Origin of the sequence: Enterobacter sp. Tr-810 (assembly GCF_011752765.1) — a bacterium.
Taxonomy (GTDB): Bacteria; Pseudomonadota; Gammaproteobacteria; order Enterobacterales; family Enterobacteriaceae; genus Enterobacter; species Enterobacter soli.
This window is the reverse complement of record NZ_VWWW01000008.1, coordinates 172,532-213,951: the sequence shown is the minus strand read 5'-3', so window position 1 is coordinate 213,951 and position 41,420 is coordinate 172,532. Positions and strand designations below refer to the sequence as shown.

Below are 41,420 nucleotides of genomic sequence, written 5' to 3'. Positions count from 1 at the left end.
GCAAACGTTGCATGGTAACAGTCTCAGTCCAGGGCACGGTAAACCTCCGTCAGCTGTTTACCGTACTGTTATAACCTGTTACCCATGTGCCCGGTTTAAAGTGTTACCCATGTGACCGGTTCATACAATCCGGCTCCCCTTCTCATTTATATATTTTACCGTATAAATGAATATAAAAATGACGCTTTAATATTCAGCGCTGCTCCTGCATTATTTCCATAACAGTTTGACAAATATTCCCTGGAGCAAAATAAAGATGAAAAACTTTTCTCGTGCCAATACCGGCATTGATTTAAATCTTATTCCTGTTTTTATCGAAGTTGTTCGTTGCGGCAGCATGGCGAAAGCGTCTGTACGCCTTGATATGTCTCGCCCGGCGGTAAGCCTGGCGTTGAAGCGCTTTAATCAACTCTTTAACGAGCCATTATTTTTCCGTAAAGGTTTATATCTGGAACCCACCGAAAAAGCATTAGCCTTAACCAGCTCACTGGAAATATTAATGGGTGATATTCATGATAATATTGCTGAGATAAATTCATCAAATAAAACCCTGGCACAGAATGCACCAGGGCGGGATATTATTATGCAGCAGGCTGAGTCGTCAGTTTGAATGATGACATCGCTTCCATCAGTTCGCGCGACTGCTCTTCCAGAGAGCGTGTCGCCGCGGATGATTGCTGTACCAGCGCCGCATTTTGCTGTGCGGTTTCATCCATCTGATTCACTGCGATATTAACCTGCTCAATGCCACGACTCTGCTCCTGAGACGCGTTGGCAATCTCGCGCATCAGTTTGGTCATACGCAGCACTTCTGTGGCGATCTCATCCATGGTTTCGCCCGCCTGTTGCGCCAGCTCGCTTCCCTCATTCACATGCGTCTGCGAATCGCTAATCAGCGTGCGGATCTCTTTCGCTGCGTCGGCACTGCGGCTGGCGAGGTTGCGCACTTCACCGGCCACCACGGCAAAGCCACGACCCTGCTCGCCGGCGCGCGCCGCTTCAACAGAGGCGTTCAGCGCCAGGATATTGGTCTGAAACGCAATGCCATCGATAACGCTCAGGATGTCGGCAATTCGGGCTGAACTGCCTGAGATATCGCGCATTTTCTCAATCACATAGCAGACCATTTCGCTGCCATGATCGGCGGTATCAGACACCGCCTTCGCCATCTGATGCGCCTGTTCGGCGTTATCGGCGTTTTGTTTCACCGTGGCGGTGATCTCTTCCATGCTGGCGGCGGTCTGCTCAAGCGACGTTGCGGTAGATTCGGTGCGCTGGGCAAGGTTCATGTTCCCCGCGGTTAACTCGCGGCTGCCGGTATCAATCTGCGAACTGGCGTCACGTACGCGCAGCACCGAGCCCATCAGCGACTGGCGCATCTCTTCAATGGCCGCGTTCAGGCGGTTAAATTCCTGGCTCGCGGAGGCATTCAGGTTGTGCGTTAAATCCCCCGATGCCACGTTTTCAAGCTGAGCAATAGAGGCCGTGAGCGGCTTGAGCAGCATATGGCGTAGTACCAGCCACGCCAGCACAATAATGCCTGCCGTCAGCAGCGCCGCAACGATAATCAGGACCAGCACCCGGTTTTTGCTCGACTGCACGGCGCTGACTTCCGCCTTGCCGCGCGCTTCGCTCCATGCCTGGAACGCCTGCATGTCGTTATCAAACTGCTTCGCCACCGGGATGAGCTTATTCTCCAGCAGATCGTAATAGCTGTCGGCGCTCTGTTCATTCAGGGCTTTCAGCATCGGGGTGATCCCCTGCTGGTTGTAGGCGTCAAGGCTGGCCGCGACCTTATCCAGAAGCTGCTGCCCCTGTTTATCCGCCACGCCGCCATCAATCACGCCTTTCAGCGTTTTTTGCGCCTGGGCGACTTCCTGGTTAATGGTTTTCACCGATTTTGCCGCATCGTCCAGCATCCCGATTTCCATCATGCGAACAGCCTGACCGGCCTCATTGCGCGCACGTAAAATCAGCGTATAGCCAGAATTAAGCTGCACCATCTGCTCACCCTGAAGGTGATTGATGCGCTGGAGAGAAGTCGAACTCTGTGTGAGGGCATAAATGCCAATACCGCTGACAATCAGCAGCAGAAGGGTCATAACGGCCAGTAACGAAAGCAAGCCGGTACGAATCGATAGCGTTTTAAGCATGATGTTATTTCCGGTAGCGAGATATTTCTGGGCATAAAAGAAGAGTATCGGCCGCTACCGGAAAATGTTTAGACTTTAAGCAAATTCAGTGTGTTATCGCCCTGTTACCGATGTGTTTACACGGGTAACAGGTGAGCTCTGGCGGTTCTCCCACAGCACCGTCAGCCCACGCTGGAGTGCAATAAAGATGAACAACAGAATACCGATGGCGATTTTCGTCCACCAGGAACTGAGCGTGCCATCGAAGTTAATATACGTCTGGATCAGCCCCTGAATGGCCACCCCAAACAGCGTGCCCAGAACCGTGCCGACGCCCCCGCTAAGCAGCGTACCGCCAATCACTACTGAGGCAATCGCATCCAGCTCCACCCCGACGCCCGCCAGCGCGTAGCCTGCCTGGGTATAAATCGAGAATACAATGCCCGCAAGCGTCGCAAGCCCGGTAGAGAGCATATAAATACGAACAGTGGTGCTGCGGGTCGAGATCCCCATCAGGTTTGCCGACGTCGCGCTGCCGCCAATGGCGTACACCTGATTGCCAAACCGGGTGCGGTGGGCCAGGAAGATACCTATCACCACCACGCCGAGCATCAGCAGGCCCATCGCGCTAAGACGCCCGCCGCCGGGGATTTTCCACGCCAGGCTTGAGAGCGTGTCATACACCGGGTGGTTAATCGGGATCGACTCTTCTGACACCAGATAGCTCACGCCGCGCAGGAAGAACATCCCCGCGAGGGTAATGATAAATGCCGGGATTTTCAGCGCGTCGATAAGCAGCCCCATAAAGGCACCAAACGCACAACCCATCACCAGCACCAGCGGGAAGGCCAAAAACGGTGAAATGCCCCAGAAGCCGATCGCTTTCGCCAGGAAGACCCCGGTAAAGGCGATCACCGAGCCCACAGAGAGGTCAATCCCACCGGAGAGGATGACAAAGGTCATCCCCACGGCGATAATGCCTAAAAAAGCGTTATCCGTCAGGATGTTGCAAATCACACGCGTAGAGGCAAAACCCGGGAACTGCGTCAGACAGTAGAGGTAGCCCAGCACGAACACGCCCAGCGTGATCATTAATGGCAAATTACGTTTTATCATGACCGCGGATCCCCTTAATGAGACTGATAAAGCGCGGCGACTGAACGACGAGCACGCAGAGCACCACCACGGCTTTAACCACCTGATTCAGCTCCGGCTGGAAGCCCGACAGCAAAATGCCGGTATTCATCCCCTGAATAATGAGCGCACCAATCACCGACAGCAGCAGGTTAAAGCGCCCGCCCATCAGCGAGCCGCCGCCAATCACCACCGCCAGAATGGCATCCAGCTCCAGCCACAGCCCGGCGTTATTGGCGTCCGCCCCACGGATATCCGCCGTGACGATCACCCCTGCGATGGCGGCACATACGCCGCTCAGCACGTAGGTCAGCATCACCATCAGCCGGGTATTCACCCCGGCGTTTCTCGCTGCGCGAATGTTAATCCCCACCGCTTCAATAAACATGCCGAGCGCCGTTTTACGGGTGAATAGCCAGAACACGACTAATGTCACCAGCGCAATGATGACCGGCGTCGGGAAGAACAGCAGCTTGCCGCTGCCGATCCACGCCAGGCTCGGCGAATCAAAGGTCACTATCTGCCCGGAGGTGATAAGCTGCGCCACGCCACGCCCGGCGACCATTAAAATCAGAGTGGCGACAAACGGCTGGATTTTGAGAACCGCCACCAGAATGCCGTTCCACAACCCGGCAAGGACGCCAGTGCCTAAAGCAGCAAGCAGCACCACGGGCAGACTGTGTCCAGCAACGGTCATGGAGGCGGCCGTGGCGCCCGAAATCGCCATCACCGCACCAACGGACAGGTCGATCCCGCCGGTGGCAATCACCAGCGTCATGCCAATCGCCAGCAGCGCCACCGGTGCGGCGCGGTTTAAAATATCAATCGGGCTGCCAAACAGGCGGCCATCCTGCACAATAATCTGGAAGAAGTGCGGCGCGACCAGGCTATCAACCACCAGCACCAGCAACAACGCGATGATTTGCGGCGTGCCGGTTGGCCAGTTGAAGCGGCGCTTCGACTCTCCGGTTTGCGAAAGAGAACGGGGCATCACGGTTAACTCCTTATGCCGCAATAGCATTCATGATCGCCGGAACAGACAGTTCATCCAGCGGGATCTCTGCCACCTGCTTGCGATCGCGCATGATGATGACGCGATCGGCATACCCCACCAGTTCCTCCAGTTCAGACGAAATCACCAGCAGCGCCAGCCCGTCTGCACACAGCGTTTCAATCAGGCGGATAATTTCGGCGTGCGCCCCCACGTCAATACCGCGTGTCGGCTCGTCGAGGATCAGGAACTGGGGTTTGGTCAGTAGCCAGCGCGAAAGCAGCACCTTCTGCTGGTTACCCCCGGAGAGAAATTCAATAGGCTGCTCCGCGCTCGGGGTACGGATACCCAGCTGGCGGATAAAGCGCTCGGCAATGGCATTCTGTTCCTTGCGCGGGATCGGGCGTAACCACCCGCGCTGCGCCTGCAACGCCAGAATGATATTTTCCCGCACCGATGCTGCGGCAATAATCCCGTCCGTTTTCCGGTCTTCCGGGCAGAAGCCCACGCCCAGACAGGATGCCTGATGCGGCGATCGTAGTGTTTGTGGTTTGCCTTTGATAAGCGCTGTGCCGCTGTCGGCCGGTTTGATCCCGAAGATCACTTCGGCGGTTTCTGTGCGCCCGGAACCTAACAACCCCGCCAGCCCGACAATTTCGCCGGGGCGAACCTCAAGGTTGAAAGGCGAAATCGTGCCTTTTTTGCCGAAATCACTGAAAGCAGCAACCGGTTTATCGCTCAGCAACGTGCGGCCGGCGCGCTGTAGCGCGTGGGTGTCCAGTTCACGTCCGAGCATCATTTTGACCAGCTCAATCTGCGGGAGCTCGCGGGTTTCGCGGCAGCCGACAAAACTGCCGTTGCGCAGCACCGTAATGCGATCGCTCACTTCATACACCTGATCGAGGAAGTGGGTCACGAAGATCAGGCTCACGCCCTGATCGCGCAACTGGCGCATCAGGGTAAAGAGCATTTCAACTTCCTGGGTGTCGAGACTGGCGGTGGGCTCATCGAGGATCAACACTTTCGCCGAGAGATCGATTGCCCGACAGATAGCGACAATCTGCTGCATCGCCACGGAAAAGCGGTTCAGCGGTTCACGTACATCGAGGGAGAAGCCGTAAGATTCCATCAGCTTTGTCGCCCGCGCTTCCATCTCTTTGCGGCGCAACAGGCCAAAGCGTTTTGGCTCGCGGCCAATAAACAGGTTATCTGCCACCGACATATTTGGCAGCAGGTTCACTTCCTGATAGACCGTCCCGATCCCCAGCTGTTGGGCATGGGCGGTGTTTTTTGGCGAAATAGCGTTGCCTTCCAGCCAGATGGTGCCGCGATCGGCATGGTATACACCGGTCAGGGCTTTGATCAGCGTCGATTTTCCTGCGCCGTTTTCCCCCAGCAACGCCATGATCTCGCCGCGACGCAGGCTGAAATCGACGTTATCCAGCGCTTTTACGCCCGGGAAGAATTTACTTAATCCTTCTGTGCGGAGGATTTCCTGGTGTTGTTCTGTTGTCATGATTCCCCCTCACCCTAACCCTCTCCCCACAGGGGAGAGGGCAAAAGGCATCAGTAGCCCATATTTTTCTTCTTCTCTAACTCTTCTTTCGCGGTGTCTGGCAGGTAGAGAGTGGATTTGGTGATGGTCAACTTCTCAGGCATGGTGCCGTCTTTCTTGAATTTCTCCAGCGCGTCAAATGCCGGGCCCGCCATGTTTGGCGTCAGCTCAACGCTGGCGTTGGCTTCGCCGTCCATCATCGCTTTGTAGATGTCAGGCACGCCGTCGATAGAGCCGGTGAGGATATCTTTGCCCGGTTTCAGGCCCGCTTCTTTGATGGCCTGGATGGCACCGATCACCATGTCATCGTTATGGGCGTAAACCATGCAGATGTTCTTGCCGTTGTTTTCAGCCTTGATAAAGCTTTCCATCACTTCTTTCCCCTTACTGCGGGTAAAGTCGCCGGACTGAGAACGGATAATCTTGATGTTTGGCGCTTTGGCGATGGCTTCAGCAAAACCTTTCTTACGGTCGATTGCCACGCTCGCACCCACTGTGCCTTGCAGTTCAACCACGTTACACGGCTTGCCATCGACCTGTTTAACCAGCCAGTCACCGATCAACTGACCTTCAAGAATGTTGTTGGCGGTAACGGTGGTCATATAGAGAGATTTGTCTTTTACATCGATGGAACGATCGAGCAGGAAGACCGGAATCTCCGCGTCTTTCGCTTCTTTCAGGACCGGCTCCCAACCTGTTGCCACAACAGGGGCAATGAAGATGGCGTCAACGCCCTGCGCGATAAAGGAACGAACGGCTTTGATCTGGTTCTCTTGCTTTTGCTGACCATCGGCAATTTTCAGCGTGATACCGCGTTTCTGGGCCTCGCTTTTCGCAACGTTGGTTTCTGCCGCACGCCAGCCAGATTCAGAGCCGACCTGAGAAAATCCTACGGTTAATGGTGCTGCCATCGCCATAGACGACATGGCTGCTGAAACTGCTGTGACAAGAAGTAAGCGCTTCCACATAAGTGCGTCCTCGTAGGGTAGGTTATTGTTGGTTAAAAGATGTTCTGCGGGAAAACTATAGACAATGAGAGATGTAACGGATTGCGTTACATCACACTTCGGAAAAGTGAATAAAACGTTAATCACAAGTTTGTAATCGCTTTCATTCCGTCATGAAAAATGCGGCTGAGTTTATGGATTTTTCTGTCATGGAATCGGTCTGAAAATGGCAAACAACGGCGGGCGATGGCGAAAACAAGCGGAGACATTCAGCGCCAGTTGGCTATAATACTCGCCACTTGTTTACCATACATTTTAAAGGATACAGACATGAGCTTACTCAACGTCCCTGCGGGTAAAGAACTGCCAGAAGACATCTACGTTGTTATCGAAATCCCGGCTAACGCAGATCCTATCAAATACGAAGTGGACAAAGAGAGCGGCGCACTGTTCGTTGACCGTTTCATGTCTACCGCAATGTTCTACCCATGCAACTATGGCTACATCAACCACACCCTGTCTCTGGACGGTGACCCGGTTGACGTGCTGGTCCCAACGCCATACCCACTGGAGCCAGGCTCAGTCATCCGCTGCCGTCCAGTTGGCGTACTGAAAATGACCGACGAATCTGGTGAAGATGCGAAACTGGTTGCAGTACCGCACACCAAACTGAGCAAAGAATACGATCACATTAAAGATGTGAACGACCTGCCAGAACTGCTGAAAGCGCAGATCACTCACTTCTTCGAGCACTACAAAGACCTCGAAAAAGGCAAGTGGGTTAAAGTTGACGGCTGGGACAACGCTGAAGCTGCAAAAGCAGAAATCATCGCGTCCTTCGAGCGTGCAGCTAAGAAGTAATTCTTACCGCTGATTGCTAAGGCCCCGCAATGTCGGGGCTTTTTTGTATCGATTGCAAATTGTCACAAAAACGTCACATAGCGATTTTAGCTCGCGATATTAATTAGATAGCGCTTTTTTCCTGCCTTACCTCCACTTTCCCCCCTTAAAGTCTGCCTTTCCCAGGTCGATACCTCCCCTGCGTGATCGCGATCGCTTTTTCACTTAACGGGAAATCATGAAACTCAACACACTCACAATTGGACAACGCCTGGGGCTTCTGGCGTCGCTTCTGCTGCTTGCTACGCTGTTCATCGGCCTGCGGGGTTTGGTTATTAACAGCGACAGCCGGGCGCAAAACGAGCAGATAATGGCGATGGAACAAACCATAACCGACAGTATCGATACTGCGCGTAATGCCCAGGTTCAATTCAAAATTCAGGTTCAGGAGTGGAAAAACACACTGATTCGCGGTGCTCAGGGACAAGAGGCGTTCAACAAATACAAGAGTGCGTTTATCGCAGAAAGCCAGAACACGCAGGCACTGCTGACACACCTGGGCGAACTGCTGCCAAAGATTGGCATGGATAACCAGCAGGTGATGGAAACACGTGAAATCCATGCGGGTCTTGAACAAAAGTATCTGGCAGCACTGACGACTTATCAGGTTGGTGATGCCACCAGCGCCCAGCAGGTCGACAAACTGGTGACGGGGATCGACCGTGAACCCACCAAGATGATCGACAACGTGGTGACCCGCACGCTGCAACATGCTCAAGAGCTACACAAGCAGACTATCGCGCGTAACCAGGCTAAGTACGAAGAGACAAAATGGATGCTGATGCTGGCAATGGCGCTCACCCTGGCTGCCGGAATGCTGGTCACCTGGTGGCTGGTGCGTAGCATTACCCGCCCGCTGGCGCAGGCGGTTACCATTGCTCGCACGGTCGCCGCAGGGGATTTGCAATCTCACTTTGCCGTAGCAGGCCGTGATGAGACAGCAGAACTGATGCGCGCCCTGCAAGAGATGAACGACAATCTCACCCGCATTGTCTCTGGCGTACGTAGCGGCACGGAAACGATCGCCACCGCGTCTGCACAGATTGCCAGCGGTAGCCATGAGCTTTCATCCCGTAACGAGGCGCAGGCCAGCGCGCTGGAACAAACTGCCGCGTCAATGGAAGAGCTGACGTCAGTGGTGAAAAGCAATGCGGAAAACTCACGCACCGCAAGCGATCTTGCCCAGAATGCGCGCCAGGTTGCCCGCCAGGGTGAAGAAGCCGTCGAGCGCGCAGTACAGACCATGAGCGAAATCCACAATTTCTCCAGCGAAATTAATAACATTATCGGCATGATCGACAGCATCGCCTTCCAGACCAACATTCTGGCGCTGAACGCTGCCGTAGAGGCAGCGCGTGCCGGTACCGAGGGGCGTGGTTTTGCGGTTGTTGCAGCTGAAGTCCGTGCCCTGGCACAACGCTCAGCCGCCGCGGCAAAAGAAATTCGGGTGCTTATCGATCGCTCCGTTAACCGCATTGATGAGGGTAACGGGCAGGTAAAACAGGCCGGTGAGGCAATGGCCGATATTCTGCATAGCGTAAGCAAAGTGAGTGAGCTTATCGAAGCTATCTCACACGCCAGTCATGAACAGAGTACGGGTATTGATCAGGTGAATGTCGCGGTAACGCATATGGATGCGGCGACGCAGCAAAACGCCACCTTATCGCAAGAATCCTCTGCTGCGGCGCAGGCGATGCATCGCCAGGCCGAACAGCTTCTGGATACGGTGCAGGTCTTCAAACTACGTCAGGAAGCCTAAAAGCACGCACAAAAAACAACGCCACCTCACGGTGGCGTTGTCGTTTATCAGTACTGGTCTCTGTCTAACCAGTTACCGCTTTCAATCCGCGTTAACCCTTCAACCGGACGCTGGTAGACGTACATCCACGCGCTTCCGTATGGTGTCTGGATCAACTGGCGAGCGTACTCACCGCCCCTGGTGCGCAAGGCATCAAGTTCGGCAAGCGTGGCATTATCAATACGATAAACCTCACCTTGTACCGTCCCGTTCCCCGGAACTGCGCCTGGATAGTGGCCCAGACTGTACAACTGGTAGTTCTCGATATTGTAATTCCCCAGCAACTGGGCGTTCGTCATCCAGTGGCTGTTACCTTGCTTAGTTCGTAAACTGCCGTAAACAAATATTCGCATTGCTAAAACTCAAACTGATAGAGCAAATCCAGTGCCTGATCTACGCCGGACACTGCTTCCAGATATAGCTTAGGCATCAGACGATAGCGTAACGTGAGTGTAGCGAGTGAGTCAAAGATCCCCACACCATATTTTACCTGTAGACCCGGCAGTACATAGCCGCTGACCACCACCTGCGAAGAGTCACCAACGCCCTGGGTGTCCAGTGCCAGATTGCTTACGCCGAACGTCTCGCCGATTTTACCCACAACCTGCCCACTTTGTGCAACCCCCAGGCCCACTAACATTGACGTCATTGCCGCACTATCGCTTTGGCCGCTTTCCAGACCCTGTCCACGCAGCAGATAAGAAAGCGCTTCTTGCTGCGACATTGCCGGGTCGGAGAAGATTTCCGCTTTTGGCTCATCGGCCGTACCCGTAACGCGCACACCAGCAATCACGTCGTTTTCGGTGGCATCAGGGTTACGAATGGCTTCGATGTTCAGCAGCGGCTGATCGGGTGGACCCGAGAACAACAGCTCACCTTTACGGACAATCAGATCCTGACCGTAGGCGTGGAAGCGCCCGTCAGGAATGTTGATCTGCCCGTTCAGGCCAAGCCCTTGTTTGTCCTGAGCCACTTTCAGGTCGCCGGTTAGCCTCGCCTTCAGCCCAAACGCATCCAACCGCACGTTATTCCCCACGTGCACAATAAGATTACTATTGATCGGTATGCCAGCGCTCTTCTGTTCAACAGGTTTCAGATTTTCATTGAGCATAACTTCATCACTCGAGACGCCCACTGCGCTTTCCGGCACGTCGTGAACCACGATACGCGCCCACGGCACGTCCACACGTCCGTCCAGCGTAAAGAGGCTCGGCGTGGCTTCAAACACCACATCCGGCGACACGTCCAGGCGCACCATCGGCGGTACGGTAATACGCACTTTGCTGCCTTTTGCCGCAATGCGCGCACGCCAGTTATCAAGTTGGCTCCAGTCTGCATCACCGCTCAGGTTGATTTGCCCTTGCTGAGTGCGAACCACCCCGGCAAGCGTGGAGCTCATGCCGTTAAAGTTCATCGCAATCTGGCTTGGCTGCATATCAAACGGCATAAAGTTACCGTCGATATCCACGCCATTCAGCTGCATCTGCCCGAACAGCTGCGGGCTTTGCGCCGTCCCCGCCAGCCGCAGATTGGCATTCAGCATCCCGGCGGCTTTTTCACCGCGCGAGAAAATAGCATTCGCCATCGCCAGGTTGAAGTTGCGGATATTGACGTTGCCGCCCAGATTACGTCGCCCTTGCGGATCGGTTATCTGCACTTGTCCGTCGAACTGACCGTTGTTAGTCAGGCGAATAAGCCACCCCAGCTCTGCACGGTTGTTATGCAGGTCGGCGCTCAGATTCAGGGTATCGAATGCCACCGGCAGCGGCGCGTCATTCACCTCCTGCGTCACCTTCACGTTGCGCCCGGACAGGGTCACACTTCCCTGCGGCAGCCCCTCTTTGGTGGTGTCCCACGCCACATCCGCTTTACCGCTAAAGACACCGCTCGCCTGGGTGGTGTCCGGCATAAAGGGTTTCAGCATCGCCAGATCAAACCGGTTGAGGTTTATCTGCGCGCGCCCTTCCGCACCGGCATCAATGGTTTGCGGCACGCAGAGTTCGGCATTCGGGTTGGTCCAGCAGTGCGGTCCGATACTGATTTTTTGTTCGGCATTGCGGTAATCCAGCGCGATGGAGCGTGACAGCGCCAGAGGGCCAACCGGCGTGTTGAAACGGGTGTTATCAAGCGTTCCCTTCCAGCGCTCTTCTTTGCGGTCGAAACTGCCCGTCAGGTGCAGCTGCCCGGAAACCGGCTCACCCTGCACGTTCAGCTGGAGGTCATGCTGTTTCTCGTTACCTTTCGCGGCCAGCGTCACCAGATTGATGTTCACATCCGGCTGGGCAATACGCTCCACGCGCAGGTTCAGGTTCCCGCCAATCTGATCGGTGGATTTTACATCCCCTTCCACACGGACGCGGGCAATGGTCAGTTCCTGCCAGCGCAGGGCGTTCGCGGTAATATCCGCCAGCAGCTGCGGTGCATCCACCGTACCGCGCACCTTCACTAACCCTTTCGCCGTACCGCCAAGTCCTGGCAGGGCGTTATCCAGATTCGGCGCGTCGATGGTGGCATCCAGATTGAGATCTTTAACGCCAAGCTCACCTTTGATGTCCGCCGTATTGCGCCCCAGCGCCACATGCAGCCCCGGGATCACCCATTGCAGGTAGCTGTTACCTTTTACCGAACCTTCAACGTTAACTTTGTTTTGCTTCACGTTGCCGGTGAGTTTGATTTCCGGCACGTCCATCTGCCACGTCCCACCGTACAGGCTGCCACGGGTTTTGATCAGGCCATCAAGTTTTGACGGCCAGTCCGGCACTTCTTTGGCGGTGTTGATGCCCGTCAGCTTCAGTTCACCACGCCAGCTGATCGCCTGCTGCCAGTCGAGCAGCGCCGTCAGCTCTGTTTTTCCTTCCAGCGCCGCGACGGTCAGTTTGTCGAGATTAATCTGGCGTTCGTTACCCTTCGCATCCAGCGTTATGCCGGCAGGCGGTACACCCTGCCCCTTAACATCGGTGCGGAATGACAACGTGTAATCGGTCATTTTGCCGCTGAGTTTGAGCTTCAGGTCATCGGCCTGGAACTGTTTTTCACCGGTAAACGGCCAGTAAAGCTGCTGGCTGACAATCTCCAGATTCAGCGGTAAACCCGCTTCTGCCAGCTGCGTTTGCCCGCGCAGTACCATATCCACCGGGCCGGACAGGTTAACGCCAAACTCCAGTTTCTCGCGCAGCGCCCCGCCCACTTTCAGCTTCACCTTCTCGCCTTTGAGCGGATCAATATTCAGCGCGCTGTTAAGCGTGATATCCACCGGCCAGTTGTCACGCAGCAGCGCATTCCCGCTCGCATTCACGGAACCCTGATTCGTATCGATATCCATCGCATCGAGCTTCATATGGCCGTCGATACTGCTGACTTTAAGCAACAGGTTGTAGACCGTCAGGTCAGTGTCACCCGTCAGGCGCAGCTGTGCGCCTTTGAACTCTTCAATATTGAGGTTCAACGGCAAGTGCACGTCGGTCATTTCCGGCAGCACCGGTTTTGCGAAGAGTTCCGTCAGTGTTTCACCAAGCGGTTTTTCTTCTGGCTGCGGGTTCTGGATCTTCGGTTCAACAATCTCTTCCTGCGCCACTTTTGCCACTTTCGGCAGGGCAATCAGCAGCCCTTGTAGTGAGGTTGGCGTCAGGGTGAGATTTTTTTCCTGCCAGCGCAGACCGGAGGAGAAGTCCATCACCGACACGGTGGTGTCGTCGATTTTGATATTGACGTTATTCAGCGCCACCCGGTAGAGCGCGATGGGGTACGGCGTGGAGAGATTAAGCGGGCCAGTATCCTGTTCTTCAACCGGCGCAGACTTCGGCATTTTTTTCGAATCTATCGCCACATTCACATCTTTTAGCGACAGATCGTTCACGCACAGTTTGCTGTCGCGTAAACATCCAAGCTTGACCGCCAGATGGAATTCGCCCGCATTAACCGCCACACCGGGCTGTTGATAGCGAATATTCTTCAGACGCAGATCGCGCCAGCCGCCTGTCACCTGGCCAATCTCCAGCCCCGGAACCCAGCGGTTAGCCGCGTTAAACAGCAGATGCAGGCCGGTAGTGGTCCCCACCAGGAACGCCACCGTACCGAGCAACAGCACGATAAAAATCAGCACCCCGAGGCTTATCTTCTTCCATAAACTCATAATTCAGGCCCCAGACCGATGTAAAACTGTAAACCGTGTTCGTCTTTGTCACCCACAGGCACGGCAAAATCGAGCTTGATTGGCCCAACAGGAGACTGCCAGCGCACGCCCACGCCCGCGCCGGTTTTGAAATCGCTGCGGCGAATATCACTCACGGCTTCACCGCCATCCACAAACATAGCGCCCCACCATTTTCCGCTGACGTTGTACTGGTATTCCAGTGAGCCTGTCGCCAGCTTGGACGCACCAATCAGCTTGCCGCTGTCATCTTTTGGCGCGATGGATTTGTACTTATACCCACGAATACTGCGATCGCCACCGGCGAAGAAACGCAGGTCAGGCGGGACTTTGTCGAAGTCGCCGGTTTCAATCCAGCCAAGATTGCCGCGCATGACGAAGCGGTGTTTATCGTAGAGGGTTCGGATCCAGACGTTTTGCGCCTGCACCACCGTGAAGTCGACGTCAGAGCCCCATATCGTGTTGGAGTAATCGATGGAGTAGCGCTGGGAATCGCCCCAGTCTGGCATCAGGCCACCTCGCGAACGGGTGCGGCTGATCATCACGCCGGGATAAAGCAGCATGGTGGTGTTGGTGACATTTGCCTGGGTAAAGTGGTCGAGGCTCCAGCGCAGGTTAATGGCGCGCTGCCAGCCGCTCGAAAGATCCCAGAAGCGCGACAGCGCAAGCGTGGTGGAATCTGATTCGGTATCGTTCAGATCGGTGCGTTTAAAACCACCCTGCACCAGATAGTACTGTTCCAGCGGATTTTTCAGCAGCGGCATTTTATAGCTGAAGTCCAGCTGTTGTTCTGGCGAAGAGATACTGGCGCTGGTCGTCAGGCTGTGGCCGTAGGAGTTCATCCACGGTTTTTTCCACGTGGATTTCACCCGGGGGCCCACGTCCGTCGAATAGCCTATCCCCGTCTCAATGGTGTTCTCGGTGCGCGGCGATACAACGCCATGCAGCGGCAACACCTTGGTCTTGCGGGATTTATCAAACTCCGGGGCGACAACAACCGAGTTAAACCATCCGGTCGCCGACAAGCGACGGTTTAACTCCGCCAAATCCCTCGACTGATAGTAATCCCCCTTCTTAAACGGGATCAGGTTTTGCAGATACTCTTCGCGAATTTGCGAGCCTTCAAAGGTCACATCACCGAAGCGATAGCGTTCGCCGCTGTCAAAGTCGATATCCCAGAAGGCCTGATGCCTTTCCAGTGAGATCCCCAACTGGCTTTTGTTGAACTGGCTGTCGAAATAGCCCTTTCGCAGCGAAACAGAGGTGAGTTCTTTTTTGAAATGGTCGTAATCGCCATGATTCAGCACCGTACCGATTTTCGGACGTGTGCCGAGCAGATCCAGATAATCCCTGTCGGTACGCGCACCGCCGCGCAGTACCACATCCGTGCCGCCAATCAGTACCGGCTCGCCCGGCGAAACACGGGCGATCAATACCTGCCGGCCTTTGGCCGGTGGCGGACGTAAATCGAAATCGATGGTCGGCTCGTAATAGCCGAGCGCTTTTAACCCTTCGCGGATAGCGTCATCCACGCGAGCGCGAAAACGCCGGTCCGGCGTCACTTCGTCTCCCTGAATCGTAGACAACTGTGCACGCACGTTCTTTTCCAGCGCCCCGGACAACCCCTCAACCTGCAAACGGACATTCGCCGCGCTGGCGACTCCGCTTGTCAGCAATAAACTGACCAAACATAACTGGCGGATCTTTGGCACGTTTTCTCCTGAATATCCTTGTTTCCACCCTGGAAGCAAATGAAGTGCCGCTCCGCGGCTCCATACGGCTTTACAGCCCAAAACCCAATTCGCGGGTTGAAAAAGGGTTAAACACCCAAATATTTCTTATGATTAAATCTAGACTCATTCAGCGTATTTATTGTGTTCAATTAAACGCTTCATGACAACCTTAACCGAAACATCGCTGCCCGGGAGGCCAAACCGTGAGTTTATTCGACAAAAAGCATCTTGTTTCTCAATCAGATGCATTACCGGGACGGAACACCCCAATGCCTGTAGCGACTCTACACGCCGTAAACGATCATTCAATGACTAACGTCCCGGAAGGGATGGAAATTGCCCTGTTCGCCATGGGCTGCTTCTGGGGTGTGGAACGCCTGTTCTGGCAGCTTCCGGGGGTTTACAGCACCGCTGCGGGTTATACCGGCGGTTACACGCCGAACCCAACCTACCGCGAAGTGTGCTCAGGCGAAACCGGACACGCCGAAGCGGTCCGTGTGGTCTATGACCCCGCAGTTATTAGCTATGAACAACTGCTCCAGGTGTTCTGGGAAAACCATGACCCTGCCCAGGGAATGCGTCAGGGCAACGACCACGGCACCCAGTACCGTTCTGCGATCTACCCGCTGACCCCAGAGCAGGATGCCGCTGCGCGCGCCAGCCTGGAACGCTTCCAGAGCGCCATGCGTGACGCCGGGGATGACCGCCATGTCACGACGGAAATCGCTTCCGCAAAACCGTTCTACTATGCCGAGGACGATCACCAGCAGTATCTGCATAAAAATCCGTATGGCTACTGCGGCATTGGTGGCATCGGCGTGTGCCTGCCGCCGCAGCTGGCCTGATCACTTGTATAGCGCCACACGACCCGTGTGGCGCGGTATTTCCTGCACAAACCACTCAAAATGTGACCTCTGGCGGGTTTACACTCCTTTACGCTATACTACCCGCTGAAATAATCAGCTCAACGCTACGAGCTGGTGTTCAATGTGTTTTCACACAAACGTGATCAACTTCCCTTCCGAGGATCTGGCGAGAAGCCGGATAAACTATGTTAAACAGTATTTTAGTAATACTTTGTCTTATTGCCGTTAGTGCATTTTTCTCAATCTCTGAGATCTCGCTGGCGGCCTCCCGTAAAATCAAACTTAAGCTGCTTGCCGACGAAGGCAACATCAACGCGCACCGCGTTCTGAAAATGCAGGAAAACCCGGGGATGTTCTTCACCGTGGTGCAAATTGGCCTGAACGCGGTCGCCATCCTGGGCGGTATAGTGGGCGATGCGGCGTTTTCTCCGGCGTTCCACAGCCTCTTTATTCAGTACATGTCCGCAGAACTTGCCGAGCAGTTGAGCTTTATTCTCTCTTTCTCTCTGGTGACCGGTCTGTTCATTCTGATCGCCGACCTGACCCCGAAACGCATCGGTATGATTGCGCCAGAAGCTGTAGCTTTGCGTATCATCAACCCGATGCGCTTCTGCCTGTACGTGTTCCGCCCGCTGGTGTGGTTCTTCAATGGCCTGGCGAACATGATTTTCCGCGTCTTTAAGCTGCCAATGGTACGTAAAGATGACATCACCTCCGACGATATTTATGCGGTGGTGGAAGCCGGGGCGCTGGCGGGTGTGCTGCGTAAACAAGAACATGAGTTAATCGAGAACGTTTTTGAACTGGAATCCCGTACAGTACCGTCTTCCATGACCGGGCGCGAAAGTGTTATCTGGTTTGATTTGCATGAAGACGAACAGAGCCTGAAGAGCAAAGTGGCGGAACACCCGCACTCTAAATTCCTGGTCTGTAACGAAGATATCGACCACATCATCGGTTATGTGGACTCCAAAGACCTGCTGAACCGCGTGCTGGCGAACCAGAGCCTGGCACTGAACAGTGGCGTACAGATCCGTAACACGCTGATTGTGCCGGACACCCTGACGCTCTCAGAAGCGCTGGAAAGCTTCAAAACAGCGGGCGAAGACTTCGCGGTTATCATGAACGAATACGCGCTGGTGGTAGGTATTATCACGCTGAACGATGTGATGACCACGCTGATGGGCGACCTGGTTGGCCAGGGCATGGAAGAGCAAATTGTTCAGCGTGACGAGAACTCATGGCTGATTGATGGTGGCACCCCGATTGAAGACGTAATGCGCGTGCTGGATATCGACGAATTCCCGCAGTCCGGCAACTATGAGACGATCGGCGGCTTTATGATGTTTATGCTGCGTAAAATCCCGAAACGTACCGACTCGGTGAAGTTCTCTGGCTATAAGTTTGAAGTGGTGGATATTGATAACTACCGCATCGACCAGCTGCTGGTGACGCGTATCGACAACAAACCAACCGTGCTGGTGCCGAAGCTGCCAGACGCGGAGGAGCAGGTTTCTGCGTAAGTCCCCATAAACATCAACGGCTCCCGCGGGAGCCGTTTTTTTAACTACTGCATAGCACGTTGGTTAAGCCATCTCAGTTTGCAGACGCATAACCTGACGGTTGACTTCGGACATCACAGACAAGTGCTGCTTATCCTTCACTTTCGGGATAAGGATCTTGCCCTTATCGAACTCGAAAGCGCCAACATCCTTGATATACAACCGTCCACGGAACAGGATCTTCACGTACTTCGCCACCTGAAGCGGGTTGTAGCGTTGGAAAATTTTCATTCTTGTATCTCCTGCGAATCATACGCTCTTGCGGTGCCACAATCGGCCCGACTGTCCTGAGCGCAAATTTATTGCCCAATGACTATAGACCAGAACTACCGTTGATACCCAGTGTGCATAAGTTTATTTACCGTTTGATTACAATTAATCAGAATATTCTTTGCAAACCATGACTAAGGGCAGTATAAGCCGTCGTTTTTTCGTGGTTATGTGCGTTCGCCCGCAATCTGGCATTGGGATTGCGGGTAAACCCTCTTGATCGCACTTATGCTTAAAGTGTAAGACCAAGTGGTCGGATCACCTGCTAAAAAATAAGGAAACACCATGACCCTACGTAACATCCTGGCAGCAGCATTTCTGCTTCTGCCACTGTGGGCCTGCGCACACAACTTTGAAAACGGACAACGTGTGCCGCCAGTCGGTATTGCTGACCGGGGAGAATTGATTCTCGACAATGATAAGTTTAGCTACAAACCCTGGAATAGCGCGCAGCTCGCGGGCAAAGTGAGAGTTGTACAACATATTGCCGGTCGTACATCTGCAAAAGAAAAAAACGCAACCCTGGTAGAAGCGATCAAGGCCGCAAAATTCCCCCATGACCGCTACCAGACCACCACCATTGTTAACACCGACGATGCCATCCCTGGCTCCGGGATGTTCGTACGCTCAAGCCTGGAGAGCAATAAAAAGCTCTACCCGTGGTCGCAGTTTATTGTCGATAGCAACGGCATAACACGTAAGGCCTGGCAGCTGGAAGAAGAGAGTTCTGCGATTGTGGTGCTGGATAAAGAGGGCCGCGTGCAGTGGGCCAAAGACGGTGCTCTGACGCAGGAAGAGGTGCAGCAGGTGGTTGCCCTGCTGCATAAGCTACTGGCTCAGTAAATAGATACCCTGAAGCCTGGGTTTAAAAACGACTCGCGCGGGGTGTAGTCAAGCGGCTTGCCCTGCCAGTCATGAACATGCGCACCGGCTGCGGCGGCCACAGCATGGCCTGCGGCCGTATCCCAGACGTTGGTTGGCCCGAAACGAGGATAAAGCTGCGCATGGCCTTCCGCCACCAGACAGAATTTCAGCGATGAGCCAATCGACGTTGTCTGGTGCTCACCCAACTGTTGCAGGTACTCTTTCAGCTCGTTGTCACTGTGCGAACGGCTGATCACCACCAGCGGTGGCCGCGCATCGCGCACCTGGATCTGCTTACGTACACCGCACTCTTCTTTCCAGGCTTTGCCTTCGGCTGCGCTGTACATCACCTTCATGACCGGCGCGTACACTACGCCAAGTATCGCTTTCCCTTTTTCAATCAACGCGATATTGACGGTGAACTCACCGTTACGCTTAATAAATTCTTTGGTGCCATCCAGCGGGTCGACCAGCCAGTAGCGCTGCCAGTGCTGGCGTTCATCCCAGCCTTGCGGCGCCTCTTCGGAGAGTACGGGAATATCAGGCGTTAGCGCCTGCAGCCCTTTCAGGATCACGCCGTGTGCCGCGATATCTGCCGCGGTGACCGGGGAGTCATCCGCTTTACTCACGACGTCCATCGGTTTGGCACCGTCATACACTTGCATAATGGCATCACCCGCATCCCGTGCGAGCTGACAAATCTTATCTAACATTCTCCACCTCTTTATTAACGCAGTGGGCATAACTCGTTGTTTTATTTATATCGTAATGTGAACAATTCCGCTATCTGTGAGGCAATACTGATTTCAAAATGCTTTTTTCTGGCAGGATTCACAATTCTGTAAGCAACAAAATATACATACATATTCTTTTGTGGCTTGGATCGAAAAAAGGACTCCTCTGATGATTAAGTTTAGCGCAACGCTCCTGGCAACGCTGATCGCAGCAAGTGTACAGGCGGCGACGGTGGATCTCCGCATTCTGGAAACCACCGATCTGCACAGCAACATGATGGACTTCGATTACTACAAAGATACGCCAACGGAAAAATTCGGACTGGTACGTACGGCAAGTTTGATCAATGCCGCGCGTGCTGAAGTGAAAAACAGCGTACTGGTCGATAACGGTGATTTAATTCAGGGCAGCCCGCTTGGCGACTATATGGCCGCTAAGGGGCTGAAAAAAGGCGAGATCCATCCGGTGTATAAGGCATTGAACACCCTGGATTATACCGTCGGCAACCTGGGTAACCACGAGTTTAACTACGGTCTGAAATACCTTCACGATGCGCTGGCTGGCGCGAAGTTCCCGTACGTTAACGCCAATATCATCGACGTTAAGACCCAAAAACCCTTATTTACCCCTTACCTGATTAAAGAGACTGAAGTCGTCGATAAAGACGGTAAAAAGCAGTCGCTGAAAATCGGTTATATCGGCTTTGTACCGCCACAGATAATGACATGGGATAAAGCCAACCTCAGCGGCAAAGTGACCGTTAACGACATCACCGAAACCGCGCGCAAATATGTGCCGGAGATGCGCGAGAAAGGGGCTGACCTGGTGGTGGTGGTCGCCCATTCGGGGCTTTCAGCCGACCCGTATCAGGTGATGGCAGAAAACTCGGTTTACTATCTGAGTGAAGTGCCAGGAGTGGACGCTATTCTGTTTGGTCACGCTCATGCCGTTTTCCCGGGTAAAGATTTCGCCAGCATCAAAGGGGCAGATGTTGAAAAAGGGACACTGAATGGCGTGCCATCAGTGATGCCTGGCATGTGGGGCGATCATCTTGGGGTGGTGGATCTGGTGCTGAATAACGACAGCGGCAGCTGGAAAGTTACCCAGTCGAAAGCCGAAGCGCGCCCGATTTATGATGCCGCAGCCAAAAAATCACTGGCCGCTGAAGATAAAAAGCTGGTCGACGTGCTGAAGCACGACCATGACGCCACGCGCGAATTTGTCAGCAAACCGATCGGTAAATCCGCCGACAACATGTACAGCTTCCTGGCGCTTGTACAGGATGATCCAACCGTACAGGTGGTCAACATGGCGCAGAAAGCCTACGCTGAACACTTTATTCAGGGCGATCCGGATCTGGCAAAACTGCCTGTGCTTTCAGCCGCTGCACCGTTCAAAGTGGGTGGGCGTAAGAATGACCCGGCAAGCTATGTTGAAGTTGAAAAGGGCCAGCTCACCTTCCGAAATGCTGCCGATCTCTATCTCTACCCGAACACGCTGGTGGTGGTAAAAGCGACGGGTAAAGAGGTGAAAGACTGGCTTGAGTGCTCTGCCGGGCAGTTTAATCAGATCGATCCGCACAGCAGTAAACCGCAGTCGCTGATTAACTGGGACGGGTTCCGCACCTATAACTTCGACGTGATCGACGGCGTGGATTATCAGATTGATGTCACCCAACCCGCGAAATATGACGGCGAGTGCCAGACAATCAATCCGCAGGCAGAACGTATCAAACACCTGACCTTCAACGGCAAACCACTTGACCCGGATGCCATCTTCCTGGTGGTCACCAATAACTACCGCGCCTACGGCGGAAAGTTTGCCGGAACGGGTGACAGCCATATCGCCTTTGCTTCACCAGACGAGAACCGCTCGGTGCTGGCGGCATGGATCAGCGCAGAGTCGAAAAAGGCAGGTGAAATCCATCCGGCGGTGGATAATAACTGGCGTCTGGCACCGATCCACAGCGACACGAAGCTGGATATCCGCATTGAAACGTCACCGTCCGATAAGGCAGCGACGTTCATTAAAGATAAGGCGCAGTACCCGATGAATAAGGTCGGAACAGACGATATCGGGTTTGCAATTTATCAGGTGGATTTGAGCAAGTAGTCATTGTGCCGGGTGGCGCTTGCGCTTACCCGGCCTACGGGGTGGAAAATTACGGGTAGGCCGGGTAAGGCGAAGCCGCCACCCGGCTTTTACGCCGCACGATCGTCCCGATTAGCTATCACCTTCGGCGTATTCACCTCAATCCAGTCTGCCAGTGCGGCCACTTTCTCGCTCACCTCACCCCCTAGCGGCGTCAGGCTATACTCTACATGCGGCGGCACGACCGGATACGACACGCGATCGATAAATCCGTCCTGCTCCAGCGCCTGAAGCGACTGGGCCAGCATCTTCTCGCTCACGCCGCCCATTTTACGGCGCAGGTCGCTAAAGCGGTGCGTGCCATCACGCAGCGCCACCAGGATCAGCACGCCCCAGCGGCTGGTGACATGCTTTAACACTTCACGCGATGGGCACTGTTCGGCAAACAGGTTTCCTTCCCGTAACTGTTCACTGAGCGTTGGCGTCGTTTTCATACTTACCTTTTTGTGCGTACTTACTAAAAGTTAGTGTTGGTGATAGTGTGCCACAACACAAGACAAACACGAAGGAGTTCCCTCATGATCGCAATTACCGGTGCAACCGGCCAGCTTGGCCAACTCGTTATTGAACACCTGCTGAAAACCGTTCCGGCCAGCCAGATTGTGGCCATTGTACGTAATCCGGCAAAAGCCGAAGCACTGAGCCAGCAAGGTATTGTTGTACGTCAGGCGGATTATACCGACCAGGCGGCGTTCACCACGGCGCTGAACGGTGTCGATAAACTCCTGCTGATCTCATCCAGCGAAGTGGGCCAACGCGCAACGCAGCACCAGAACGTTATCAACGCCGCTAAAGCTGCGGGTGTGAAATTCATCGCTTACACCAGCCTGCTGCACGCCGATAAATCCCCGCTGGGGCTGCACGTTGAGCACGTCGCCACCGAGAAAGCGCTGGCAGAATCTGGCGTGCCTTACGCTCTGCTGCGCAACGGCTGGTATACCGAAAACTATCTGGCAAGCGCACCGCCTGCCCTTGAGCATGGTGTATTCATTGGTGCCGCCGGTGAGGGCAAAATTGCCTCCGCGACCCGTGCAGACTATGCCGCTGCCGCCGCAACGGTGATCTCTCAGGATGGCCACGCAGGTAAAGTGTATGAACTGGCGGGCGATGAAGCCTGGACACTGAGCGAACTGGCCGCAGAGCTGAGCAAACAGAGCGGTAAAAACGTGGCGTATCAGAACCTTAGCGAAGCCGACTTTGCTGCCGCGCTGAAAGGCGTTGGCTTGCCTGCCGGGCTGGCAGATATGCTTGCTGATTCCGACACCGGAGCCTCTAAAGGTGGCCTGTTTGATGACAGCCATACCCTGAGCACGCTGATCGGCCGCCCAACGACACCACTGGCTGAGAGCGTCAAATCGATCCTGTAATTGTTACAAACTGGTTATTTTTTGTGGCATCCCCTCGGGTCATCTCTGATAATGAAGAGATGACCCATGAGGAGGTTCACCGTGCAAGGCGTACCGGAACAGTTCATTGATGAGAGAGACAGCGCGCGCTTTCGCCACCTGGCGCAGGTGCCGGGCATCGAACTGTATCATGCACATATTTCAGACTACGCCTTTGAGCCTCACACTCATGAAGCCTTCGGTATTGGCACCATAGAAACCGGTGCCGAGCGCTTTCGCTATCGCGGGACTCAGCATCTTGCCCCTGCGCAATCTGTCGTCACCATGAATCCGGACGAGATCCACACTGGCGAATCCGCCACTGACGACGGCTGGCGCTACCGGATGGTCTATCTTGAACCCCAACTTCTTGAAGAGGTGACCGGCATCCGCCACTGGTGGTTTAACGATGTGACACGCCACGATCCCCTTCGCTCACAGCACATCGGTCAGCTGATATACGGCCTGTGGCACACGGACGATCCGCTGGCGCAAAAAGGGATGCTGCTGGAGCTGATTGAGACATTCCAGCCGCTCGCCCGCCACGCGCCCGTGATTCAGGAAGGCGCACATCGCTTCGAACGCGTGCGAGACTATCTGCACGACAACTATATGCACCCGCTCACATTAGATGAGCTGGCAAACGTGGTGTCGCTAAGTCCGTACCATTTTCAGCGCCAGTTCAAAGCCCATTTCCATGTCACTCCGCATCAGATGCTGATGGCGATCCGTCTCTGGCGCGCCAAAGCGTTTCTGACTCACGGAATGCCCGCCGCCGAAGTGGCCGCCGCAACCGGCCTGACCGATCAGTCCCATTTAACCCGCGCATTCACCCGTCGCTATGGCATCACGCCAGTGCGCTACCAGAAGCAGGTCGTTAAGCGCTAATGCGCAATCTCATACAATACGGCGCTGATTTCCCTTTCTACACTGATGGCAGAGTGAATGAATGTGGATGGAAAAATGATTAGCGGCGTGTTGTATGCCCTGCTTGCAGGTTTGATGTGGGGGCTGATTTTTGTTGGCCCTGTTATCGTGCCGGAATACCCGGCGATTTTGCAGTCTACCGGGCGCTATCTGGCACTTGGGTTGATTGCCCTTCCTCTGGCCTGGTTTGGCCGCGGGCGGTTGCGCCAGCTTAGCCGCCAGGACTGGGGAACCGCGCTGGCATTAACCATGATGGGAAACCTCATCTATTACGTGTGTCTCGCCAGTGCCATTCAGCGCACGGGCGCGCCGGTGTCCACCATGATTATCGGCACGCTGCCGGTCGTTATCCCGGTGTTTGCCAACCTGCTTTACAGCCATCGCGATGGCAAACTGGCGTGGTCAAAAATGGTGCCTGCACTGGTCTGCATCGCCGCCGGGTTAGTGTGTGTGAACGTTGCTGAGCTCAGCCACGGGCTTACTGATTTCAGCTGGTGGCGTTACGGCTCTGGCATCTTACTGGCGCTGGTTTCCGTGGTGTGCTGGGCGTGGTATGCATTGCGTAATGCCCGCTGGTTGCGGGAAAACCCGGACAAACATCCGATGATGTGGGCAACGGCGCAGGCACTGGTTACGCTGCCCGTCTCGCTGGTGGGATACGTGGGAGCCTGTGCATGGTTAGGTGTGCAGCAACCTGAATTCGCCCTGCCCTTCGGGCCGCACCCGTGGGTGTTTGTCGGATTAATGGTGGCTATCGCGGTGCTCTGCTCCTGGGTGGGCGCGCTTTGCTGGAACATCGCCAGCCAGAAGTTACCCACGGTGATCCTGGGGCCACTGATTGTCTTTGAAACTCTTGCCGGGCTGCTTTACACCTTCCTGATGCGCCAGAGCGTGCCGCCGCTGCTGACAGCCTGTGGAATACTCCTGCTGGTGGTTGGTGTGGTGATTGCGGTGAGGGCAAAGCCGGAAAAACCGATGGTCGTTCCGGCGTCTGAGATGTGAGCATTGCCCAGCGGCGCTGCGCTTGCAGGGCCTACAAAACAGTAGGCCGGGTAAGCGTCAGCGCCACCCGGCATGATGTCAGAAGGTTTCCCAGTTGGCTTCCGTTGCCGTGGCTACGGGCTGTGTTTTTGGCACATAGGTTTTTGCCGGAGCCGCTTTAACTGCCTGGCCGCGCGCAATTTTAAATACCGCGACCGCTTCGTTCAGACGAGCCGCCTGATCTTCCAGCGCTGCCGCAGCAGCAGCAGACTCTTCCACCAGCGAGGCGTTTTGCTGAGTCACACGATCCATCTCTGCAACAGCCTGACCGACCTGGTCGATACCACGACTCTGCTCGTCAGATGCAGAAGCAATCTCACCCATAATGTCCGTCACGCGGGTCACGGCATTGACGATTTCCGCCATCGTGGCCCCCGCTTCGTTCACCAGCTGAGAGCCCGCGCTAACGCGTTCGCCGGAATCATCGATCAGCGCTTTGATCTCTTTCGCGGCCTGAGCGCTGCGTTGTGCCAGGGTACGGACTTCACCCGCCACCACCGCAAAGCCACGGCCCTGCTCACCTGCGCGCGCCGCTTCAACCGCTGCGTTCAGCGCCAGGATGTTGGTCTGGAAAGCGATACCGTCGATAACGTTCGTGATCTGGGCAATTTTGCTGGAACTGGTAGCAATTTCGTCCATGGTACGTACCACGCCTTCCACTACGCTACCGCCTTTCTTCGCAGTTGAAGAAGCATCCAGCGCCAGGCGGGAAGCCTGACGTGCATTGTCGGCGTTTTGCTTAACGGTTGCCGTCAATTGCTCCATGCTGGCAGCGGTTTCTTCCAGAGAAGCGGCCTGCTGTTCAGTACGGGAGGAAAGGTCGTTGCTGCCCGCGGAAATCTCACCGGCTCCGGTGTAGATGGTATCGGCCCCCTGGCGCACCATACCAACCGTATTTGCCAGCGCTTTTTGCATCTCCTGGACGTTGTGGGCCAGCAGCGCCATCTCATTTTTACCACTCGCTTCAACCGGCTGAGTCAAATCACCGGCGGCAATGGCACGAATATGGCCGATGACATCCTGCAACGGCAGCAGCAGAACACGACGCATTGCAACCCAGCTGGCGATAATCACACCCACGACAATCAGCATAATGACTGAGAGCACCCACAGGATGCGCTTGTAGTCACTTTCATTATCCTTGATCCCTTTGTTGGCAAGCTTCGCCTGGGCAGTACGCCACTCGTGATAGACTTTCTGCATCGCGTTCTGCTTCTGCTCGGCATTCTGTTTGAACATGTCTTCCAGATTGCCCTGCCCCAGCAGTACGTTCATTTGTGTCAGCGTAGCGGAGTAAATGCGGTACTGTTCTTCCAACTGCTTGGGTAAGTCTTCACCCAGCCCTGGGGTATTTGGCAGCGCATAGTATTTATCGAAATGCGATTGTGCATCTGCCAGCAGATTTTTTGCCGTCTCTACCAGCTCATTCAACTGACCGCCGTTAATCTGGGTCGCCACGCTGCTTTGCAGACGCAACATCCCGCGGTTCAGGGTGACACGCGCCTGGTTGAGGCTGATCCACGCATCGGTGAATTCCGCCACGTTTTGGCTCGCCACCTGAGAAACGGTGAAGTTATCTTTGTCGTTATTTAGCGCATTAATAAAAATGCCGGCGGAGATCAGTTGCATGATGCCGAGCACAAGCAGCACCGAGACCAGGAGGGTAATCACTTTTATACGTTTAAACATTCTTCGCCTTTTTTATATGCAGGATATTGTCTGACGTGTAACTATCGGCAGGCAGGCCGTGTTGTTTAATGTTTCTTCAGTTTCAAAACCCCCTTACCTGGAATTTTTTGAATTCATTCAGAAGCTTAAAACATAAGAAATTTTTGTGATTCCCCTCACATTTTCGTGCGTGCCACTAAAGGGTTATAGTATCGGCCCAAAGATGCATTTAAAATGCATCTTATATTATTGATGATGAGGTAACTGCTATGGCCTTCCGCGACCAACCACTCGGTGAGCTGGCGCTCTCCATCCCTCGCGCTTCTGCGCTGTTTCGTAAATACGACATGGATTACTGCTGCGGCGGTAAGCAAACACTGGCGCGCGCGGCTTCGCGCAAAGAGCTGGATGTAGAGATTATCGAAGCGGAGCTGGCAAAACTGGCCGAGCAGCCTGTCGAGAAAGACTGGCGCAAGGTTGCGCTTGCAGAGATCATCGACCACATCATCGTGCGTTACCACGACCGTCACCGTGAACAGCTGCCAGAACTGATTTTACAGGCGACCAAAGTTGAACGTGTTCATGCTGACAAACCTTCAGTTCCACGCGGCCTAGCAAAATACCTGACCATGCTGCATGAAGAACTTTCCAGCCACATGATGAAAGAAGAGCAAATCCTCTTCCCGATGATCAAACAGGGAATGGGTAGCCAGGCGATGGGGCCAATCAGCGTGATGGAAAGCGAGCACGACGATGCCGGCGAACTGTTGGAAGTGATCAAACACACCACCAACAACGTCACTCCGCCGCCAGAAGCCTGTACCACCTGGAAAGCGATGTACAACGGCATTAACGAAATGATCGACGATCTGATGGAACACATCAGCCTTGAAAATAACGTTCTGTTCCCGCGTGCATTAGCGGGTGAATAAAAAAGACCACTGCGGCCTGATGCCCTCACCCCAACCCTCTCCCACAGGGAGAGGGCGCAAAAACTAAAAACGGCAACCGAGGTTGCCGTTTTGCTTTTATCTTACGCCCGCCATACGTTTCTTACCGATAAACAGCCAGCCCAGACCCAGCGCGATGAACCACAGCGGCGTAACAATCAACGCCTGACGGGTATCATCTTCCAGCGTCAGCAGCACGATAACGAACGCGAAGAACGCCATGCACACCCAGCACATCAGCTTGCCCAGCGGCATCTTGTAGATCGATTTTTCATGCAGGTGCGGACGCTGTTTGCGGTACACCAGGTATGAACACAGAATGATGGTCCAGACAAACATGAACAGGATCGCAGACACCGTGGTGATCATGGTGAACGCGCCAATCACGCTCGGGTTAACGTAGAGCATCACCACGCCGCCCAGCAGACACATACAGGAGAAGGTCAGCCCTTTCGCCGGTACCGCACGCTTAGACAATTTCGCGAAGGCGCTCGGCGCAACGCCTTCCTGCGCCAGGCCAAACAGCATCCTGCTGGTAGAGAACACGCCGCTGTTTGCCGAAGAGGCCGCAGAGGTCAGCACCACGAAGTTAATCAGGCTTGCCGCCGCCGGCAGCCCCACCAGCACAAACAGCTCGACGAACGGGCTCTTGGTTGGCACAACAGAACTCCACGGCGTGACCGACATGATGATAATCAGCGCGAACACGTAGAACATAATGATACGCACGGGGATGGAGTTGATGGCACGCGGCAGGGATTTCTCCGGATCTTTGGTTTCCGCAGCGGTGGTGCCCACCAGCTCAATACCCACAAACGCAAACACCGCAATCTGGAAGCCGGCAAAGAAGCCGCTCAGCCCTTTCGGGAACCAGCCGCCGTCATTCCACAGATGGGTAAAGGAAGCCTGAACACCCGTTGGCGACTGGAAGTGCGTGAGAACCATGACCAGCCCCACCACAATCAGCCCCACGATGGCGACGATTTTGATCATCGCAAACCAGAACTCCATTTCACCGAACATTTTCACGGTAGCCAGGTTGAGGCTCAGCAGCAGAACAATCACCGCCAGCGATGCCACCCAGTCAGAAAGGCCGGGGAACCAGAACTGGGCGTATGCGGTAATGGCAACCACGTCGGCCATCCCTGTGACAACCCAGCAGAACCAGTAAGTCCAGCCCGTAAAATAACCTGCCCACGGCCCTAACAGGTCGGATGCGAAGTCGCTGAAGGATTTATATTCGAGATTCGAGAGCAGCAATTCACCCATTGCGCGCATCACGAAGAAGAGCATAAAACCGATGATCATATAAACGAAGATGATCGACGGCCCGGCAAGACTGATGGTTTTGCCCGACCCCATAAACAGCCCGGTACCAATGGCACCACCGATGGCAATAAGCTGAATATGACGGTTTGTGAGATTGCGCCGTAGCGACTGTTCAGACGGCGCTTCTTCTTCAGCGACGACTTTGACCTGATCTACCATGTGATATTTTCCTGTTTATGCCTGTCTGTGTTGTTAAGGCTCTTCTGGCCTTTAAATACGTCAAAAAAATGACGTTCCCCGTGTAAGGGCTAATCGATATTAGGTAAGAATCGGCGGGATGAATACTATGAATTGGATATTATGTTAACAATATGTTGAAAGTGAGTGTCATATCACTCATACAGCGCGAAACAGCTCACAAAAATACACGCAACAGTTTCGTTTGCAAGATAAAATGTTGATTCCGTCGTAACTATAGGTTTTATCACTATTTTCCTCTCCCCTGGCGGAGAGAGGAAATAAGAAAAGCCGATTACAGGATTTCCAGCAGCTCGACTTCAAACACCAGGGTGCTGAATGGCGGGATAGACGCGCCAGCGCCACGCTCGCCGTAGGCCAGGTTTTGCGGGATAGTCAGTTCCCATTTGGAACCCACTGGCATCAGGGTCAGTGCTTCGATCCAGCCAGCGATAACGCCATTTACCGGGAACTCAGCCGGTTCGCCGCGCGCAACAGAGCTGTCGAACACAGTACCGTCGATAAGTTTACCGGTGTAATGCACGCGAACGTGGTCAGTACGAGCCGGGATTGCGCCATCGCCCTGATTGATTACGCGGAACTGGAGGCCAGATTCGGTGCTGTTCACGCCTTCACGCTCGCGGTTCTCTTCCAGGAATTTAACGCCTTCTGCTGCCATCTCTTCGAAACGTGAGCGACGTACGGCGTCAGCACGTTCGTGGATTTCGCGCAGCGCACGGTGCACAACATCGACAGGAACAGCAGGGTGTTTACCTTCCAGCGCGTCAGCGATACCCGCCACCAGCGCTTCCGGTAACAGTCCTTCCAGGCCGGATTCGCTCAGCTGCTGTCCTACCTGCAAGCCGATACCGTAGCTTGCCTGCGCTTCGATAGTGTCAAAAGTCGGGGTGGTCATGGGTTTTCCTTCCATCACATTTAAAGTAGCGGGCAGCATAACAGTCACACCCCATCGGGTAAAACTTTGTCTTAAGTTAAGATGACAAATCGCGGGGAAACAGAAACAATAGAGCCCGTCAGGATATTTCCTAAATATGTGTCACGGAAGCCGACTTTGTTACGCCCTTCAGGCAGTTAGCAAACTACACTTCTCAGGACAGGATAAAAAAGACGCGGAGCAGGAGGAAAGCCATGCCCGGGCGATTTGAACTGAAACCTACCCTGGCGAAAATCTGGCAAGCACCAGACAATTTTCGCCTCATGGACCCGCTGCCGTCTTTGCATCGCAAAGGCATCATCATTGGGGCGCTGCTGGTCATTTTGGGCTTCCTGCTTCCTTCTGGTGGCGATAACAGCGATACCGCGCCAGTCGCCCGCAACGCGCAGCTGGATATCCAGTCTCAGGCGCGGCCGCAACCCGATCCTCAGCCAATGCAGACTCAGCTGGTCACCCCCTCAAACGATCCGGGCCAGGTCGCACCCGTTGAGCCAGAGCCTGTACAGGACGAACAACCACAGGAGCAGGCATCGGCTCCTGAACAACCCCAAGCCCAGACTCAGCAACCGACAGGTATCGAGCAGCAATGGCGTTCGTATCGTGTAGAGCCGGGCAAAACGCTCGCGCAGCTGTTCCGCGACCATAACCTGCCGCCAACGGATGTCTATGCCATGGCGCAGGTTGAAGGAGCGGGTAAACCGCTCAGCAATTTGCAGAATGGCCAGATGGTGCAGATCCGCCAGAATGCCAGCGGCGTTGTGACCGGGTTAACGATTGATACCGGAAATGGTCAGCAGGTGCTGTTTACGCGCCAACCCGATGGCAGTTTTATCAGAGCACGTTAACTTACAGGCCGGGTAAGGCGAAACCGCACCCGGCCATGTTCTTCTCAGGCACTGCGCTTATTTACCCACCAAATCCCTGAGCACACCAGCACCAGCGCCACCGCGTATTTGATATCCAGGATATTCTCACCGAGGAAAATCGCGGAAAGCACCGTCCCTGCCACCGGCACAACGAAGTTGAACGGCGCAATCATACTGACGCGGTTCACCTTCAGTAACACACTCCACAGCGCGAAAGCCACCGAGGAAAGCAACGTCAGATAGCCGAGCACCGCTACGGCCTTCAGGCTATGCACTTCCAGCGTACCGCCCGTTGCGTAGCCGCCAGCCACCAGTACCGCACCACCGATAGCAAGCTGCCAGCCCGTCATTACCGTTGGATCGACCGTCTGGGAGATGCGTTTCCCGTACAGCGTGGCGGCAGAAAGAATAAAGGCCGCCAGCACCACGAAGCCATCCCCATTCCAGACAAAGTGGAATTCACTTAACCCACTGTGGAAGTTGACCAGCATGACCCCGGCAAACCCTAAAATACAGCCCAGCGTCTTGTTATAGCTGAGCTTGTCGTTGTGATAGATGAAATGCGCCAGCAACACGCTAAAGAAAGTGCCAGTGGCATTCATGATCGAGCCGTTGACGCCTGTCGTGTAGGCCAGCCCTATATAGAAGAAGGTGTACTGAATCGATGTCTGGGTCAGCCCAAGAAGAGTGAGCTGGCCGAACTGCTTTGTTGTCAGCCGGGCGATAGGCTTGCGCTGCGCCAGTGCGAACAGCAACAGGAGCAGCCCCGCGAAAAGAAAACGGTATCCGGCGAAGACGACTTTTGACGGAATATCATCAGTCGCAATGCTAAAGAGTTCATATCCACTTTTTATTGCCGGGTAAGAGCTTCCCCAGAGCAAACAACACAGGGTGGCGCAGGCATAAGCGACATTTTTACGGGCGAAAATCGGTATGGATGAGGGGGTGTCCATTGCAAATCTCAAAGATAAAATTGCGTTTCATTTTATTATCTGAGAATGCGTCAGGAATAGCTACCATACAAGAAGAAAAGATGATTTCGGGTAGCCTTAAAAAGCAAAACGCCGGCACAAGGCCGGCGCTTCGACGCGAGCAGAGTAAAAAATTACTCAGCTACAACGTTAACAACCAGTTTAGCGAACACTTCGCTGTGAACCTGGAAGTCAACTTCGTGCTCACCAGTGGTGCGCAGAACGCCGTTCGGCATGCGAACTTCGCTCTTCGCCACTTTAACGCCTGCTGCAGAAACTGCATCAGCGATATCGCGGGTACCGATGGAACCGAACAGTTTACCTTCGTCGCCAGATTTGGAAGCGATGGTAACGGTGCCCAGTGCGTTGATTGCTTCAGCGCGAGCGTTAGCAGCCGCCAGAACGTCAGCCAGTTTGGCTTCCAGTTCAGCACGACGTGCTTCGAAAAACTCTACGTTTTTCTTAGTAGCTGGAACAGCTTTACCCTGTGGAACCAGGAAGTTACGTGCGTAACCCGCTTTAACGTTAACCTGATCACCCAGGCTGCCCAGGTTTGCTACTTTATCAAGCAGAATAACTTGCATTACCTTATCCTCTTAAAGTCGTATTAATGGACTGTGCCCGATTACTGATGACGATCAGTGTACGGCAGCAGGGACAGGTAGCGAGCGCGTTTGATAGCGCGAGCCAGCTGACGCTGGTATTTTGCACGAGTACCGGTGATACGGCTTGGGACAATCTTACCGCTTTCGGTGATGTAGTTTTTCAGCGTTGCGATATCTTTATAGTCGATCTCTTGAACGCCTTCCGCGGTGAAACGGCAGAACTTGCGACGACGGAAATAACGTGCCATATGGCTAGTCTCCAGAATCTATCAAATCAATCTGCTCGGCATGCAGAACCATTTTGCTCAGGCCGTTCTTTGCCTTGTGGCAAGAAATGAACCCCTGAACGATTACTGCACTACCGACCGTTATACTGTGAGTAATGGCCTGGTTTTCGTGTCCGCTAATAATAACGGGCATTTGGCACCACGCCTGCCGGTGAAACCCGGCTTCCTCTTGCACAGAACGATGCTCAAGCACGAACTGGCAATGCGGAATTCCTGATGGACTGACCTTTCGAAGGGGGGTCCTGCACACAGTGCCTGACAACACCAGACGGTTGGTCATCAGAAATTACTCTTCAGAATCCCCAGCATCAGAATCATCTGCGGTTTCGTTTGCGAAATCATCGCGACGCTCACGGCGCTCGTCTTTCGCTTTAACCATCGGAGATGCTTCGGTAACTGCGTTTTTGGTACGCATAACCATGCTGCGGATAACGGCATCGTTGAAGCGGAAGGTAGTTTCCAGCTCATCGATCACTTCCTGCGGCGCTTCAACGTTCATCAGAACGTAGTGTGCTTTGTGCAGTTTGTTGATCGGGTAAGCCAGCTGACGGCGGCCCCAGTCTTCCAGACGGTGGATCGTACCTTCTGCACCAGTGATGGCAGCAGAGTAACGCTCGATCATACCCGGAACCTGTTCGCTCTGGTCAGGATGGACCATAAAAACGATTTCGTAATGACGCATCGAATTGCTCCTTACGGATTATTCAGCCTCCTGTCTGGGTCAGCCGAGGCCCGGGGAGGCAAGGAACGTGTTAAAGGTCGGCTGAAAAATTGACGCGTCATAATACTTGCGTGCCCCCGGAAACTCAAGCTGATTGCGCAAAAAATTCGCACAAAGCGTAAAGATGAACTAAGTGGATGATTTAAAATTAATCGCATCAGGAAGCGTCGTTTTTTTGAACAACAGCATCAGAAATGGTCACCAATCCCCTTCTGAGAAGCGATTAAACTTTAATCAGAGTTCATCCAAAGGCAAAAGGAGATGTTTCAACCGTCACACAGCACGCAGTCGTGGAGCGCATATCATGAAAAAAATCGCAATCGCCATTATGGCTGCGCTTTTGCTTAGTGCAAACGCGATGGCAGCCATTAAGATAGACGGCCGGCAGGCCAGAAACATGGATGATGTGCAAAGCTTAGGCGTAATCTACATCAATCATAATTTCGCCACTGAAAGTGAAGCAGATCAGGCAATTAACGAAGAAACCGATGCCCAGGGTGCAAAATACTATCACGTCATTCTGATGCGTGAGCCCGGCAGCAACGGCAACATGCATGCAAGTGCAGATATCTACCGATAACGCTTTAACGCTAGCACCAGGAAAGCCAACAAAGACAACATAGCCATAGTTTGACTTGCCCCCTGCCCGGGGGCTTTTTTTTTGCGAATGGCTCTGAAATACCACCGGTTACAACTGTTTTTCGGTATTCCAGAGCACTTATTCACTTCTGCCCGTAGTAAGCATTTGGGCCATGCTTGCGCATGAAATGTTTGTTCATCAGGTAATCATCAATAGCTTGAAGCTGCGGGTTAATCCCGCGGGCAATCCACGCCATTCGCGCCACTTCTTCCATCACCACCGCGTTATGAACAGCATCATGGGCATCTTTTCCCCAGGCAAATGGGCCGTGCTGGTAGACCACAATACCCGGCGTATGCAGTGGCTCACGTTCACCCAGCGTTTCGATAATCACTTTCCCGGTATTTAGCTCGTATTCACCTTCAACTTCAGCAGCCGTTAATGCGCGCGTGCAGGGGATGTCGCCAAAGAAGTAATCGGCATGCGTAGTTCCCAGTGCCGGTATTGCCAGACCTGCCTGCGCCCAGGCCGTGGCATGCGTTGAGTGCGTATGCACAACGCCACCAAGAGATGGATAACGCCGGTAAAGCGCCAGATGAGTAGCAGTATCGGAAGAAGGCCGCCATTTACCCTCAACAACATTTCCGTCAAGATCGACCACCACCATATCGTCAGCTTGCATGGCCTCATACGCTACGCCGCTGGGCTTGATTGCAATCAGCCCTCGCTCACGATCGATAGCGCTGACGTTGCCCCAGGTGAATGTCACCAGGCCATAACGCGGGAGATCCATATTGGCGTCAAAGACCTGCTGTTTAAGCTGCTTCATGCCCGGCCTCCAGTAACCCTGCCCGCGCCATGCGCTCGCGCACCCAGTCTCGCGCTTTTGCCACTTCACCCGCCGGGTCGTCCGATGTTTCACTCCACATCTCAATCAGATAGGGCCCGCAATAGCCGGTCTGCTTGAGGGTCTCGAAGCACCGTTCGAAATCCACCACCCCGGTGCCGAACGGAACATTTTTGAACACACCCGGACGCGTATCTTTGACGTGTACCGCCACGATATGCCCCATCCCCGCCTGCAACTCCATCTGTACATCGTTATCCCACGCCGACAGATTGCCGATATCGGGATAAAGCTGGAACCAGGGGTTATTCAGGTAGTGCGCGTAACCCAGCGCCTTGCTGATGGAGTTCATCAGCGGATAGTCCATGATCTCCATCGCCAGCGTCACCTGCGCACGGCTGGCCATTTCCACACTCTCTTTCAGCCCGCCACGGAAACGACGGCGCGTCTCATCGTTGGCTTCCTGATAATAGACGTCATATCCGGCAAGCTGGATAACGCGAATACCGACATCCTGCGCAAAGCGGATAGCTTTACGCATGATCTCCAGCCCCTGTGCGCGCACGGCATCATCTTCACTTCCAAGGGGAAAACGACGGTGAGCGCTCAGACACATAGACGGCACGCGCACGCCCGTTTCGGCTACGGCCTGCACCAGCGCCAGCCGTTGTTCACGGCTCCAGTCGAGGCGGGACAGGCGCTCGTCAGTTTCATCCACTGACATTTCGACAAAATCAAAACCCAGCAGTTTTGCCAGCTTTAACCGCTCAAGCCAGCACTCCCCCGCAGGGAGTGCCTTTTCGTAAATGCCAAGCGGGACTTGTTTAGACAACATACCCGCTCCTTAGCCCCAAAGCTGAGCGATTGAACGTTTGAACTGACGCGCAGCTTCCACCGGAGACACCGCATCACGGATGCTACGGCCAGCAATAAAGACGTGAATCGGAATGCCCTGGAACAGCGGCAGGTCTTCCAGCGCCAGGCCGCCGGTCACGGTGACTTTGAAGCCCATATCCGCCAGACGCTTGATGGCACTGATATCCGCTTCGCCCCAGGCCACACCCGCCGCCTGCGCATCACGGCTACGGTGGTAAACCACCTGCTGAATGCCCGCATCGCGCCACTCCTGTGCCTGCTCCCAGGTCCAGAAGCCGGTCAGCTCAATCTGCACGTCGCCGTTGAACTCTTTTGCCACGTCCAGCGCGCCTTTGGCGGTGTTGATATCCGCACAACAGATAACGGTGACCCAGTCAGCATTGGCTTCAAAACACATGCGAGAAAGAATTTTGCCTGCATCAGCGATTTTGGCATCCGCCAGCACGATTTTATGCGGATAGAGCGCTTTCAGGTCGCGGACGGCGCGAACGCCTTCGCCTACGCAAAGGATGGTGCCGACTTCAATGATATCCACTTCTTCTGCAATCAGGCGGGTGGTTTCATAAGCGTGGGACAGCGTTTGGTTATCCAGCGCAACCTGCAACATTGGTAATGACATTTTGTGTGTTCCTTTTAAACAGCCGCCGCAGTGGCGTTATCAATTAAATCCAGCACTTCCTGCTCGGTACGGCAGGCGCGTAAACGGTCAAAATTGGCTTCATCATCAAACAGGTTGACGATCTGCATGATGCCGACTTCCTGATGGGTGTTGGCATCAACGGCCGCCATGGTGATCAGAATGTCGACCGGGTCGTTATCTTCATGGTTGAACACCAGCGGCTCTTTTAATGTCACCAGCGCGAAACCCGTTTTTTTGACGCCCTCTTCCGGGCGGCCATGCGGCATCGCCAGCCCTGGCGCAATGACGAAATACGGGCCGTGCTGCGCAACACCATCAAGAATGGCCTGGTAATAACGCGGCTCGACAACGTCAGCCTTAACCAGCAAATCCACACTCAGCTTGACCGCTTCCTGCCAGGTGCTGGCTTCGGCCTGTAAAAGGATGGAGTTATTGTCTGCCAGCGAATCACGTAGTTTCATGTAGCATCCTTACTTCACGTCTTGTGGGAAGTGCGCATTGATCACTTCCAGCAGCTTTGGACCAAAGTCAGCGGGCGACAGCATATTGCGCACACCCACCACATATTTATTGCCCGTCACGGTGATCTCCCCAGCGATATGGGTAGAGGCGATGATGATGTCCGCGCCGTTCAGTTCACTTTTGTATTCACCCACTGCGCAGCTGTTCACCGTGTGGTCGATGTTTGACTGGGTTAAAAACTGGTCCACTTTCATCTTCATGATCATGGAGCTACCTTGCCCATTGCCACACACAGCCAGGATACGTACGGTCATAATCGAAACTCCTTAGTGAGCAGACACTTCTGCTGTTTGTTTTTCCGCATCTTCTTCAGCTCGCAGCGAACGGCCAGCGAAGAACATATAAGTCAGTGCAATCAGGATGATGACGGCCATAAAGACCAGCCCAACAGATGCAAAACCCTGCATCATCGGCGGTGCCAGAATTGACCAGTCCGCCATGCCCATCCAGGCGCTCATGCCGGTAAGCTTGACGGCCCACACGCAACCAAAGATCTCGATCATGCCCATCACCAGGCAAATCTTGAGCGCCGCGCGCCAGCCGCCAAAGTGGTTAGCAAAGACGCCGATAGTGGCGTTGGAGAAGAACATCGGGATAAAGCCAGGAATAATCAGGATTGAGGAACCACAGCCCACCAGAATGCCGACGGCAATCAGCTGACCGATGGTGCCCCACATAAAGCCCCAGACGACGGCGTTCGGCGCAAAGCTATAGATAGCGGCGCAGTCAATCGCCAGTACAGCGCCAGGGATCAGACGTTGGGAGATACCGTTAAAGGCTTCTGACAGCTCAGCCACGAACATACGCACGCCCTGGGTGATGATGAAAATCGCCACCGCGAACGAGAAGCCGGTTTGCAGGATGTAGACCGTCCAGTGCGTTTTGCCCGCCATCGCCTGGACAACGTCGATGCCGAAAGAGAGCAGGATCGCCCCGAAGAAAATGGTCATCACAATCGCGGTAGAGACGATGTTGTCATGGAAGATATTCAGCCAGCCAGGGAGCTTAAGATCTTCAACACTCTCTTCTTTTTTCCCCAGGAATGGCGCGACCTTGTAGGCAATCCAGGACGCGAACTGCTGCTGGTGACCTATTGAGAAACCGCAGCCATCGGTCACGTCTTGCGTTGGCTTGTACATCATATTGGAGGTGATCCCCCAATACAGCGAAACCAGAATCGCGGTGCAGATGATCGTTGTCCACATCGGATAACCGAAGATATAGAGAGACACGGCAATCAGCCCGGCCTGCTGGAACATAATATGGCCGGTAAGCATGATGGTGCGGATACCGGTGATACGCCGCAGCAGAACATAAATAATGTTCAGCGCCAGTGCGAGCAGCACGGCGTACCCCACCCAACTATATGCATCACCCATACGATCGATGGTAGCCATCATTGAGGCGTAGGTGTCAGAGATGGCGCCATTGATGCCGTACACTTCCGACATTTTGGCGACCACAGGCTTAAATGTGCCCGTTAAAATACCGGACCCCGCCTGTAACAACATAAAACCGATAATCGTTTTAATGGTGCCTTTGATAATCACGCTGACGCTTTTACGCAGAAGGATGTAGCCCAGGCACGTCACGATACCCAGCAACAGCGGGGCGTTAGTCATTACCTGATTAAAAAATACGGTAAAGACGTTGTAGAGGATCTCCATAACTCTCTCCAGAAATGAGAACACGAGGGGCAATCCCTGTGCGGTTGGTGTCACCACTCTAGTAATCACAAATAATCACCACAAGATTGCATTTGATTATTTGTGACGCATCACGCAAATTATTTCCATGGTGTTAGTAATGATTTTCACTATCGCGTCATTAAAATAATTTAACCTTTATAATTCATCATCTTGATGTTTAATGACTCATATCTTAGCAACCTAAAAACGGATTTTCCGTGATGTCGCAAAGATAATTTTCCGCGATTTACTCGTTGCAAAGCGGTTCAAAGAGTGACAGAGTTAACCACAACAAATCACCATATGATTACTTTTGATTAATACCAGGAGTCAAAACGATGAGTAAAGTGAACACCATCACCCGTGAATCATGGATTCTGAGCACCTTCCCGGAATGGGGTTGCTGGCTGAACGAAGAGATTGAGCAGGAACAAGTTGCTCCAGGCACGTTTGCAATGTGGTGGCTGGGCTGCACCGGCATCTGGCTGAAATCAGAAGGTGGTGCGAATATTTGTGTCGATTTCTGGTGTGGCACGGGCAAACAGAGCCACGGCAACCCGCTGATGAAAAAAGGTCACCAGATGCAGCGTATGGCAGGTGTGGAAAAGCTCCAGCCAAATCTGCGCACCACGCCATTTGTGCTCGATCCGTTCGCCATTCGTCAGATTGATGCGGTTCTGTCTACGCACGATCACAACGATCATATCGACGTGAACGTGGCGGCAGCAGTGATGCAAAACTGCGCCGATGACGTCCCGTTCATTGGCCCGCAGACCTGCGTTGATTTATGGATCGGCTGGGGTGTGCCAAAAGAGCGTTGCATCGTAATGAAGCCGGGCGATGTGGTGAAAATCAAAGACGTTGAGATCCACGCGCTGGATGCCTTTGACCGTACTGCACTGATTACCCTGCCGGCAGACCAGAAAGCAGCAGGCGTGCTGCCAGACGGCATGGACGAACGCGCGGTGAACTATTTGTTTAAAACCCCTGGCGGTTCCCTCTATCACAGCGGCGATTCCCACTACTCCAACTACTACGCGAAGCACGGCAACGAGCACCAGATTGATGTCGCGCTGGGTTCCTACGGTGAAAACCCGCGCGGTATCACCGACAAAATGACCAGCGCCGATATGCTGCGCATGGCGGAAGCGCTGAACACCAAAGTGGTGATCCCGTTCCACCACGATATCTGGTCAAACTTCCAGGCCGACCCGCAGGAAATCCGCGTACTGTGGGAAATGAAAAAAGACCGCCTGAAATACGGCTTCAAGCCATTCATCTGGCAGGTCGGTGGCAAGTTCACCTGGCCACTGGACAAAGACAATCTTGAATACCACTATCCACGTGGTTTTGATGATTGCTTTACCATTGAGCCTGACCTGCCGTTCAAGTCCTTCCTCTGATTTTGAAGCCAAATAGCCAGACCTCTGTGTCTGGCTATTTCATATTTAGCTTAGTAATTTCACGCTATTTCAAATATCATCTTTTCAAATCAATTTTTATCGGAATAGCTCATGACGGAAGCGCAACGGCATCAAATTTTACTGGAACTCCTGGCGCAAACAGGGTTTGTCACCGTCGAGAACGTTATCGATCGTTTAGGCATCTCCCCGGCGACGGCACGACGAGATATCAACAAGCTGGATGAAAGCGGCAAGCTGAAAAAAGTCCGCAACGGTGCAGAGGCCATTAGCCAGCAGCGCCCACGCTGGACGCCAATGAACATCCATCAGGCGCTGAATCACGATGAAAAAGTGCGTATCGCCAGAGCGGCTTCGCAGCTGGTGAATCCCGGAGAGAGCGTGGTGATCAACTGTGGCTCGACGGCGTTTCTGCTGGGGCGGGAGATGTGCGGGAAACCGGTACAGATCATTACTAATTATCTGCCGCTGGCCAACTATCTTATCGACCAGGAGCATGAAAGCGTGGTGATCATGGGCGGTCAGTACAACAAAAGCCAGTCCATCACGCTAAGCCCACAGGACAGCGAAAACAGCCTCTACGCCGGACACTGGATGTTTACCAGCGGCAAGGGCCTTACCGCTGAAGGCCTGTATAAAACCGATATGCTGACGGCGATGGCAGAGCAAAACATGCTTAACGTAGTGGGCAAGCTTGTGGTGCTGGTCGATAGCAGCAAAGTGGGTGAGCGCGCCGGAATGCTGTTTAGCCGGGCAGAGCAGATCGACATGGTGATCACCGGTAAAAATGCCGATCCCGTGATCCTCCAGAAGCTGGAAGATCAGGGCGTCACAATCCTGCGCGTTTAAAGGTGCTTACGGAAAAACGCGACCGTGAAATCCAGCGCGGCTGGCGTAATGCGGTGCCGTACACCGGCTTCCCACTGGCAGGTCAAATTCCCGTCCAGCCCTTCACTTTTGAGTGCCTGCTGCAAGCGGAAGGTTTCAACGGCAGGCACAATGTCGTCTGCTTCGCCGTGCCACAGGAATAGCGGTCTGTCTGCCAGCTGTGGCAATGCATGGGTTACCTCCCATTGCGCCAGCGGTGCCATCACCGCCTCAACATCATCCTGCTCGCGGGGTGGGAACAGCGTCTGCGAGAGGGAAGTGAAATATCCGGAACCCATCAGGCAGGCC

41 protein-coding genes (1 of these 41 cut by a window edge) are annotated in these 41,420 nt (G+C 54.0%); 15 read left to right on the top strand and 26 right to left on the bottom strand.

What is annotated here, in order from left to right; all coding sequences use genetic code 11:
• The first annotated feature begins 256 nt into the window (after nt 1-256).
• Nucleotides 257-610: a LysR family transcriptional regulator gene (locus F3J30_RS20245; protein ID WP_014068664.1), complete on the top strand. Its 354-nt coding sequence runs from the start codon at nt 257-259 to the stop codon at nt 608-610.
• Here the strand turns inward: F3J30_RS20245 and F3J30_RS20240 are convergent.
• The 5 genes from F3J30_RS20240 to ytfQ all read right to left on the bottom strand — a co-directional run bounded on the left by F3J30_RS20240 (nt 582) and on the right by ytfQ (nt 6,780).
• The gene (locus tag F3J30_RS20240) at nt 582-2,153 is read right to left on the bottom strand and encodes a methyl-accepting chemotaxis protein (RefSeq protein WP_166718348.1); all 1,572 of its coding nucleotides are present in this window, start codon (nt 2,151-2,153) and stop codon (nt 582-584) included. The two genes, F3J30_RS20245 and F3J30_RS20240, sit on opposite strands and share 29 nt — an antisense overlap.
• Before the next feature lie 93 nt (nt 2,154-2,246).
• Entirely contained in the window at nt 2,247-3,248 is a 1,002-nt protein-coding gene (gene yjfF / locus F3J30_RS20235; protein WP_166718347.1) for a galactofuranose ABC transporter, permease protein YjfF, read from the bottom strand.
• A complete protein-coding gene (ytfT, locus tag F3J30_RS20230) occupies nt 3,235-4,260 on the bottom strand; it encodes a galactofuranose ABC transporter, ATP-binding protein YtfT (RefSeq protein WP_166718346.1) in 1,026 nt (341 codons plus the stop codon). Before ytfT ends, yjfF begins: the two co-directional genes overlap by 14 nt.
• Nucleotides 4,261-4,270: 10 nt before the next feature.
• On the bottom strand, nt 4,271-5,773 hold the full coding sequence (gene ytfR / locus F3J30_RS20225; RefSeq protein WP_014068660.1) for a galactofuranose ABC transporter, ATP-binding protein YtfR: 1,503 nt from the start codon (nt 5,771-5,773) through the stop codon (nt 4,271-4,273).
• 50 nt (nt 5,774-5,823) lie between these two features.
• Nucleotides 5,824-6,780, bottom strand: coding sequence for a galactofuranose ABC transporter substrate-binding protein YtfQ (gene ytfQ / locus F3J30_RS20220; protein ID WP_014068659.1), 957 nt, complete (start codon nt 6,778-6,780; stop codon nt 5,824-5,826).
• Between the two features lie 309 nt (nt 6,781-7,089).
• Here ytfQ and ppa point away from each other — a divergent pair, with 309 nt between their 5' ends.
• A complete protein-coding gene (gene ppa, locus F3J30_RS20215; protein WP_010427397.1) occupies nt 7,090-7,620 on the top strand; it encodes an inorganic diphosphatase in 531 nt (176 codons plus the stop codon).
• A gap of 217 nt (nt 7,621-7,837) precedes the next feature.
• Nucleotides 7,838-9,418: a methyl-accepting chemotaxis protein gene (locus tag F3J30_RS20210; protein WP_014068658.1), complete on the top strand. Its 1,581-nt coding sequence runs from the start codon at nt 7,838-7,840 to the stop codon at nt 9,416-9,418.
• 47 nt (nt 9,419-9,465) lie between these two features.
• Here the strand turns inward: F3J30_RS20210 and F3J30_RS20205 are convergent, their stop codons facing one another.
• The 3 genes from F3J30_RS20205 to tamA are packed head-to-tail and all read right to left on the bottom strand — an operon-like array spanning nt 9,466 to nt 15,319.
• Complete coding sequence (locus tag F3J30_RS20205) at nt 9,466-9,810, bottom strand: gamma-glutamylcyclotransferase (protein WP_014068657.1); 345 nt, start codon at nt 9,808-9,810, stop codon at nt 9,466-9,468.
• Between the two features lie 2 nt (nt 9,811-9,812).
• Nucleotides 9,813-13,589 carry an autotransporter assembly complex protein TamB gene (tamB, locus tag F3J30_RS20200; protein ID WP_166718345.1) on the bottom strand — a complete coding sequence of 1,259 codons (3,777 nt, stop codon included), beginning with the start codon at nt 13,587-13,589 and terminating at the stop codon, nt 9,813-9,815.
• Nucleotides 13,586-15,319, bottom strand: coding sequence for an autotransporter assembly complex protein TamA (gene tamA / locus F3J30_RS20195; RefSeq protein WP_166718344.1), 1,734 nt, complete (start codon nt 15,317-15,319; stop codon nt 13,586-13,588). The genes tamB and tamA overlap by 4 nt, the downstream gene beginning before the upstream one ends.
• 224 nt (nt 15,320-15,543) lie before the next feature.
• Here tamA and msrA point away from each other — a divergent pair, with 224 nt between their 5' ends.
• Together msrA and F3J30_RS20185 are read left to right on the top strand one after the other, a co-directional pair.
• Nucleotides 15,544-16,185, top strand: coding sequence for a peptide-methionine (S)-S-oxide reductase MsrA (gene msrA / locus F3J30_RS20190; protein ID WP_166718343.1), 642 nt, complete (start codon nt 15,544-15,546; stop codon nt 16,183-16,185).
• Between the two features lie 206 nt (nt 16,186-16,391).
• Nucleotides 16,392-17,729 carry a hemolysin family protein gene (locus F3J30_RS20185; protein WP_014068653.1) on the top strand — a complete coding sequence of 446 codons (1,338 nt, stop codon included), beginning with the start codon at nt 16,392-16,394 and terminating at the stop codon, nt 17,727-17,729.
• Nucleotides 17,730-17,792: 63 nt separating this feature from the next.
• Here the strand turns inward: F3J30_RS20185 and F3J30_RS20180 are convergent, their stop codons facing one another.
• On the bottom strand, nt 17,793-17,999 hold the full coding sequence (locus tag F3J30_RS20180) for a DUF1107 domain-containing protein (protein WP_003856054.1): 207 nt from the start codon (nt 17,997-17,999) through the stop codon (nt 17,793-17,795).
• 324 nt (nt 18,000-18,323) lie between these two features.
• Between F3J30_RS20180 and F3J30_RS20175 the strand changes: the two genes are divergently transcribed.
• Nucleotides 18,324-18,881, top strand: a complete 558-nt coding sequence (locus F3J30_RS20175) for a YtfJ family protein (protein WP_166718342.1) — start codon at nt 18,324-18,326, stop codon at nt 18,879-18,881.
• Here F3J30_RS20175 and cysQ read toward each other — a convergent pair.
• The gene (gene cysQ, locus F3J30_RS20170) at nt 18,875-19,615 is read right to left on the bottom strand and encodes a 3'(2'),5'-bisphosphate nucleotidase CysQ (RefSeq protein WP_166718341.1); all 741 of its coding nucleotides are present in this window, start codon (nt 19,613-19,615) and stop codon (nt 18,875-18,877) included. The genes F3J30_RS20175 and cysQ overlap by 7 nt on opposite strands.
• Nucleotides 19,616-19,805: 190 nt before the next feature.
• Between cysQ and F3J30_RS20165 the strand changes: the two genes are divergently transcribed.
• Nucleotides 19,806-21,749 (top strand): bifunctional 2',3'-cyclic-nucleotide 2'-phosphodiesterase/3'-nucleotidase, encoded by a 1,944-nt coding sequence (locus F3J30_RS20165; RefSeq protein ID WP_166718340.1) that lies wholly within the window; start codon nt 19,806-19,808, stop codon nt 21,747-21,749.
• 89 nt (nt 21,750-21,838) lie between these two features.
• On the opposite strand, the gene F3J30_RS20160 is transcribed toward F3J30_RS20165, so the two are convergent.
• A complete protein-coding gene (locus F3J30_RS20160) occupies nt 21,839-22,222 on the bottom strand; it encodes a helix-turn-helix domain-containing protein (RefSeq protein WP_166718339.1) in 384 nt (127 codons plus the stop codon).
• Between the two features lie 84 nt (nt 22,223-22,306).
• On the opposite strand from F3J30_RS20160, the gene F3J30_RS20155 reads away from it, so the two are divergent.
• The 3 genes from F3J30_RS20155 to F3J30_RS20145 all read left to right on the top strand — a co-directional run bounded on the left by F3J30_RS20155 (nt 22,307) and on the right by F3J30_RS20145 (nt 25,102).
• Nucleotides 22,307-23,155, top strand: a complete 849-nt coding sequence (locus tag F3J30_RS20155; protein WP_166718338.1) for an SDR family oxidoreductase — start codon at nt 22,307-22,309, stop codon at nt 23,153-23,155.
• Between the two features lie 81 nt (nt 23,156-23,236).
• Entirely contained in the window at nt 23,237-24,061 is an 825-nt protein-coding gene (locus F3J30_RS20150) for an AraC family transcriptional regulator (protein ID WP_166718337.1), read from the top strand.
• A gap of 75 nt (nt 24,062-24,136) precedes the next feature.
• The gene (locus tag F3J30_RS20145; RefSeq protein WP_166718354.1) at nt 24,137-25,102 is read left to right on the top strand and encodes a DMT family transporter; all 966 of its coding nucleotides are present in this window, start codon (nt 24,137-24,139) and stop codon (nt 25,100-25,102) included.
• 78 nt (nt 25,103-25,180) lie between these two features.
• Here F3J30_RS20145 and F3J30_RS20140 read toward each other — a convergent pair whose 3' ends face one another.
• Nucleotides 25,181-26,830 carry a methyl-accepting chemotaxis protein gene (locus tag F3J30_RS20140; RefSeq protein ID WP_166718336.1) on the bottom strand — a complete coding sequence of 550 codons (1,650 nt, stop codon included), beginning with the start codon at nt 26,828-26,830 and terminating at the stop codon, nt 25,181-25,183.
• Nucleotides 26,831-27,078: 248 nt separating this feature from the next.
• Between F3J30_RS20140 and ytfE the strand changes: the two genes are divergently transcribed.
• Complete coding sequence (ytfE, locus tag F3J30_RS20135; protein WP_166718335.1) at nt 27,079-27,741, top strand: iron-sulfur cluster repair protein YtfE; 663 nt, start codon at nt 27,079-27,081, stop codon at nt 27,739-27,741.
• A gap of 96 nt (nt 27,742-27,837) precedes the next feature.
• Here ytfE and cycA read toward each other — a convergent pair whose 3' ends face one another.
• The gene (gene cycA, locus F3J30_RS20130; RefSeq protein ID WP_014068643.1) at nt 27,838-29,247 is read right to left on the bottom strand and encodes a D-serine/D-alanine/glycine transporter; all 1,410 of its coding nucleotides are present in this window, start codon (nt 29,245-29,247) and stop codon (nt 27,838-27,840) included.
• Between the two features lie 313 nt (nt 29,248-29,560).
• The gene (gene fklB, locus F3J30_RS20125; RefSeq protein ID WP_168714509.1) at nt 29,561-30,181 is read right to left on the bottom strand and encodes an FKBP-type peptidyl-prolyl cis-trans isomerase; all 621 of its coding nucleotides are present in this window, start codon (nt 30,179-30,181) and stop codon (nt 29,561-29,563) included.
• A gap of 233 nt (nt 30,182-30,414) precedes the next feature.
• On the opposite strand from fklB, the gene F3J30_RS20120 reads away from it, so the two are divergent.
• Nucleotides 30,415-31,065 (top strand): OapA family protein, encoded by a 651-nt coding sequence (locus F3J30_RS20120; RefSeq protein ID WP_166718333.1) that lies wholly within the window; start codon nt 30,415-30,417, stop codon nt 31,063-31,065.
• A 44-nt stretch (nt 31,066-31,109) separates the two neighbouring features.
• Here F3J30_RS20120 and F3J30_RS20115 read toward each other — a convergent pair whose 3' ends face one another.
• The 5 genes from F3J30_RS20115 to rpsF form a co-directional block, all read right to left on the bottom strand.
• Nucleotides 31,110-32,039 carry a DMT family transporter gene (locus F3J30_RS20115; protein ID WP_166718332.1) on the bottom strand — a complete coding sequence of 310 codons (930 nt, stop codon included), beginning with the start codon at nt 32,037-32,039 and terminating at the stop codon, nt 31,110-31,112.
• Nucleotides 32,040-32,191: 152 nt separating this feature from the next.
• Nucleotides 32,192-32,641, bottom strand: a complete 450-nt coding sequence (gene rplI, locus F3J30_RS20110; RefSeq protein WP_112012019.1) for a 50S ribosomal protein L9 — start codon at nt 32,639-32,641, stop codon at nt 32,192-32,194.
• A 41-nt stretch (nt 32,642-32,682) separates the two neighbouring features.
• Entirely contained in the window at nt 32,683-32,910 is a 228-nt protein-coding gene (gene rpsR, locus F3J30_RS20105) for a 30S ribosomal protein S18 (protein ID WP_000135199.1), read from the bottom strand.
• Nucleotides 32,911-32,914: 4 nt separating this feature from the next.
• A complete protein-coding gene (gene priB, locus F3J30_RS20100) occupies nt 32,915-33,229 on the bottom strand; it encodes a primosomal replication protein N (protein WP_014068638.1) in 315 nt (104 codons plus the stop codon).
• Between the two features lie 6 nt (nt 33,230-33,235).
• A complete protein-coding gene (gene rpsF / locus F3J30_RS20095) occupies nt 33,236-33,631 on the bottom strand; it encodes a 30S ribosomal protein S6 (RefSeq protein WP_014068637.1) in 396 nt (131 codons plus the stop codon).
• Nucleotides 33,632-33,974: 343 nt separating this feature from the next.
• Between rpsF and yjfY the strand changes: the two genes are divergently transcribed.
• Nucleotides 33,975-34,250, top strand: coding sequence for a DUF1471 family protein YjfY (gene yjfY / locus F3J30_RS20090; RefSeq protein ID WP_014068636.1), 276 nt, complete (start codon nt 33,975-33,977; stop codon nt 34,248-34,250).
• Nucleotides 34,251-34,392: 142 nt separating this feature from the next.
• On the opposite strand, the gene F3J30_RS20085 is transcribed toward yjfY, so the two are convergent.
• Genes F3J30_RS20085 through ulaA form a run of 6 tightly spaced genes read right to left on the bottom strand, consistent with a single transcriptional unit; the run spans nt 34,393 to nt 38,802 of the window.
• The gene (locus F3J30_RS20085) at nt 34,393-35,079 is read right to left on the bottom strand and encodes an L-ribulose-5-phosphate 4-epimerase (protein ID WP_166718331.1); all 687 of its coding nucleotides are present in this window, start codon (nt 35,077-35,079) and stop codon (nt 34,393-34,395) included.
• Nucleotides 35,066-35,932 (bottom strand): L-ribulose-5-phosphate 3-epimerase, encoded by an 867-nt coding sequence (locus F3J30_RS20080; RefSeq protein ID WP_166718330.1) that lies wholly within the window; start codon nt 35,930-35,932, stop codon nt 35,066-35,068. Before F3J30_RS20080 ends, F3J30_RS20085 begins: the two co-directional genes overlap by 14 nt.
• Nucleotides 35,933-35,941: 9 nt before the next feature.
• Complete coding sequence (ulaD, locus tag F3J30_RS20075) at nt 35,942-36,592, bottom strand: 3-keto-L-gulonate-6-phosphate decarboxylase UlaD (RefSeq protein WP_166718329.1); 651 nt, start codon at nt 36,590-36,592, stop codon at nt 35,942-35,944.
• A 14-nt stretch (nt 36,593-36,606) separates the two neighbouring features.
• A complete protein-coding gene (gene ulaC / locus F3J30_RS20070) occupies nt 36,607-37,074 on the bottom strand; it encodes a PTS ascorbate transporter subunit IIA (RefSeq protein WP_014068632.1) in 468 nt (155 codons plus the stop codon).
• Between the two features lie 9 nt (nt 37,075-37,083).
• Nucleotides 37,084-37,389, bottom strand: coding sequence for a PTS ascorbate transporter subunit IIB (gene ulaB, locus F3J30_RS20065; protein ID WP_014168329.1), 306 nt, complete (start codon nt 37,387-37,389; stop codon nt 37,084-37,086).
• A gap of 12 nt (nt 37,390-37,401) precedes the next feature.
• Nucleotides 37,402-38,802: a PTS ascorbate transporter subunit IIC gene (ulaA, locus tag F3J30_RS20060; protein ID WP_014068630.1), complete on the bottom strand. Its 1,401-nt coding sequence runs from the start codon at nt 38,800-38,802 to the stop codon at nt 37,402-37,404.
• Nucleotides 38,803-39,161: 359 nt separating this feature from the next.
• Between ulaA and ulaG the strand changes: the two genes are divergently transcribed.
• Complete coding sequence (gene ulaG / locus F3J30_RS20055; RefSeq protein WP_119935821.1) at nt 39,162-40,226, top strand: L-ascorbate 6-phosphate lactonase; 1,065 nt, start codon at nt 39,162-39,164, stop codon at nt 40,224-40,226.
• A 111-nt stretch (nt 40,227-40,337) separates the two neighbouring features.
• On the top strand, nt 40,338-41,093 hold the full coding sequence (gene ulaR / locus F3J30_RS20050) for an HTH-type transcriptional regulator UlaR (protein ID WP_014068628.1): 756 nt from the start codon (nt 40,338-40,340) through the stop codon (nt 41,091-41,093).
• On the opposite strand, the gene yjfP is transcribed toward ulaR, so the two are convergent.
• On the bottom strand, nt 41,090-41,420 hold the end of the coding sequence (gene yjfP, locus F3J30_RS20045; RefSeq protein ID WP_166718328.1) for an esterase. The gene runs 401 nt beyond the window's last position; 331 of the gene's 732 nt are visible here — the last part of the coding sequence; its start codon lies beyond the right edge, outside the window; its stop codon occupies nt 41,090-41,092. The two genes, ulaR and yjfP, sit on opposite strands and share 4 nt — an antisense overlap.

Excerpts from the sequence above, each read along its gene's own strand:
- fklB (WP_168714509.1), bottom strand. The coding sequence starts at position 30,181 with ATGACCACCCCGACTTTTGACACTATCGAAGCGCAGGCAAGCTACGGT.
- F3J30_RS20175 (WP_166718342.1), top strand. The coding sequence starts at position 18,324 with ATGACCCTACGTAACATCCTGGCAGCAGCATTTCTGCTTCTGCCACTG.
- F3J30_RS20205 (WP_014068657.1), bottom strand. The coding sequence starts at position 9,810 with ATGCGAATATTTGTTTACGGCAGTTTACGAACTAAGCAAGGTAACAGC.
- F3J30_RS20115 (WP_166718332.1), bottom strand. The coding sequence starts at position 32,039 with ATGGACACCCCCTCATCCATACCGATTTTCGCCCGTAAAAATGTCGCT.
- F3J30_RS20080 (WP_166718330.1), bottom strand. The coding sequence starts at position 35,932 with ATGTTGTCTAAACAAGTCCCGCTTGGCATTTACGAAAAGGCACTCCCT.
- F3J30_RS20165 (WP_166718340.1), top strand. The coding sequence starts at position 19,806 with ATGATTAAGTTTAGCGCAACGCTCCTGGCAACGCTGATCGCAGCAAGT.
- priB (WP_014068638.1), bottom strand. The coding sequence starts at position 33,229 with ATGACCAACCGTCTGGTGTTGTCAGGCACTGTGTGCAGGACCCCCCTT.
- ytfR (WP_014068660.1), bottom strand. The coding sequence starts at position 5,773 with ATGACAACAGAACAACACCAGGAAATCCTCCGCACAGAAGGATTAAGT.
- ytfE (WP_166718335.1), top strand. The coding sequence starts at position 27,079 with ATGGCCTTCCGCGACCAACCACTCGGTGAGCTGGCGCTCTCCATCCCT.
- F3J30_RS20140 (WP_166718336.1), bottom strand. The coding sequence starts at position 26,830 with ATGTTTAAACGTATAAAAGTGATTACCCTCCTGGTCTCGGTGCTGCTT.
- F3J30_RS20245 (WP_014068664.1), top strand. The coding sequence starts at position 257 with ATGAAAAACTTTTCTCGTGCCAATACCGGCATTGATTTAAATCTTATT.
- F3J30_RS20085 (WP_166718331.1), bottom strand. The coding sequence starts at position 35,079 with ATGAAGCAGCTTAAACAGCAGGTCTTTGACGCCAATATGGATCTCCCG.
- F3J30_RS20180 (WP_003856054.1), bottom strand. The coding sequence starts at position 17,999 with ATGAAAATTTTCCAACGCTACAACCCGCTTCAGGTGGCGAAGTACGTG.
- rplI (WP_112012019.1), bottom strand. The coding sequence starts at position 32,641 with ATGCAAGTTATTCTGCTTGATAAAGTAGCAAACCTGGGCAGCCTGGGT.
- F3J30_RS20155 (WP_166718338.1), top strand. The coding sequence starts at position 22,307 with ATGATCGCAATTACCGGTGCAACCGGCCAGCTTGGCCAACTCGTTATT.
- F3J30_RS20120 (WP_166718333.1), top strand. The coding sequence starts at position 30,415 with ATGCCCGGGCGATTTGAACTGAAACCTACCCTGGCGAAAATCTGGCAA.
- ytfQ (WP_014068659.1), bottom strand. The coding sequence starts at position 6,780 with ATGTGGAAGCGCTTACTTCTTGTCACAGCAGTTTCAGCAGCCATGTCG.
- F3J30_RS20240 (WP_166718348.1), bottom strand. The coding sequence starts at position 2,153 with ATGCTTAAAACGCTATCGATTCGTACCGGCTTGCTTTCGTTACTGGCC.
- ulaB (WP_014168329.1), bottom strand. The coding sequence starts at position 37,389 with ATGACCGTACGTATCCTGGCTGTGTGTGGCAATGGGCAAGGTAGCTCC.
- ulaR (WP_014068628.1), top strand. The coding sequence starts at position 40,338 with ATGACGGAAGCGCAACGGCATCAAATTTTACTGGAACTCCTGGCGCAA.
- F3J30_RS20160 (WP_166718339.1), bottom strand. The coding sequence starts at position 22,222 with ATGAAAACGACGCCAACGCTCAGTGAACAGTTACGGGAAGGAAACCTG.
- ulaC (WP_014068632.1), bottom strand. The coding sequence starts at position 37,074 with ATGAAACTACGTGATTCGCTGGCAGACAATAACTCCATCCTTTTACAG.
- rpsR (WP_000135199.1), bottom strand. The coding sequence starts at position 32,910 with ATGGCACGTTATTTCCGTCGTCGCAAGTTCTGCCGTTTCACCGCGGAA.
- ulaD (WP_166718329.1), bottom strand. The coding sequence starts at position 36,592 with ATGTCATTACCAATGTTGCAGGTTGCGCTGGATAACCAAACGCTGTCC.
- tamB (WP_166718345.1), bottom strand. The coding sequence starts at position 13,589 with ATGAGTTTATGGAAGAAGATAAGCCTCGGGGTGCTGATTTTTATCGTG.
- rpsF (WP_014068637.1), bottom strand. The coding sequence starts at position 33,631 with ATGCGTCATTACGAAATCGTTTTTATGGTCCATCCTGACCAGAGCGAA.
- cysQ (WP_166718341.1), bottom strand. The coding sequence starts at position 19,615 with ATGTTAGATAAGATTTGTCAGCTCGCACGGGATGCGGGTGATGCCATT.
- yjfF (WP_166718347.1), bottom strand. The coding sequence starts at position 3,248 with ATGATAAAACGTAATTTGCCATTAATGATCACGCTGGGCGTGTTCGTG.
- F3J30_RS20145 (WP_166718354.1), top strand. The coding sequence starts at position 24,137 with ATGATTAGCGGCGTGTTGTATGCCCTGCTTGCAGGTTTGATGTGGGGG.
- yjfY (WP_014068636.1), top strand. The coding sequence starts at position 33,975 with ATGAAAAAAATCGCAATCGCCATTATGGCTGCGCTTTTGCTTAGTGCA.
- ulaG (WP_119935821.1), top strand. The coding sequence starts at position 39,162 with ATGAGTAAAGTGAACACCATCACCCGTGAATCATGGATTCTGAGCACC.
- ulaA (WP_014068630.1), bottom strand. The coding sequence starts at position 38,802 with ATGGAGATCCTCTACAACGTCTTTACCGTATTTTTTAATCAGGTAATG.
- F3J30_RS20210 (WP_014068658.1), top strand. The coding sequence starts at position 7,838 with ATGAAACTCAACACACTCACAATTGGACAACGCCTGGGGCTTCTGGCG.
- F3J30_RS20185 (WP_014068653.1), top strand. The coding sequence starts at position 16,392 with ATGTTAAACAGTATTTTAGTAATACTTTGTCTTATTGCCGTTAGTGCA.
- cycA (WP_014068643.1), bottom strand. The coding sequence starts at position 29,247 with ATGGTAGATCAGGTCAAAGTCGTCGCTGAAGAAGAAGCGCCGTCTGAA.
- ppa (WP_010427397.1), top strand. The coding sequence starts at position 7,090 with ATGAGCTTACTCAACGTCCCTGCGGGTAAAGAACTGCCAGAAGACATC.